Annotated in this window: 54 protein-coding genes and 1 riboswitch; of the genes, 24 read left to right on the top strand and 30 right to left on the bottom strand. The window is 32.5% G+C overall.

Annotation, left to right across the window (positions count from 1 at the left end):
• Positions 1–41 precede the first annotated feature (41 nt).
• The gene (gene paaZ / locus Q0935_RS07345; protein ID WP_299384648.1) at positions 42–2,543 is read left to right on the top strand and encodes a phenylacetic acid degradation bifunctional protein PaaZ; all 2,502 of its coding nucleotides are present in this window, start codon (positions 42–44) and stop codon (positions 2,541–2,543) included.
• Between the two features lie 93 nt (positions 2,544–2,636).
• Positions 2,637–3,389, top strand: a complete 753-nt coding sequence (locus Q0935_RS07340) for an enoyl-CoA hydratase/isomerase family protein (RefSeq protein WP_299383998.1) — start codon at positions 2,637–2,639, stop codon at positions 3,387–3,389.
• Between the two features lie 8 nt (positions 3,390–3,397).
• On the opposite strand, the gene Q0935_RS07335 is transcribed toward Q0935_RS07340, so the two are convergent.
• Positions 3,398–3,688, bottom strand: a complete 291-nt coding sequence (locus tag Q0935_RS07335) for a hypothetical protein (RefSeq protein ID WP_299251061.1) — start codon at positions 3,686–3,688, stop codon at positions 3,398–3,400.
• A gap of 105 nt (positions 3,689–3,793) precedes the next feature.
• On the opposite strand from Q0935_RS07335, the gene Q0935_RS07330 reads away from it, so the two are divergent.
• Positions 3,794–4,390, top strand: coding sequence for a transferase hexapeptide repeat family protein (locus Q0935_RS07330; RefSeq protein WP_299384645.1), 597 nt, complete (start codon positions 3,794–3,796; stop codon positions 4,388–4,390).
• Between the two features lie 86 nt (positions 4,391–4,476).
• Here Q0935_RS07330 and Q0935_RS07325 read toward each other — a convergent pair whose 3' ends face one another.
• Positions 4,477–4,953 (bottom strand): Lrp/AsnC family transcriptional regulator, encoded by a 477-nt coding sequence (locus tag Q0935_RS07325; RefSeq protein ID WP_100998274.1) that lies wholly within the window; start codon positions 4,951–4,953, stop codon positions 4,477–4,479.
• A gap of 191 nt (positions 4,954–5,144) precedes the next feature.
• Here Q0935_RS07325 and Q0935_RS07320 point away from each other — a divergent pair, with 191 nt between their 5' ends.
• The 11 genes from Q0935_RS07320 (at position 5,145) to rlmN (ending at position 18,172) form a co-directional block, all read left to right on the top strand.
• Complete coding sequence (locus Q0935_RS07320; protein ID WP_299384642.1) at positions 5,145–6,428, top strand: dihydrolipoamide acetyltransferase family protein; 1,284 nt, start codon at positions 5,145–5,147, stop codon at positions 6,426–6,428.
• Between the two features lie 87 nt (positions 6,429–6,515).
• Positions 6,516–7,568 carry a branched-chain amino acid aminotransferase gene (locus tag Q0935_RS07315; protein ID WP_299383995.1) on the top strand — a complete coding sequence of 351 codons (1,053 nt, stop codon included), beginning with the start codon at positions 6,516–6,518 and terminating at the stop codon, positions 7,566–7,568.
• A 312-nt stretch (positions 7,569–7,880) separates the two neighbouring features.
• Complete coding sequence (locus Q0935_RS07310; RefSeq protein WP_299383992.1) at positions 7,881–9,932, top strand: thiamine pyrophosphate-dependent enzyme; 2,052 nt, start codon at positions 7,881–7,883, stop codon at positions 9,930–9,932.
• 209 nt (positions 9,933–10,141) lie between these two features.
• Positions 10,142–10,236, top strand: a riboswitch (TPP riboswitch).
• A gap of 46 nt (positions 10,237–10,282) precedes the next feature.
• Complete coding sequence (gene thiS, locus Q0935_RS07305) at positions 10,283–10,486, top strand: sulfur carrier protein ThiS (protein ID WP_299383990.1); 204 nt, start codon at positions 10,283–10,285, stop codon at positions 10,484–10,486.
• A 30-nt stretch (positions 10,487–10,516) separates the two neighbouring features.
• A complete protein-coding gene (thiC, locus tag Q0935_RS07300) occupies positions 10,517–12,376 on the top strand; it encodes a phosphomethylpyrimidine synthase ThiC (protein WP_299383986.1) in 1,860 nt (619 codons plus the stop codon).
• Between the two features lie 243 nt (positions 12,377–12,619).
• Positions 12,620–13,387, top strand: a complete 768-nt coding sequence (locus Q0935_RS07295; RefSeq protein WP_299383983.1) for a hydroxymethylpyrimidine/phosphomethylpyrimidine kinase — start codon at positions 12,620–12,622, stop codon at positions 13,385–13,387.
• Positions 13,377–14,000 (top strand): thiamine phosphate synthase, encoded by a 624-nt coding sequence (gene thiE, locus Q0935_RS07290; protein WP_299383978.1) that lies wholly within the window; start codon positions 13,377–13,379, stop codon positions 13,998–14,000. The genes Q0935_RS07295 and thiE overlap by 11 nt, the downstream gene beginning before the upstream one ends.
• 36 nt (positions 14,001–14,036) lie before the next feature.
• The gene (locus Q0935_RS07285; RefSeq protein WP_299383974.1) at positions 14,037–14,807 is read left to right on the top strand and encodes a thiazole synthase; all 771 of its coding nucleotides are present in this window, start codon (positions 14,037–14,039) and stop codon (positions 14,805–14,807) included.
• Positions 14,808–14,810: 3 nt separating this feature from the next.
• Complete coding sequence (gene thiH, locus Q0935_RS07280; protein WP_299383970.1) at positions 14,811–15,932, top strand: 2-iminoacetate synthase ThiH; 1,122 nt, start codon at positions 14,811–14,813, stop codon at positions 15,930–15,932.
• A complete protein-coding gene (moeB, locus tag Q0935_RS07275; protein ID WP_299383967.1) occupies positions 15,932–16,981 on the top strand; it encodes a HesA/MoeB/ThiF family protein in 1,050 nt (349 codons plus the stop codon). The genes thiH and moeB overlap by 1 nt, the downstream gene beginning before the upstream one ends.
• A gap of 150 nt (positions 16,982–17,131) precedes the next feature.
• Positions 17,132–18,172, top strand: coding sequence for a 23S rRNA (adenine(2503)-C(2))-methyltransferase RlmN (rlmN, locus tag Q0935_RS07270; protein ID WP_299251084.1), 1,041 nt, complete (start codon positions 17,132–17,134; stop codon positions 18,170–18,172).
• Between the two features lie 55 nt (positions 18,173–18,227).
• Here rlmN and Q0935_RS07265 read toward each other — a convergent pair whose 3' ends face one another.
• The 3 genes from Q0935_RS07265 to gldB form a co-directional block, all read right to left on the bottom strand.
• Positions 18,228–19,238, bottom strand: coding sequence for a T9SS type A sorting domain-containing protein (locus Q0935_RS07265; protein ID WP_299383963.1), 1,011 nt, complete (start codon positions 19,236–19,238; stop codon positions 18,228–18,230).
• A 132-nt stretch (positions 19,239–19,370) separates the two neighbouring features.
• Positions 19,371–19,706, bottom strand: a complete 336-nt coding sequence (gldC, locus tag Q0935_RS07260) for a gliding motility protein GldC (protein ID WP_299251088.1) — start codon at positions 19,704–19,706, stop codon at positions 19,371–19,373.
• Entirely contained in the window at positions 19,706–20,680 is a 975-nt protein-coding gene (gene gldB, locus Q0935_RS07255; RefSeq protein ID WP_299383960.1) for a gliding motility lipoprotein GldB, read from the bottom strand. Before gldB ends, gldC begins: the two co-directional genes overlap by 1 nt.
• 72 nt (positions 20,681–20,752) lie before the next feature.
• Between gldB and nadE the strand changes: the two genes are divergently transcribed.
• Positions 20,753–21,541 carry an NAD(+) synthase gene (nadE, locus tag Q0935_RS07250; protein ID WP_299383957.1) on the top strand — a complete coding sequence of 263 codons (789 nt, stop codon included), beginning with the start codon at positions 20,753–20,755 and terminating at the stop codon, positions 21,539–21,541.
• A 109-nt stretch (positions 21,542–21,650) separates the two neighbouring features.
• The gene (locus Q0935_RS07245) at positions 21,651–22,277 is read left to right on the top strand and encodes a response regulator transcription factor (RefSeq protein ID WP_299251094.1); all 627 of its coding nucleotides are present in this window, start codon (positions 21,651–21,653) and stop codon (positions 22,275–22,277) included.
• Here the strand turns inward: Q0935_RS07245 and dnaG are convergent.
• The 13 genes from dnaG to Q0935_RS07180 form a co-directional block, all read right to left on the bottom strand.
• A complete protein-coding gene (dnaG, locus tag Q0935_RS07240; protein WP_299383955.1) occupies positions 22,272–24,233 on the bottom strand; it encodes a DNA primase in 1,962 nt (653 codons plus the stop codon). The two genes, Q0935_RS07245 and dnaG, sit on opposite strands and share 6 nt — an antisense overlap.
• Before the next feature lie 171 nt (positions 24,234–24,404).
• Positions 24,405–25,499, bottom strand: coding sequence for a hypothetical protein (locus tag Q0935_RS07235; protein ID WP_299383953.1), 1,095 nt, complete (start codon positions 25,497–25,499; stop codon positions 24,405–24,407).
• Between the two features lie 73 nt (positions 25,500–25,572).
• Entirely contained in the window at positions 25,573–26,337 is a 765-nt protein-coding gene (locus Q0935_RS07230) for a hypothetical protein (protein ID WP_299383951.1), read from the bottom strand.
• Positions 26,324–26,887 (bottom strand): RNA polymerase sigma factor, encoded by a 564-nt coding sequence (locus tag Q0935_RS07225; RefSeq protein ID WP_299251102.1) that lies wholly within the window; start codon positions 26,885–26,887, stop codon positions 26,324–26,326. The genes Q0935_RS07230 and Q0935_RS07225 overlap by 14 nt, the downstream gene beginning before the upstream one ends.
• 304 nt (positions 26,888–27,191) lie before the next feature.
• Positions 27,192–28,976, bottom strand: a complete 1,785-nt coding sequence (locus Q0935_RS07220; protein ID WP_299383949.1) for a WG repeat-containing protein — start codon at positions 28,974–28,976, stop codon at positions 27,192–27,194.
• Between the two features lie 135 nt (positions 28,977–29,111).
• Entirely contained in the window at positions 29,112–30,089 is a 978-nt protein-coding gene (locus tag Q0935_RS07215; RefSeq protein WP_299383947.1) for a polyprenyl synthetase family protein, read from the bottom strand.
• Positions 30,090–30,132: 43 nt separating this feature from the next.
• Positions 30,133–31,407 (bottom strand): rod shape-determining protein RodA, encoded by a 1,275-nt coding sequence (rodA, locus tag Q0935_RS07210; RefSeq protein WP_299383945.1) that lies wholly within the window; start codon positions 31,405–31,407, stop codon positions 30,133–30,135.
• Positions 31,407–33,335 carry a penicillin-binding protein 2 gene (mrdA, locus tag Q0935_RS07205; RefSeq protein WP_299251112.1) on the bottom strand — a complete coding sequence of 643 codons (1,929 nt, stop codon included), beginning with the start codon at positions 33,333–33,335 and terminating at the stop codon, positions 31,407–31,409. The genes rodA and mrdA overlap by 1 nt, the downstream gene beginning before the upstream one ends.
• Positions 33,332–33,841, bottom strand: coding sequence for a rod shape-determining protein MreD (locus tag Q0935_RS07200; protein ID WP_299383943.1), 510 nt, complete (start codon positions 33,839–33,841; stop codon positions 33,332–33,334). The genes mrdA and Q0935_RS07200 overlap by 4 nt, the downstream gene beginning before the upstream one ends.
• Complete coding sequence (gene mreC, locus Q0935_RS07195; RefSeq protein ID WP_299383941.1) at positions 33,834–34,652, bottom strand: rod shape-determining protein MreC; 819 nt, start codon at positions 34,650–34,652, stop codon at positions 33,834–33,836. Before mreC ends, Q0935_RS07200 begins: the two co-directional genes overlap by 8 nt.
• A gap of 15 nt (positions 34,653–34,667) precedes the next feature.
• A complete protein-coding gene (locus Q0935_RS07190; RefSeq protein ID WP_055435056.1) occupies positions 34,668–35,696 on the bottom strand; it encodes a rod shape-determining protein in 1,029 nt (342 codons plus the stop codon).
• 432 nt (positions 35,697–36,128) lie between these two features.
• Complete coding sequence (gene purH, locus Q0935_RS07185) at positions 36,129–37,661, bottom strand: bifunctional phosphoribosylaminoimidazolecarboxamide formyltransferase/IMP cyclohydrolase (protein ID WP_299383938.1); 1,533 nt, start codon at positions 37,659–37,661, stop codon at positions 36,129–36,131.
• A gap of 99 nt (positions 37,662–37,760) precedes the next feature.
• Complete coding sequence (locus tag Q0935_RS07180; RefSeq protein WP_299383936.1) at positions 37,761–38,216, bottom strand: GAF domain-containing protein; 456 nt, start codon at positions 38,214–38,216, stop codon at positions 37,761–37,763.
• A gap of 79 nt (positions 38,217–38,295) precedes the next feature.
• On the opposite strand from Q0935_RS07180, the gene xrtF reads away from it, so the two are divergent.
• Positions 38,296–38,847, top strand: a complete 552-nt coding sequence (gene xrtF, locus Q0935_RS07175; protein ID WP_299383934.1) for an exosortase family protein XrtF — start codon at positions 38,296–38,298, stop codon at positions 38,845–38,847.
• On the top strand, positions 38,840–39,268 hold the full coding sequence (locus Q0935_RS07170) for an exosortase F system-associated protein (protein WP_299251124.1): 429 nt from the start codon (positions 38,840–38,842) through the stop codon (positions 39,266–39,268). Before xrtF ends, Q0935_RS07170 begins: the two co-directional genes overlap by 8 nt.
• A gap of 259 nt (positions 39,269–39,527) precedes the next feature.
• On the opposite strand, the gene Q0935_RS07165 is transcribed toward Q0935_RS07170, so the two are convergent.
• Positions 39,528–41,891, bottom strand: a complete 2,364-nt coding sequence (locus tag Q0935_RS07165) for a hypothetical protein (RefSeq protein ID WP_299383932.1) — start codon at positions 41,889–41,891, stop codon at positions 39,528–39,530.
• Between the two features lie 110 nt (positions 41,892–42,001).
• Here Q0935_RS07165 and Q0935_RS07160 point away from each other — a divergent pair, with 110 nt between their 5' ends.
• The 4 genes from Q0935_RS07160 to Q0935_RS07145 all read left to right on the top strand — a co-directional run bounded on the left by Q0935_RS07160 (position 42,002) and on the right by Q0935_RS07145 (position 45,850).
• Entirely contained in the window at positions 42,002–42,406 is a 405-nt protein-coding gene (locus tag Q0935_RS07160; protein WP_299383930.1) for a hypothetical protein, read from the top strand.
• A gap of 69 nt (positions 42,407–42,475) precedes the next feature.
• On the top strand, positions 42,476–43,201 hold the full coding sequence (locus Q0935_RS07155; RefSeq protein WP_299383928.1) for a heavy-metal-associated domain-containing protein: 726 nt from the start codon (positions 42,476–42,478) through the stop codon (positions 43,199–43,201).
• Positions 43,201–45,435, top strand: coding sequence for a TonB-dependent receptor (locus Q0935_RS07150; RefSeq protein ID WP_299383926.1), 2,235 nt, complete (start codon positions 43,201–43,203; stop codon positions 45,433–45,435). The genes Q0935_RS07155 and Q0935_RS07150 overlap by 1 nt, the downstream gene beginning before the upstream one ends.
• Positions 45,436–45,487: 52 nt before the next feature.
• A complete protein-coding gene (locus Q0935_RS07145; RefSeq protein ID WP_299383924.1) occupies positions 45,488–45,850 on the top strand; it encodes a heavy-metal-associated domain-containing protein in 363 nt (120 codons plus the stop codon).
• A gap of 129 nt (positions 45,851–45,979) precedes the next feature.
• On the opposite strand, the gene Q0935_RS07140 is transcribed toward Q0935_RS07145, so the two are convergent.
• From Q0935_RS07140 to map, 4 genes are all read right to left on the bottom strand, one after another.
• The gene (locus tag Q0935_RS07140; protein ID WP_299383922.1) at positions 45,980–46,348 is read right to left on the bottom strand and encodes a DUF423 domain-containing protein; all 369 of its coding nucleotides are present in this window, start codon (positions 46,346–46,348) and stop codon (positions 45,980–45,982) included.
• Positions 46,349–46,361: 13 nt separating this feature from the next.
• Positions 46,362–47,126: a class I SAM-dependent methyltransferase gene (locus Q0935_RS07135; RefSeq protein ID WP_299383920.1), complete on the bottom strand. Its 765-nt coding sequence runs from the start codon at positions 47,124–47,126 to the stop codon at positions 46,362–46,364.
• 57 nt (positions 47,127–47,183) lie between these two features.
• Positions 47,184–47,558, bottom strand: a complete 375-nt coding sequence (locus Q0935_RS07130) for a GxxExxY protein (RefSeq protein ID WP_299383918.1) — start codon at positions 47,556–47,558, stop codon at positions 47,184–47,186.
• A 91-nt stretch (positions 47,559–47,649) separates the two neighbouring features.
• Complete coding sequence (map, locus tag Q0935_RS07125) at positions 47,650–48,468, bottom strand: type I methionyl aminopeptidase (RefSeq protein WP_299383915.1); 819 nt, start codon at positions 48,466–48,468, stop codon at positions 47,650–47,652.
• A gap of 121 nt (positions 48,469–48,589) precedes the next feature.
• Between map and Q0935_RS07120 the strand changes: the two genes are divergently transcribed.
• Positions 48,590–49,861 (top strand): acetyl-CoA hydrolase/transferase C-terminal domain-containing protein, encoded by a 1,272-nt coding sequence (locus Q0935_RS07120; protein ID WP_299383913.1) that lies wholly within the window; start codon positions 48,590–48,592, stop codon positions 49,859–49,861.
• Here the strand turns inward: Q0935_RS07120 and Q0935_RS07115 are convergent.
• From Q0935_RS07115 to Q0935_RS07095, 5 genes are all read right to left on the bottom strand, one after another.
• Positions 49,858–50,259 (bottom strand): BT0820 family HAD-type phosphatase, encoded by a 402-nt coding sequence (locus Q0935_RS07115; protein WP_299383911.1) that lies wholly within the window; start codon positions 50,257–50,259, stop codon positions 49,858–49,860. The two genes, Q0935_RS07120 and Q0935_RS07115, sit on opposite strands and share 4 nt — an antisense overlap.
• A gap of 78 nt (positions 50,260–50,337) precedes the next feature.
• Positions 50,338–50,658, bottom strand: coding sequence for a hypothetical protein (locus Q0935_RS07110; protein ID WP_299383909.1), 321 nt, complete (start codon positions 50,656–50,658; stop codon positions 50,338–50,340).
• A gap of 2 nt (positions 50,659–50,660) precedes the next feature.
• Positions 50,661–52,178 (bottom strand): 2,3-bisphosphoglycerate-independent phosphoglycerate mutase, encoded by a 1,518-nt coding sequence (gene gpmI, locus Q0935_RS07105; protein WP_299383907.1) that lies wholly within the window; start codon positions 52,176–52,178, stop codon positions 50,661–50,663.
• 81 nt (positions 52,179–52,259) lie between these two features.
• Positions 52,260–53,027, bottom strand: a complete 768-nt coding sequence (locus tag Q0935_RS07100) for a M48 family metalloprotease (protein WP_299251149.1) — start codon at positions 53,025–53,027, stop codon at positions 52,260–52,262.
• A 30-nt stretch (positions 53,028–53,057) separates the two neighbouring features.
• Complete coding sequence (locus tag Q0935_RS07095) at positions 53,058–53,786, bottom strand: M15 family metallopeptidase (RefSeq protein ID WP_299383905.1); 729 nt, start codon at positions 53,784–53,786, stop codon at positions 53,058–53,060.
• 100 nt (positions 53,787–53,886) lie between these two features.
• On the opposite strand from Q0935_RS07095, the gene Q0935_RS07090 reads away from it, so the two are divergent.
• Entirely contained in the window at positions 53,887–54,312 is a 426-nt protein-coding gene (locus tag Q0935_RS07090; RefSeq protein WP_299383903.1) for a GNAT family N-acetyltransferase, read from the top strand.
• Here the strand turns inward: Q0935_RS07090 and Q0935_RS07085 are convergent, their stop codons facing one another.
• Positions 54,313–55,449: a gliding motility-associated C-terminal domain-containing protein gene (locus Q0935_RS07085; RefSeq protein ID WP_299383901.1), complete on the bottom strand. Its 1,137-nt coding sequence runs from the start codon at positions 55,447–55,449 to the stop codon at positions 54,313–54,315.
• Positions 55,450–55,458: 9 nt separating this feature from the next.
• Positions 55,459–57,671 (bottom strand): beta strand repeat-containing protein (locus Q0935_RS07080; protein ID WP_367275015.1); only part of this gene is annotated, 2,213 nt, incomplete at its 5' end.

Genomic DNA, 57,671 nt, shown 5'->3' with positions numbered 1-57,671 from the left:
TCATTCCTGCGCAGGCAGGAATCCACTATAAAGTAAAAATGATGAATAAAATACAGCATTACGTTCAAGGACAATGGACAACAGGTAAAGAAGAAGGTACACCAATTCTAGATGCAGTTACTGGCGAAGCTTTTACTAGCATCGCTATTGAGGGTTTAGACGTACCAGAAATTCTAAACTACGGAAGAACAAAAGGAGGAGAAGTCCTTCGTAAAATGACTTTCCAAGAACGTGGTAACATGCTTAAAAGTTTAGCATTATATCTTACGAAAAGGAAAAATTCATTTTACGAATTAAGTTATAGAACTGGAGCAACCAAAGTAGATAGTTGGATAGACATCGAAGGTGGTTTTGGGAATTTATTCGCTAATGCTTCATTACGTAAACTATTCCCAAATCAACCATATCACGTAGAAGGTGATGCTATCGATTTATCTCGTGGCGGACGTTTTATGGCGCATCATATCATGGTGCCTAAAAAAGGAGTAGCAGTACATATTAATGCATTCAATTTCCCAGTTTGGGGAATGTTAGAAAAATGTGCAGTAAACTGGATGGCTGGAGTGCCTGCTGTAGTTTTACCAGCACCTTCCACTTCTTATTTAGCTGAAGCTGTAGCAAAAGAAATAATCGCTTCCGGTATTTTACCAGAAGGTGCACTACAAATTATAAACGGAACCGTAAAAACAATTCTTGACACTGTAGAGTCTCAAGATGTAGTAACATTTACCGGTTCAGCAAAAGTAGGACGCTTACTAAAAGCACATCCACAATTAATACAAGAATCTGTGCCATTTACAATGGAAGCCGATTCTTTAAACGCATCCATCTTAGGAGAAGATGCCGTTCCTGGAACACCAGAATTCGACTTGTTTATTAAAGAAGTAAGAAAAGAAATGACGGTTAAAGCTGGACAAAAATGTACTGCAATACGTAGAATTATTGTTCCGCAAAATTTAGTAGAAGATGTGCAAACGGCATTATCAAAAGCTTTAGACAAAGTAACTATTGGAGATCCAAGATTGAAAGAAGTTAGAATGGGATCTTTGGTAAGTCATCAACAAGTGCAAGCAGTTAGAGACTCAGTAAATGATTTATCTAAAGAAGCACAAATCGTTTATGGAAGTTTAGATGAAATAAACACCATTGGAGCAGATGCTAAAAAAGGCGCTTTTATTAGCCCGATTTTATTACGTTCTGATCATCCTTTTGAAAATACAATAATTCACGAACGTGAAGCCTTTGGTCCAGTAAGTACCATTATGCCTTATAAAAACTTAGATGAAGCTATTCTATTAGCTCAAATGGGTAAAGGGTCGTTAGTATCTTCAATTGCCACAAATGACGATAAAATTGCTAAAGAGTATGTAGTTAATGCAGCATCTCATCACGGTCGTATTATGGTGGTTAATCGCGATATGGCTAAAGAAAGTACAGGTCATGGTTCGCCATTACCATATTTAGTTCATGGAGGTCCTGGACGTGCTGGAGGAGGAGAAGAAATGGGAGGAATGCGTGGAATAAAACATTATTTACAACGTACAGCAATCCAAGGTTCGCCAACTACAATTACAGAAATTACTGGAATTTACCAGCAAAACGCAAAATATAAGGAAGCAGAAATGCATCCATTTAAATACCATTGGGAAGATATTCAACCAGGAATGTCTATGAAAACCCATAGACGTACATTTACAGATACAGATATTATCAATTTTGCAAATGTAACTTGGGATCATTTCTATGCGCATACAGATATTACATCTTTAGAAGGAAGTATTTTTGAACAAAGAACTGCACATGGTTATTTCATTATTTCAGCTGCAGCAGGATTATTTGTATACCCTAACAAGGGACCAGTTTCTGCGAATTACGGATTAGAAGAATGTAGATTTTTAAGACCATTATATCACAACGATACGATTTATGTAAGACTTACTTGTAAGCAAAAAGTAGATAGAGATGTCGCTTCAGCGGAACATCCAAGCGGAATTGTAAAATGGTATGCCGAAATTTTTGATGCTAATACCGATGAGAAAGTAGCATTCGCAACAGTCTTAACTATGGTTCAGAAAAAGCAAGAAGTTTTAACTGAAATGACTGAGGATAAAATAAGCGAATGTCTTTATGTATTAAAAGAAGATGCAAAACCTAAATGGGGAATTATGACACCTCAGCATATGATTGAGCATTTAGAATACACTTATAAAATTGCATCAGGAGAGATTCAAGATTTTGAAATAGCAACGCCAGAAAAGATTTTAGATAAAGTCCATAATAGTTTATGGAACTTTGATAAGTTTCCAAAAAACTCTCAATTTCCTCAATTAGAAAAAGATACTTTAGACGCATTAAAGCATCCTGATCTAGCTACAGCTATAGATAAGTTTAAAACACAACGCGAAAAGTATTTAGAATATTTTAAAGAAAATCCTGAGGCTAAATTAAAGAATTTAGTTTTCGGAGAATTGAATAAATACGAATCGTATTTGTTAGAACGAAAACATTTAAATCATCATTTCGAACAATTCGGATTAATATAGTTTGTCATTCCTGCGCAGGCAGGAATCCACAATAGAAAGTTATAATATAAAATAGATTCCTGTCTTCACAGGAATGACAAAAGAATAAATAACATGAACACACCATACGTAAAATTAGATATAGAAAACGAAGTAGGATATATAGAATTCTTTCATCCTGCACATAACTCGTTACCTGGAGATGTATTAGCAAAATTAGCGCAAAGCATTACAGATGCTGGAACAAACGACGCTATTAAAGTGGTTGTTTTAAAAAGTGGAGGAGATAGAACGTTTTGTGCTGGTGCAAGTTTCGAAGAGTTAATAAATATCAACGATGCAGCAACAGGAAAAGTATTCTTTTCTGGTTTTGCAAACGTGATTAATGCGATGCGTAAATGTCCGAAATTTATTATTGGACGCATTCAAGGAAAAACTGTTGGTGGTGGTGTTGGTTTAGCTGCATCAACAGATTATTGTATGGCTTCAAAATTCGCAGCTATTAAACTGAGTGAATTAAATATTGGTATTGGACCATTTGTAGTAGGACCAGCGATTGAGCGTAAAATGGGATTAAGCGCAATGTCGCAAATAGCAATAGATGCAAATACGTTTTATCCTGCAGAATGGGCAAAACAAAAAGGATTGTTTACCCAAGTTTATGAAAGCACAGAAATGTTAGATGAAGCTGTAAAAACAACAGCAGAACATTTATGTACTTACAATACTGAGGCTATGCTAGAAATGAAAAAGGTATTCTGGCAAGGCACAGACGATTGGGATTCACTTTTAGCAGAACGCGCTCAAACTAGTGGTAGATTGGTGCTTTCAGATTTTACAAAAGAAAAACTAAAAGGATTTAAATAAAATTGAATTTACTCTATGTAAATAATACTATGTTTTGGGATTGTAATTCCTTGTTTTAAAACAACAAAATTAGAAGTTACAGCCCAAATAGTTGTGTTTACACTTATCAATTTATTAGTGCTATCTATAAAATAAATTTTCACTTTAGTTTTTAATAAGTTGCCTAGTTGTGAGGCACGCTCTAAATAATGGGATCTTAATTTTCTTTTTTTAGCGGTATTTAAAATTTCAGTTTTAGAAAATTTTAATTGAGGGATGTCCTCTTTTTGTATAGTATAAGATGATGTTGTGTGATTCATAATTTGATATGTTTATTTGGGAGTAGTAGGTTTAAATATACAAAACCTTACGTTTATTTGTCATTTTTATGAGTATTTAACAGTTTAATGATTATTAATAAAATTATGATTTACAGTTTTAAAGGTTATACACCAGTTGTTCACGAATCTAGCTTCGTACATCCATTAGCAGCAGTAACAGGAAATGTTATTATTGGTAAAAACTGTTATATTGGTCCAGGAGCAGCCATTCGTGGAGATTGGGGACAAATTATTTTAGAAGACGGTGTAAACGTGCAAGAAAACTGTACTGTGCATATGTTTCCAGGTAAATCTATCACGCTTAAAGAAAGTGCACACGTTGGTCATGGTGCTATTATTCATGGTGCGAATTTGGGTAGAAATTGCTTAATTGGAATGAACACAGTAATTATGGACGATGCCGAGATTGGTGACGAATCCATAGTAGGAGCAATGGCATTTGTAAAAGCAGAAACCAAAATTCCTAAACGTAGTTTAGTCGTTGGTAATCCTGCAAAAGTTATTAAGCAGGTAAGTGACGAGATGATTGCTTGGAAAACAAAAGGAACACAATTATATCAGCAACTACCAACAGATTGCCACGAGAGCTTAAAAGCTGTAGAACCGTTAAGAGAAGTGCCTGAGGATATGAAAATGCAGGATGATGTTTATAAAACACTTCGCGATACATTTAAAAAATAAGGTGCTGTCACTTAGAGTGATTCCGATTTTTTTATCGGAATTGTATTGAGAAATTTTTTACTAGAATTTTAATTCAATGATTGTAGTTACAAAACACCACTCAAATCAATCACATTTGTCTCTTTTCCAGTAGAGAGCGTAATTAAACTCTGTACATTTCCAAGGTAAGGAAGTAGTGTAAGTTTAGTTATAATAAACGTTTCATAAGCCTCGATATCTTCAACTACTAGTTTTAATAAATAATCAAAATTCCCACTCACTCTGTGGCATTCTACAACTTCTGGAAAGTTGTTTATTTCTTTTACAAACTTTTCTAAATAGCTTCTAGTATGACCTTGCAAAGTGATACCTATAAATACGGTGAGTTTTAACCCTATTTTCTTATTGTCTAAAACGGCTACATATTTTTTTATATAACCTTCTTTTTCTAGTTTTTTAATACGCTCAAAAATAGGTGACGTTGTCATGCCTAGTTCTTTAGCAATACTTTTTGTCGTTCTATTACTATCTGTTTGGAGAATGTTTAAAATTTGCGTGTCAATTTTATCAAGAGCATGTGGCATAAAGCATATAATGTTTTAAATAGCTTCAAATGTAGTTATAAAAGAAAAATAATCTTTATTTATTTATAATAAAAGAATATAATTCTTATTAGATTTAATTTTTAAGTTTTTAACAATTGTAAATTCTATTATAACTTACCTTTATTTCTTGAAATAAAAACACATCTAGCTTGAAGAATTTTGAATTGAAAATGCCTAAAATGGGCGAAAGTATAACCGAAGGAACAATTATCAATTGGTTAATATCAGAAGGAGACTCTTTCGAAGAAGGAGATATTATACTAGAAGTAGCAACAGATAAGGTTGATAACGAAGTGCCAGCACCAGCAGCAGGAACTTTAGTAAAAACAATGTTTCAAGCAAAAGATGTTGTGCCTGTTGGTGAAGTTATGGCAATTCTTGAAGTTTCAGAAGAAGTAAAATCTTCAAACAAGAAGGATGTTGTTAAAAGCGATAACGAAGAACCTCAAAAAAATAAAAAAGAAGTAAAAAGACCAAAACCAGTTCAAGCAGTTTCGTCTTCAACTTCATTTTCAACATCAAACAGTAACACCTTCTTTTCGCCATTAATTATAAAAATAGCAAAAGAACACCACATTAGTTTTGAAGAGTTAGCACGTATTCCTGCAACAGGAAACGAAGGCAGACTTCGTAAAAGCGATGTGTTTCAATATATAGACGAAGGACGACCGTACAAATTCGCACAACCAGTAGCCGAAAAAGATCCAACAGCCTATAGAATTCCACAATTAAACTTCGATAAAGGCAAAGGGAAAGTAATCGAAATGGACAGAATGCGCCAAATGATTGCAGATCACATGGTGTACTCAAAACATACATCGCCTCACGTTACTGCTTATGTAGAAGCAGACATGACGAATATGGTAAATTGGAGAAACGCAAACAAAGTTGCCTTTCAAGAAAAGTATGGCGAACGTTTAACCTTCACACCATTATTTGTAGAAGCTGTAGCGAAAGCAGTAAAAGATTTTCCAAACATTAATGCTTCTGTAGATGGTAATAACATTATTGTAAAAGAAGATATTAATATTGGTATGGCAACAGCATTACCAAGTGGGAATTTAATAGTTCCAGTAGTAAAAAATGCAGATACTAAAAATTTAAAAGAGATTGCGAGTAACGTAAACGAACTAGCAGGAAAAGCTAGAGAAAACAAACTAGCAGGAGACGATATAAAAGGCAGCACCTTCACAATTTCTAACGTAGGAACTTTTGGTAGTGTCATGGGAACACCAATAATCAATCAACCAGAAGTTGCCATTTTAGCATTAGGAATAATCAAAAAACGACCAGAAGTTATCACTACTGAGAAAGGAGACGAAATAGCTATTCGTAGCATGATGTACTTATCGCTCTCTTTCGATCATCGCGTAGTAGACGGATTCTTAGGAGGAAGTTTTGTAAGAAGAGTAGCCGATTATTTCGAACAATTTGATACTAATAGAGAAATATAAATCATTTGTCATTCCTGCGAAGGCAGGAATCCACTATGAAATAATAAATTAAATAGATTCCTGCCTACGCAGGAATGACAGCAAAACATGAGCCACAACATATCAATACAAAAAGTAACCGAATCTAAAGTCGCAAACATAGACTTCAACAACATACCATTAGGCACAACATTCACAGATCACATGTTTATTTGTGATTACGATAATGGCACATGGGTAAACCCAAGAATAATCCCAATGGGAATGATTCCAACACATCCAGCAGCAATGGCTTTACATTACGGACAAGCTATTTTCGAAGGCATGAAAGCAACCGTAGATGCAGATGGAAACCCAATGTTATTTAGAGCAGATAAAAATGCAGCACGATTAAATACAAGTGCAGATAGAATGGGAATGCCTAATTTTCCAGAAGACTTATTCGTAGAAGGATTAAAACAATTAGTAGATATCGAGCGTAGTTGGATTCCACCAACAGACGGAAGCGCATTATACTTAAGACCATTCATGTATGCCGACGAGCCATTTATTGGTATGCGTGCAGCAAACCATTACAAGTTTATAATTATGGCATCTCCAGCAGGACCATTTTTTAGTAATCGTATTAAATTGTGGGCCGAAAAACAATACATACGTGCAGCAGCAGGAGGAACAGGAGAAGCAAAAGCAGCAGGTAATTACGCAGCAGCCATTCGTCCAACAGAATTAGCAAAAGCAAAAGGTTACGATCAAGTATTGTGGCTAGACGCAGTAGAACATAAATATATTCAGGAAGTAGGAACCATGAATATTTTCTTTAAAATAGATGGTAAATTCATCACACCAAAACGCGACGGTTCTATATTAGACGGCATCACGCGCATGAGTGTTATCGACGTTTTAAGAGATAAAGGTTACGAGGTTATAGAACGCGCCATCACAATCGATGAGGTTCAAGAAGCATCAAAAAATAAAACATTAGAAGAGGCCTTCGGTACAGGTACAGCCGTTGGTATCGCTTACATTCAAGAAATCGGATTAGAAGGCGAAACCATTCATGTCTCTAACGAAAGCCCAGTTGGTTTAGAAGTAAATAACACCTTAAATGATATAAAAACAGGAAAGGTTGAAGATAAATTTGGATGGATGATTAAAGCTTAGAGTCATTTGGGCGTTACCACAAGGGTCGCGCTTTCACTACTCGCTCTTTTTGAGAAAAACAAAAAGGAGCTCAAACAGACCGTTCAATCACTAACGCGGAAATTACCGTGCAATAAGCAATAGTGTCACTTCGAGTGATTTGTGAAGCATGAGCAAATTGTATCGAGAAGCAATAAAAGTTCTCGATACAAAATTGCAGAAAAAGCAATTTCACTCGAACTGACCTAACGTTTTGTCATTCCTGCGAAGGCAGGAATCCAAAATGTTAGAGAATTTAAAAAATAGATTCCTGCCTACGCAGGAATGACAATTATGAAAAAAGAAACACTAGAAAAAGGATTTTCAAAACTCTGCACAGCAAAAGCTATGGCAGAATTATACGAAGCTAATTTTAAACAAGTTTCAAAATACGTACATGCAACATCTCGTGGACACGAAGCCATTCAAATAGCTTTAGGTTTACAATTATTACCTCAAGATTATGCATTTCCATATTACAGAGACGATGCTATGTTATTATCTTTTGGTTTAGAGCCTTACGATTTAATGTTGCAATTGTTAGCTAAAAAAGACGATCCATTTTCTGGAGGAAGAACATACTATTCGCATCCAAGTTTAAAGGATGGCGATAAGCCAAAAATTCCACACCAATCCTCGGCAACAGGAATGCAAACCATTCCAGCAACAGGAGTTGCTATGGGAATGCAGTATAAAGAATTACAAGGTTTAGACGATAAAACACTTAAAGATTTGCCATTCGTGGTATGTTCTTTAGGAGACGCATCTGTAACCGAAGGAGAAATAGCAGAAGCGTTCCAAATGGCAGCATTAAAGCAAATGCCAATCTTATATTTAGTACAAGATAACGGTTGGGATATTAGTGCCAATGCAGCAGAAACGCGAGCGCAAAATGCTTTCGAATATGCAGCTGGATTTAAAGGTTTAGAGGCGATCTCAATAGATGGAGCAAACTTTACAGAAAGTTACGAAGCATTAGAGAAAGTAATAGAAACCATTCGTACAGAGCGTAGACCATTTTTAGTACACGCAAAAGTACCGTTGTTAAATCACCATACTTCTGGTGTAAGAATGGAATGGTATCGCGATGATTTAGAAGAGGCACGTTCTCGTGATCCTTATCCAGTTATTAAAAAACAATTACTAGATGCAGGATTTTCAGAACAAGACGTTTTAGACATTGAAAATTCCGCGAAAGCGAAAGTACAATCAGATTTTGAAAGAGCATTATTAGCCGAAGATCCAAAACCTGAAGATTTATTTACAAACGATTTTGTACCAACACCAATTACCGAGGAAAAAGGAACACGTTCACCAGAAGGTGCAGAGAAAGTAGTTATGGTAGATTGTGCTTTATTCGCAGTAGAAGAACTGATGAAAAAGCATAAAGAATGTTTACTTTATGGGCAAGATGTTGGTGGAAGACTTGGTGGTGTTTTTAGAGAAGCAGCAACGTTAGCACAAAAATTTGGAGACGATCGTGTGTTCAATACACCAATACAAGAAGCCTTTATTGTCGGTTCTACAGTTGGTATGTCTGCTGTTGGATTAAAACCAATTGTTGAGGTTCAATTTGCCGATTATATCTGGCCTGGCTTAAATCAGTTATTTACAGAAGTCAGTAGAAGTTGTTATTTATCTAATGGTAAATGGCCGGTTTCTATGATTCTTAGAGTGCCAATTGGTGCTTATGGAAGTGGAGGACCTTACCATTCATCTTCAGTGGAATCTGTAATTACAAATATTCGTGGTATTAAAATAGCGTATCCAAGTAATGGAGCAGATTTAAAAGGTTTAATGAAAGCAGCTTACTACGATCCTAATCCAGTTGTAATTTTAGAACACAAAGGTTTATATTGGTCTAAAGTACCAGGAACGCAAGGTGCAACATCTGTTGAGCCGAGCGAAGATTATGTATTGCCTTTTGGTAAAGCCTGGGTTTTACAAGAAATTTGGAAGCAAGAAAATGTAGAGACATTAACTATTGTTACTTACGGAATGGGAGTGCATTGGGCAATGAATGCATCAGAAGAATTAGGGATGCAAGACCAAATAGAAGTGATTGATTTACGTACTTTATATCCTTTAGATGAAGACACGATTATGAAATCGGTTAAGAAAACAGGAAAGTGTCTTGTTGTAACAGAGGAGCCTTCAAACAATAGTTTTGCAAGAGCATTATCTGGAAAAATTCAAGAAGAATGTTTTAAATATTTAGATGCGCCAGTAATGACTATTGGTAGTGAAAATATGCCTGCAATACCATTAAATTCTACTTTAGAGCAAACAATGATTCCTTCAATAGAAAAAGTAAAAACTAAGATAGAAGAGTTGCTAAACTATTAAGTTTATAATAGTCTTGCACACCTAGTTATGTGTGTAATAAAAGGGATTCGTAATTGGAAAACAATTATGAGTCCCTTTTTTTTATGACTTCAATTTGCTTCATTTTTATAGAAATAGATTTTAGTTAAAATATGTTTTTCCAAAAAAAGAGATTTCAAAAATAAATTCAAAAGCGTATGGAAGTCGTAAATAATCTTCTATATTTGAGGTGTAAACTTTAGGAGTAGCTATTAAATTAGTTTGAGAAACATCCTTAGAACCTGATTTGGTTAATACCAACGTAGGAAAAAGTTATGTTCGATAAGACATCGAAATACTACCATTTTGGTTTACAGTAATATTTTATAAATATGATTACTATAAAAGTAAACCAAGAAGACCACCACATTTTAGAACACGTAACATTACAAGAGTTTGTTGAAAATTTAAAAATTCAAACAAACGGAATTGCTATTGCTATAAATAATACTGTGGTAAAAAAAACAGATTGGTCTTCACGATTACTTCACAATAATGATGATATTTTAATTATAAAATCGACTCAAGGAGGATGATTTTTATTTTAAAAGGAAACCAATTATCAAATGAAGAACAAAGACACAGCTCCAAAGCAAAACGGTATTACAAGACATCCGTTTCCGAATTCTAAGAAAATCTATGTCAACGGAAAAATTCACCCGCAAATTAAAGTTGCTATGCGTGAAATTACACTGAGTGATACGGTAGACTCAATGACAAAAAAGAAAACACCTAACGAGCCCGTAACTATTTACGATACTTCTGGGCCTTACACAGATCCAGACAAAGCAATAGATGTACATAGTGGTATCGAAAGAATTCGAGAATCTTGGATTAAAGAACGTGGTGATGTAGAGGAATTAGCATCATTCTCTTCAGAATATTGTAACGAGCGTTTAAACGATGCTAGTTTAGATCACATGCGTTTTAAGTTATTAAAGAATCCGCTAAGAGCTAAAAAAGGTCAAAATGTAACCCAATTACATTACGCAAAAAAAGGACTAATTACACCAGAAATGGAGTATATCGCTATTCGAGAAAACCAACGAATAGATGAAATGACAGAGATTAGAAAGCAACACAAAGGCGAACACTTTGGTGCTTCTATTCCAGATAAAATTACACCAGAATTTGTAAGGTCGGAAGTTGCGAGAGGTCGTGCAATAATTCCTTCAAATATTAACCACCCAGAAGCCGAACCTATGATTTTAGGTAGAAACTTCTTAGTTAAAATAAATGCGAATATTGGAAACTCTGCCGTTACCTCTTCAATAGAAGAAGAAGTAGAAAAAGCAGTGTGGGCTTGCCGTTGGGGAGCAGATAATATTATGGATTTATCTACTGGAGAAAATATTCACGAAACTCGCGAGTGGATTATCCGTAACTCTCCAGTGCCAGTGGGTACCGTACCAATTTACCAAGCATTAGAAAAAGTAAATGGTGTTGCCGAAGACTTAACATGGGAGATTTTCCGTGATACATTAATAGAGCAAGCCGAACAAGGTGTCGATTATTTTACCATTCACGCAGGTGTGTTATTGCGTTATGTGCCAATGACGGCAAAACGTGTTACTGGTATTGTTTCTCGTGGCGGATCTATTATGGCAAAATGGTGTTTAGCACACCATAAAGAAAGTTTTTTATACACACATTTTGAGGACATTTGCGAAATTTTAAAACAGTACGATGTTGCCTTTTCTTTAGGAGACGGCCTACGTCCAGGTTCTGTTGCAGATGCCAATGACGAAGCACAATTTGCAGAGTTAGAAACCTTAGGAGAACTTACGCAAATTGCACGCAAGCACGAAGTACAGTGTTTTATAGAAGGACCAGGACATGTGCCAATGCACATGATTAAAGAAAATATGGAGAAGCAAATAGAACTTTGCGACGAAGCTCCTTTTTACACTTTAGGCCCATTAACTACAGATATTGCTCCGGGTTATGACCATATTACTTCTGGTATTGGAGCCGCAATGATAGGTTGGTACGGTTGCGCCATGTTGTGCTACGTAACACCAAAAGAGCATTTAGGTTTACCAAATAAAGAAGATGTACGCGTTGGTGTGGTGACGTATAAATTGGCTGCGCATGCTGCCGATTTAGCAAAAGGCCATCCAGGTTCGCAACACAGAGATAATGCATTAAGTATGGCGCGGTTTGAGTTCCGTTGGGAAGATCAGTTTAATTTAGGCTTAGATCCAGAACGTGCTCTCGAATATCATGATGAAACTTTGCCTGCCGCTGGTGCTAAAATCGCTCATTTTTGCTCTATGTGCGGACCAAAATTCTGCTCAATGAAAATTTCTCAAGAAGTTCGTGATTTTGCTGCACTTAACGATATCGTAGATAACGAGGTTATTGCAAAAGGAATGGAAGAGAAATCTAAAGAGTTTAAAGAAAAAGGATCTGAAGTCTATTTGTAAAATTATTAGGAAGTTCCCACGCTTTGAAAAAAAAGCGTGGTCGAGCTTTCCATTATATCTTTTGCTTGTTCTGGATACAAATTTATTACGTTACACTACATGAATTCACTCGAACTGACAGCAAAAAGATGCTACTGCAATTGTGTAGCACTCACGAATTTCTATTTAATAAAATAGAATAAATGAGTAATCTTTAACACAAGAAAAAGAGACCGGAAAGTATAATAAACTGTACCAATTAAAATGAATAATAAAAACTACATCTTAACAATAGCAGGTTTAGATCCATCGAGTGGCGCCGGAATTACTTCAGATATTAAAACATTTGAAGCTCATGGTTTGTACGGTTTGTCTGTGTGTACAGCGGTTACTGTTCAAAACGATATAGATTTTAAAGATTGTATTTGGATTGGAAAAGAAATCATTTTAAATCAGATAGAACTATTGTTTCAACGGTTTTCAATTGCTGTAGTGAAAATAGGAATCATCCAATCTTGGGACGTTTTATTGGACGTTATTCAAACATTAAAAAAGCTGAATCCAATTATAAAAATAGTACTAGATCCTGTTTTAAAAGCAAGTGCAGGTTTTAGTTTTCATAATAAACAAGATTTAAAAGTTTTAGAAGAAGTCTTAAAAAGTTGTGATTTTATCACACCAAATTACGTAGAGATTGAAACCTTGTTTCCAGAGAAATCTATAGAAGACACTATCGGTTTTATTTCAGAAAGAACAAATATCTACTTAAAAGGAGGTCATAGAACAGATAAAAAAGGATGGGACGAAGTCTATTATAGTAAAATAGTAAAACTAAATATTCCGCCAATTACAGAAACCGTTTTTCAAAAGCATGGAAGTGGTTGTGTTTTATCGTCAGCATTGGCTTCTAATTTAGAAAAAGGAATGAACATAGAAGATGCTTGTAAAAATGTGAAATGGTATACAGAACAGTTTTTAAATTCAAATAAAACTTTGCTAGGAACACATAAATATATAGAAAATGCTGAGTAAGTTACATTATATCTCTCAAGGTAAAACATCGCAAGACCATTTAGGAAACATACAAAAAGCATGTGCAAACGGAGCCGAATTAGTACAGCTTCGCTTAAAAGATATGGCAATAGAAACTATTTTAGAAACTGCAGAAAAAGCTAGAGAAATTACCAGTCAATTTAATGTAAAACTAATAATAAACGATCATTATAAAATTGCTAAAGCCGTAAATGCAGATGGTGTTCATTTAGGAAAAACAGATGCATGTCCGTTAATTGTTAGAGCCTATTTGGGTGAGCAGTTTATAATTGGTGGTACTTCAAATACTTTAGAAGATTGTAAAGTTTTAATAGAAAAAGGAGTGGATTATATTGGTTTAGGGCCTTTTCAATTTACAGAAACTAAAAAGAATTTAAGTCCAGTTTTGGGTATCGAAGGTTACAAGCAGTTAATAGATAAGCTAGAAAAAGACACACCTATAATCGCTATTGGTGGTATTTGTATGGAAGATGTTTCGGCAATTATAAAAACAGGTGTATACGGAATAGCAGTTTCGGGAACAATAACTAAAGATTTTGTAAGTATTTCTCAGTTTCATGAAATCTTAAGTTCATCAGAAGTAAAAGCATAAGTATTCTTAATCTAACATAGATTCAAAAAAGTAAAAATGAATAAAATATTAAAAATAGCAGATAAAGAATTTACCTCTAGACTATTCACTGGAACAGGAAAGTTTAGCGCTTCAGAAGTAATGAAAGAAGCTTTGTTGGCTTCCGAAAGTGAGCTTATAACTGTGGCTTTAAAAAGAGTAGATGTTCAAAATAATGAAGATGATATTTTAAGGCATTTAAAACATGCACATATTAATTTATTGCCAAACACATCTGGTGTTAGAACCGCAAAAGAAGCCATTTTTGCAGCAGAATTATCAAGAGAAGCTTTAGGAACTAATTGGGTTAAATTAGAAATTCATCCAGATCCTAGATATTTATTACCAGATCCTATAGAGACTTTAAAAGCAGCAGAAGCATTAGTAAAATTGGGATTTGTAGTGATGCCTTACATTCATGCGGATCCTGTATTGTGTAAGCGATTAGAAGATGTGGGAGTGCAATGTGTTATGCCATTGGGAGCTCCAATAGGAAGTAACAAAGGATTAAAAACACAAGATTTTTTAGAGATTATTATCGAGCAATCCAATGTGCCTGTTATTGTAGATGCGGGTATTGGTGCACCATCGCATGCGGCTTATGCCATGGAATTAGGTGCAGATGCTGTGCTAGTAAATACTGCAATTGCAGTGTCTAAAAATCCGGTAGCTATGGCAAAAGCCTTTAAAATGGCAGTGGAAGCTGGTAGAATGGCTTTTGAAGCCAAACTAGCACCTATTAAAAATAAAGCGGAAGCGAGTAGTCCGTTAACGAGTTTCTTAAACTAAAATATGGCAAATTTTATAGCACTTTTCGATACTTATAATTGGGACAATACATTAGAAAGTATTTTTAGTAAAACTACAGTTGAGGTAGAAAATGCTTTGGCAAAAGAAAAGCTTGATTTAGAAGATTTTAAAGCATTAATCTCTCCTGCTGCAAAACCATTTTTAGAACGAATGGCGCAGAAAAGTAGTATGCTTACTAAAAAACGCTTTGGTAATACCATACAAATGTATGCACCAATGTACTTAAGTAATGAGTGCCAGAATATTTGTACGTATTGCGGATTTAGTATGACTAATAAAATACCAAGACGCACATTAACAGATCCTGAGATTTTAAAAGAAGTAGCATTTTTAAAAGATAAAGGTTATGACCATATCTTGTTAGTGACAGGTGAAGCCAACAGGGCGGTAGGCGTCAATTATATTAAAAACGCTATTAAAATAATACGTTCTCAATTCTCGAATATTACTATAGAAGTACAGCCTTTAGATCAAGATGAATATGAGTTGTTAATTGAAAACGGATTGTACGCCGTATTGGTATATCAAGAAACATATCACAGAGAAGAGTATAAGAAACACCATCCAAAAGGAAAAAAATCTAATTTTAATTACCGTTTAGATACGCCAGATAGGTTAGGGAAAGCAGGTGTTCATAAAATTGGATTAGGTGCTTTGTTTGGTTTAGAAGATTGGCGTGCAGATAGTTTTTTTACAGCCTTGCATTTAAAATATTTGCAGAAAACGTATTGGAAGACTAAGTACTCTATTTCATTTCCAAGATTAAGGCCGCATTCTGGAGGTTTAGAGCCAAAAGTAGAGATGACCGATAGTGATTTGGTGCAGTTAATTTGTGCTTTTCGTTTGTTAGATGAAGATATAGAATTGTCTATGTCTACAAGAGAAAACGAAATATTTAGAAATAATATTGTTAATTTAGGCGCAACCTCAATTAGTGCAGAATCAAAAACAAATCCAGGAGGTTATACTGTAGAACCACAATCTTTAGAGCAGTTTGAAATTTCCGATGAAAGAAGTACAGAAGACATAGTAAAGATGTTAAAAGGTCAAGGCTTAGATGTGGTTTGGAAAGATTGGGAACATTTTGAAGAAATACAAAAATAATGAGCCTTACCATAGAAGAAAGAAAGCAATACAGTCGTCATCTTATTTTAAATGAAATAGGAGAAGTGGGACAATTAAAATTGAAGCAAGCAAAGGTTTTAGTCATTGGAGCAGGTGGTTTAGGTTGTCCTGTTTTGCAATATTTAACAGCGGCAGGTGTTGGGACTATTGGTATAATAGATCATGATGTAGTCGACCAAAGTAACTTGCAGCGCCAAATTTTATATACTATTGATGATATTGGTTTTTCTAAAGCCGAAACTGCTGTTAAGCGATTATCTCAATTAAATCCGTTTGTGCTTTTTAATACTTATAACGAAGCACTAACACGTAAAAATGCGATTGCATTATTTACTAATTATGATATTATAATTGATGGAAGTGATAATTTTTCAACGCGATATTTAACAAATGATGCCGCAGTAATTACCAACAAGCCTTTAGTTTATGGCGCTATTTTTAAATTTGAAGGACAAGTTAGTGTCTTTAATTATTTGGGAAGCGCAACTTATAGATGTCTGTATCCAACACCTCCAAAACATGAAACCTCTCCTAATTGTTCAGAAATAGGAGTATTAGGTGTTTTGCCAGGTATTATAGGAAGTCTACAGGCCAATGAAGCCATTAAAATTATTTGTGGTATTGGAGAAGTGTTAACCAATAAGCTGTTATTATTTGATGCTTTAAGTTTGAATCAGCAAATATTGGGTTTTGAAAAAGATAAAGCTTCAGAAATTATAGCTTTAGAAAAAGATTACGATTTTTTCTGCGGAATGACTTCAACTAAAGAAATCACGTTAGATGAATTAAATAAAAACAAAACAAATTATAATTTGTTAGATGTTAGGGAGGTTTCTGAAAGAGAAGAATATCATATTGGAGGACAGCATATTCCTTTAGGGCAGTTATCAAAACGATTTCAAGAAATTGATATTTCTTTACCTATTGTAGTTTATTGCAAATCAGGAAAAAGAAGTAATAACGCTATTTCTTATTTAAAAGAACAATTAGATAAAGCTATTTTTTACAATTTAAAAGAAGGATTGTAGTTGTTAATTTAAATTATGGTTTTTATGAAGGAACAAATCATTATTACTTCAAAAGAGCAGGTAAAAGTTAAAATAGAATATTTACTCATTTATTAGTTTTGCTTCACTCATTAAGTTAAGAACTTAAATTATTCTATTTTTGCAAATGAAATGGCAGATAAGAAAAAAGACATACGAGCATTAACAAAAGAGCAACTTAGAGACTTTTTTGAAAAAGAAGGAGACAAAGCTTTTCGTGGCAATCAAGTTTACGAATGGTTATGGAGTAAGAGTGCGTATTCCTTTGAGGATATGACAAATCTCTCTAAGGAGACACGTCAAATGCTAGAAGATAACTTTGTAATTAATCATATCGAAGTCGATACTATGCAACGTAGTAGCGATGGTACAGTAAAAAATGCTGTAAAATTACACGATGGATTAATTGTAGAATCTGTACTTATTCCAACCGAAACACGAACAACAGCTTGTGTTTCTAGCCAAGTTGGTTGTAGTTTGGATTGTAAATTCTGTGCTACATCGCGTTTAAAGCGTATGCGTAATTTAAATCCTGATGAAATTTACGATCAGGTAGTTGCTATAGACAGAGAAAGTAAGTTATATTTTAATAGACCATTAAGTAATATTGTGTTTATGGGAATGGGAGAGCCACTCATGAATTATAATAACGTTATTAAGTCTATAGATAAAATTACATCTCCAGAAGGTTTAGGGATGTCGCCAAAACGAATAGTCGTGTCTACTTCTGGTGTGCCTAAGATTATTAAGAAAATGGCAGACGATGAAGTTAAATTTAATTTAGCTGTGTCTCTACATTCTGCAATAGATGAGGTGAGAACCAAGATTATGCCTTTTAATGAAACCTTTCCGCTTAAAGATTTAAAAGAAGCTTTAGAGTACTGGTATGAGAAAACAGAACGTAAAATCACATACGAGTATATTGTTTGGGATGGTATTAACGATAGAATGGAAGATGTAGATGCTTTAGTTAAGTTTTGTAAGCATGTGCCTTGTAAGGTTAATTTAATAGAATACAATCCTATAGATGATGGGGAGTTTCAACAAGCTTCAAGTGCTGCAATCAATAATTATATTCAAGAATTAGAACGTAATCGTATTGTGGTTAATGTGCGTAGAAGTAGAGGTAAAGATATCGATGCTGCTTGTGGGCAGTTAGCGAATAAATCATAATAAAAAAAGCCTTACTTTTCAGTAAGGCTTTTTTTATTTTTTGTTTTAAAAAATATTATTTCTTAACAAATTTAATTGTTTCAGTTTTACCATCAATACTAACTTTAGCTATATAAATTCCATCTGTTAAATTAGATAGGTTTATAGTCTCTGTGGTTTGAGATAATTTTCTGTTTAATACTTGTTGTCCTAAAATACTATATATTTCTAGATTAGTAAATGCTAAGTTTGATGATTTGAAAGTTAAATCATTTGAGTTTGTATTATAGAAATGTGATATAGTATCATTTCTAACAAAATCTTCTATAGATAATGAAGGGTCTTCTTCTGTAGTAAATGAATAAATTGCGCTAGTAGTTGTTCCAATACAATTTGTAGAGGTAACAGACCAGCTATAAGTTGTATTATATTCCCAGGTGTAATTGATCGTTACAGGATTACTAACGCCTGTAGCGGTGCCAACACCAACAATATTAAAATCGTAAACTGTAGCTTCTCCATTATCTGTCCAAGAAAATGGGCCAACAGAAATAACAGGGGCTGATGGATCTGTATCATCAATAGTAATAGGTACATCTACAGCTGTATCGACAGGACTAGGAGTTGCAGCTGCAGTAGGTGCAGATGTTGCTGTACAACTACAAGTAGCACTAGTACATTGAATTGTTGTTAATGTGTTTTCAGTTCCAGATATGCCACATGCTGCATCTAAATGCCAGTGAATTATGATATCTGTTGTTGTTGCAGTAAAAGTTACAGAATTAGCTCCGTTGCCCAACACGGTGCCTCCAATAGCTGGAGCATTCCAGTCTATTTCAGCAATAGTAATGTATATACCATTAGTGTTCGTTCCGTTTACGGTATAAGTATTTCCGATAATTAAAGATGATATAGCAGAATATTCTCCTGCTGCATAGTTATCAGTAGCTATCGTCTGTATAGAACCATCATTTACCATGTTAATTAGTCCTGCTGGATAGTTTCCTCCTTCAATACTACTGCATTGAGCATAAGATGTAAAAGTCATTGCTAGTAAGAAGGCAAATAATAAAGTAATTTTTTTCATAAATTTAGTTTTAGGTTTAAAAACTAAATTTATGAAATCTAAATGTTAAAAAGATCCTCAAATAGATAAAAGACGTATTTAATAGCTGAAACGCATTAATTGCAAATCATTCAATACGGGATTAGAATAAATCTACTTCTTATTTATTTCCAGTTTTTCAGCAAAATAGTCGCAAAAATCCTTCATTGTGGCAGTCATTTTTTCGTCTTGAGTTGCACGATTAAAAGTACTACTCATGGCAACTAGTGTTTGGTGAAAGAAAACTTTCATTTCGTCTACAGGCATGTCTTTTGTCCATAAATCTATACGTAAAGATTCCTGCGCTTCGCTATCCCAAACCGATAACATCATCGCTTTAGCTTCAGCATTTGTAATGCCACCATCTTGTGCTGTCCAGTTAATTTTTTCTGGTACTCTATTCTCGTCTAATTCTACGTTTAAAGTGATTTTAGATTTTAAATTTGCCATTATTTTTTTGGTTTGTATTTTGCGTTATCAAATATTTCTTCGGTGCTTTTATTAAGCATTTGTTTAAATGGTATTGTGTTATTATTCATATAAGAACGGACTATTTGCCAACCAATATATTTGCCAATTTCTCCGGGAGATTCGCTATCGATTTGTTCGAGATAGAATTTAGAAAAAGGAGCAGGATTAATAAAACGACCAGGTATTTTTGAATCTGTACTATATAATAATTCTTTGTCTACAAAGTAACGCCAAATGTACTCTTCGTTAGCTTGTGTCCATTTATATTCATCTTCAGAGTAGTTTAATTTCTCTGCATCTGTTTTAAAAGGAATAACTTTGTCTTTAAAATACAATAGTTTTCCTTCGTAAATTAAATCGTCTAAAAAGGTTTTTCTTCTTTGCTGAAAAGTATAATGTTTAGCATAGTTATTTGCTAAATCTACTGCCATAAACTCAGGCTCTAAATCTTCTATAATATATTCTTGAATCCCTTGGTAAAAGTAATGCTCGTTGCCTAAATAGTTAGCTAAAGGTAAAATTACAATGGTATCTGTAACAATAACTTTGTTTCTATAATCTACATCTGAGGCTACAGAAATTAATCTAGGTGTTTTAAACTGTGGAAAATAATATTTTAAATGTTGAAATAAAGATTTTATTTCTGATGTTTCCGTTTTTAAGTCTTTAAATTTTTTAAGAACTTCACTTTGTATTTCAAGTTGTAATGTGTCTACCATTTGGTTAACCCAAAAAGAATCATCATATTTTTTAGGAAACATAAAAGGAAACGTTTCTTTCAGTTTAGGTAAGTTTTCAGGCTTAGCTTCAGCGAAAGCTTTATCAAAACGTTCGATAGTAAAATCGATGTTTATTTTGGCAATTTCGGTTTCAGTTTTGTCTTCTTTTCCGCAAGAAAGAATGCTTAAAAAGGTGAGTAGAAGAAAATAAATAGGTTTCAAAAGGCTTTTCATTTTTATTCCTAAAGTGTTTGCTTTATTTTTGTTAGGCAAAGGTACTATTCTTTGTTTAAAATACTTAAGAAAATGCAAACAGAAAAAGTAGTAAATCATATTGTTAATTGGTTAAAAGACTATGCTCTTAACGCAAGAGTTAATGGTTTTGTTGTGGGAATTTCAGGAGGAATAGATTCTGCAGTAACTTCTATGTTATGTGCAAAAACAGGTTTAGATGTTTTATGTATAGAAATGCCTATTCATCAAGCAGCTAGCCATGTATCTAGAGCACAAGAACATATTAAGTTGTTAAAAGCACAATTTCCTAATGTTAGCGAAACAAGAACAGATTTAACGCCTGTTTTCGAAGAGTTTAAAACAGAAGTATCTCTTGACGGTAAACAAGAAATTGTAGACATGGCCTTGGCAAATACACGTGCACGTTTAAGGATGACAACCTTGTATTATCACGCAGGACTGCTAGGTTTACTTGTTGCAGGAACAGGTAATAAAGTAGAGGATTTTGGTGTTGGTTTTTATACTAAATATGGAGATGGAGGAGTGGATTTGAGTCCTATTGCCGATTTACTAAAAAGTGAAGTTTATGCTATTGGAGAGTATTTAGGAGTTTCAAGCTCAATTATGAAAGCAGCTCCAAGTGATGGTCTTTTTGGAGATACCAGAAGTGATGAAGATCAAATAGGTGCTTCGTATCCAGAACTAGAATGGGCAATGCGAAAAAGTGAGAATGGTATGACAGAAAATGATTTTGAAGGAAGAGAAAAGGAAGTGTTTAGAATCTTTAAAAATTACAATAACTCTAACAAACACAAGATGATACCTATTCCAATTTGCGAAATTCCTAATGAATTTAAGTAAAAGTTATAAATATTATAATATTCCTTATCTTTACGCTGCTATTTATTTATCTATTATCAATTTTTTTTGAGTCTAACCACTTAAAATAAAATAAAAACTTAAAAATACTATGGTCAAGCTACTTGTGGTTGATCAGCATCCTATTGTAAGCAAAGGTCTAGAACTTGTATTTAACGCCACGCGCGATATAAAGTTTATGGGCAGTGTAGATAATGGAGAGGCTATCTTCGAATTCCTTAAAAGTACTCCTGTTGATGTTGTGTTAACAGAAATCGATTTGCCTAAACTTAACGGTCTTACCGCACTAAGGAGAATTAAAAGTGAATTTCCAGAAACAAAAGTGATTATGTTTAGTGGCCAGTCTGAAGAGGTTTATGCCGTTAGTTCTATAAAAGCTGGAGCAGATGGTTTTATTCCTAAAACAGCAGGAATAATTACACTAAGAGAGGCTATTTTAAAAGTTTATAAAGACGGTATGTATTTAAGCGATACGTTAATGCAGCGTTTAAATAAAAACTCTAAAGGCTTAAAAGGGAGTGCCTATTACAAGAAACTATCTACAAGAGAAGTAGAGGTTTTAAAGTTATTAGCTTCAGGTAAACGTAATAAAGATATTGCTAAAGAACTTGAAATTAACGAGAAAACGGTAAGTACTTATCGCGCGCGATTAATGAAAAAACTAAATGTAGATAATTTAGTTGATCTTGTTAATCAATCTAATACAATGCAATTATAAAACGCGATTTAATTTTCTAGACAGTAACATTTTTAATCCAGAATAGTCTTTAACTTCTTCTAAAACACTTCTATTAACCTCGTTTCTGTTTTCTAGAGTTTGTTGTTGGAAGCCAATAACTTTTCTATCAATTAAATGGCAACGCAAGCATAGAATCGTTTCGCTTACAAATTGTGCAACTGAATCTTTTTTAAGTTTCGGAAAAATATCTTTTCGTTCCCAGTCGGATAGAAAATGACGTTCGTCTTCCATTAAAATGTTTGTAATTTCATGTCCAATTTTAGCGTCTACAGTATTTATTAAACGCTCTGAAGAGAAATCTGGATTTTGATTAAGTGTTTCTATAATTTTATAGTAAATATCTTTAAACTGCGGATTCGAGAATTCCATTTCATCGTCTTGCAAGTCTAAAAATACTTTCTCAAACACTTTAGCTTCATGTGTTACAGGTTCTAAAACAAGAGCTCCGCTTTCGTTTTCTTTTAAAACCAAATCTTCAAAATCTTCAGTTTTATTACCGTAAAGTAAAAGAATCTCTATAATTTTTCGTTCTAAAATATACTGTACGTCTACCTTTTCTGGTGGTTGTTCATGCCTAATAACCTCAAAAGCTTCTGGTGGTCTTTCTTGGCTAGATTTATTGCTTTTGTTTGCTTCTTTTTGAGTAAGCTGGTCTAATGTGCTAAAAAGAACACCTTCACTAATATCCATAATTCTTGAACATTCTTGAATGTAAACTTCACGCTTAATACGGTCTGGAATTTTAGCAATACTATTAATAATATCTCTAATAGTATCTGCCTTTTTTATAGGATCGTTTTTAGAATCTTCAAATAGAATATTAGCTTTAAACTGTATAAAGTCTTTTGAATTTTCATCTAGATAATGCTTTAGCTCTTCTAATGTATTCGTTTTTGCAAAACTATCCGGATCTTCTCCTTCAGGGAATGAGCAAACTCTAACATTCATGCCTTGTTCTAGAATAAGATCGATACCTTTTAAAGAGGCACGCAGTCCTGCAGCATCACCATCAAAAAGAACAGTTATGTTTTTGGTAAGCCTGTTTATTAACCTTATTTGGTCACTTGTTAATGCTGTTCCAGAAGAAGATACCACGTTAGTAACTCCTGTTTGATGAAACTGAATAACATCTGTATAACCTTCAACTAAATAACAATTGTCTTCTTTAGCAATGGCTTGTTTTGCATGATAAATACCATATAATACTTTACTTTTATGGTAAATATCACTCTCTGGAGAGTTTAAGTATTTAGCCGCTTTTTTATCGTTGGTTAAAATACGTCCTCCATAGCCTAAAACACGACCACTCATACTTTGTATTGGGAACATTACACGCCCTTTAAACCTATCAAACTGCTTATCGCCTTTATCTATGGTTAGTCCGGTTCCTGCAAGAAATTCCATCTTGTAACCTTTCCTTAAAGCTTCATCTGTAAAAGCGCTCCATGCATCTGTACAATAGCCTAATTCAAACTTTTTTATGGTTTCATCTGTAAAGCCACGCTCCTTAAAATAGCTTAAACCAATGGCTTTACCTTTATCGGTGTTATGTAAAATATGTTTAAAATAAGTGTTAGCATATTCACTAACTAAGTAGAGACTTTCGCGTTTGTCTTGCGCTTCTTTTTGCTCGTTAGATTGCTCGGTTTCTTCTATTTCAATATTGTACTTTTTAGCTAAATATTTTATAGCCTCAGGATAAGTAAAGTGTTCGTGTTCCATTAAAAATGCAACTACATTTCCTCCTTTTCCTGTAGAGAAATCTTTCCATATTTGCTTAACAGGCGATACCATAAAACTTGGTGAGCGCTCCTCACTAAACGGACTTAAACCTTTAAAGTTACTTCCCGCTTTTTTTAAATTAACAAAATCGCCAATAACCTCCTCTAATCTAGCAGTTTCGTATACTTGGTCTATGGATGATTTTGATATCAATTTTTTAAGGGTTTTCGCTTCCGCGGAATTACGCTGTAAATGTAATATATTTCGAGAGGTTTTTGAAAATATCTATGCTTTATAAACTTATTTTATGAAATAAGTTTATAAACAAAAGCCGCTTCAAAGTTATATGAAGCGGCTTTTTAAATTAACTAATTCAGTTAAAAATTAATCGAAATCCATTCTCACACCAAGTGAGATGTTGTTTTGTTTTAGAGCATCATTTTTAAATGTTTCAGATAAATCATATTTCATATACAAACTGTAATCACCAACGCCAACATAAGCACCAACACCATAAATAAAAGGATTAGTATTGTAGTTGCGTTTTATTTTTTCTTTTACATTATCACCTTCTTGTTTGTATTTTAGTTTTAACATAGTGCCAGTTCTTAAACCGGCATAACCACCAAGACCAAATTTAAATTTCCCATCATTAATGTAACGTACACGATCTGGTTTTTCAATTTTACGCATTTTTCCAAATTCGAAGTATACAGGTACAACTAAATTTGTAATTCTTAGTTCAGACAGTTTTAAGTCTTCGCTAAAGGTTTCTAGTGTTGTTGTATTTCCGTTTTGAACAAAAATTTTGTTATCCTCAAGTTGATATCGGTTTACTTGAAATGCAAGACCATATTTAATTCTTGGTGCGTTTCCAGACAATCCTAATCTTGTTTTCCAGTTCCAACCTATTTCCATAAAACCAGATTTATTGATGTCGTAAGGAGAGCTTTTTAAGCTACCGCCATCTACAATAGCATTGTTGTAACCACCAGCAAACAGGAGTTCGTTGGTAGTACGAGTGTCGTATTTTACGTGTGTTTTTACACTATCGATAACTGTAATACCTGTAAAGTTGCTTATGTCGTTTAAGTCTTTAAAACCGAGATCTATTTCTTTTCTTTTTAAATTTCCATCTAAATCGAAAGGAGTGGAAAGGTTGTTTCTTTCGTAGAACGCTAATTTGTTTTCAAAAAGAGCTATTCTGTTTTCAATATTTAAAGCACGTTTTTTAGCAGCTTCTTGTTTTAAATCTTCACCTTGTTCGTATGTTATTTCTTTTTTAATAACACGGTCATTAATTTTTTCGACTTCAATTTTTAAAGCGTCTTTTTCGTGCGCTCTTATTTTGTCTTTTAAAAGGATTATTTGCTCCTCTTTTTTAGAGTTAGCTAATGCTTCATTAGTTTCTTGTGCTGCAACGTTTGAAACATAAAGACCTAATAATGCAATGACGAAGTACTTGGTAATTTTTTTCATAATTGTTCGTTTTTTGACGCCGATAGTACTATCAGCAGTTGTTGATATTGATTTTAAATTGATGATTTTTTTGTTAATCGTTACGTTCGGCAACAGATTCCTTAACTGTTTTGTAACCTTTTTTTACTGCTTTTAGAATTTTATCCCTAAAGCTTTCGTCTATATTGTCTTCTACTGCTATAAGTAAACCGTTATAGTCTATTGGTATTTTAACGGTTTTAGATCTTTCTCTAGCAATGTTTTCTGTTGCTTGCGCTAGTAAGTTATCTATTTCGTTATCTACAATGGTGTGTTTCTTATTTTTTATTTCTTTTGTAGCATTTTCAATAGAAACTAAAGGTTGGTTGGTTGTAATAGTGCTTTCTTTTAAAACTAAAGACTTTACAATTTGAATATTAGAAGCTTCTTTTTTGTTGGTAATTACTTTTTTAGAGCTTGTGTTTTCAGCTAAATAATTGTTAGTTTTAATATTTTTTGTAGCTTGTTTTGTTATATTTTTTGCTTTTAAACTTTCTTCTGTTTCAACAATAACTTCTTCAGCTTTATAATTGCTTTTTTTGTTTTCAATTTCAGTTTTTAACGTGTCGATTGTAGTATTCTCTTCAACTACAGTAGTGTTTATATTGTTTGTTGTTTCAATATTTAAAAAGAAATTAGAGACCAATAACACACCAATTACACTAGCAGCAATACCAAGCCACCAAAAGCCTTTTTTATTATTCTTTTTTTCTTCGTTATCTAAACGTTGAGATAAAGTATCCCAAGATTTAACAGAAGGCTTAATAGTTCTTTTATCGAGCCTGCTTTTTATGTCTTCTTCATATTTAATTGGTGCCATAACTCGATGTGTTTAATTTATTAATCTCTTGCTGGAGCATTTTTCGTGCTTTAAATAATTGTGATTTTGAGGTCCCTTCATTTATATTTAATAAGGTTGCAATCTCACTGTGTTTATAGCCTTCTATGGCATACATAACAAAAACCACTTTATAACCTTCTGGTAGTTTATCTATTAATTTCTGGATATGCTCTACCTCAATTTCACTATTAATGTTGTTAGTATGGTCGTGTTTAATGTCTACATCTTCAACAGCAAATTCTATATTTTTTTTCTGTCTTAAAAAAGAAATAGATTCTCTTACCATAATACGTCTTATCCAACCTTCAAAACTACCTTCGTTTTTAAAACTTTTAATGTTTGTAAATACTTTAAAGAACCCATTTAACATTGCTTCTTCTGCATGTTGTAGATCTTTAATATAATATCTGCAAACGCTTAACATTTTTGGCGCATGCAACTCATACAATACGTGTTGTGCTTCACGATTGTTTTTTTGAGCTCTCTTTATGAGCTTTGGTTCATTTTTATAGAGCTGTATAACTTTCAAAAAACAGTTAGTTTAGTGGTTCTATTTATAAAGACGCAAACTTTACAGAAAAGGTTGCCTGAGGATTTAAAAAAAATATATTTTTTCAATAATGCAATTTACAATTAATTTAAAAAGAAGAGTTGGAGCTTAGATATTACCATGTTTCTATAATTTTAGATTAAAAGGTTTTCTATTGATAATGAATAAAAAAAAGTCAGTAACTAATTTTAGTTGCTGACTTTTTTTGTGAATATAAATTAAATCTAATGTTTATTAATAGTTGTGTTTTGTAGATTTTTATTTCGATGTTAGCAACTGGGCTTTATCGGTGATTTAATATATAACTAAATTTTTCATCAATCAATTTCGTGCCAACCTTTTGCTCTAAAACTTTTCCTTTAGTGTCAGTTGAAAAATATTTACCATTCTTTTTTAAATAAATAGTATCCAATTCTTTATTTGTAAGATAATGCCATTCCCATAAAATTTGTTCGTATTCAATTGGATTAACTATTTCGTTTTTCCAATTGATTGTTCCAAATAAATTGTTTTTTTTAACTTTGATTAGTTTAGAATTATCTACTAAAATCTTATCATAAATAGGTGGAATTACTATTTCTCCCTCTCTGCTAATTAATCCTTTCTTTTTGTTCTTTGTTACAAAATGTTCATCTGGACCATATTCCACCCAATTAGATATTTCATCATATTCTATTGGAATAATTATATTTTCATGAATATCTATTATCCCAAAAAGGTTGCTTTTTTTTACAATAAACCTATTGGTTTCATCGTAAAAGCAAGGTGATATTTCTTGGTAAATAGCAGGGATTTTTAATTTTCCTTTTAAGTCTGATAAACCTACATTACCATCTTTTTCAAGTATTAAAAGGTTGCACCATTGTTTTCTTTCATTACAAGTTATTGAGTTATATTCGAAAGGAATAATAGTTTCGGCAAATGAGTTAATAACGCCAAATTTGCCATTCTTTTTTGCTATCGTAAAATCTTGATATCTAAAATTTGATAATTGCTCATATTCAAAAGGTATAATTATTTCTCCTTTTGTGTTTATAGCTCCAAATCTACCATTCTCTTTATAGATGTAATATTTTTGTTGATTTTCTCCTCGTTTAAGTCTATCCCAAATAATTTCTTCGTATTTGTTTTCGAGAAGAGTATCTCCATTGGAATCAAGTAATCCATACTTTCCTGAATCATTGGTTAAAAATTCTGCAAATTTATTTGAGTATATCGCTGGATGTTCGATTAGGTCATATTTTAAAGGAATTATTAAAGTGCCTAAACTATCAATAATTCCATATTTTTTATTCGCTTGTACAATTGCTAAATGGTTTACATTGAAAGGGAATGCAATATCGTACTTACCATAAGGAACAATAATATTAAAGTTAGAGTCTAGATAAGCAAATTGTCCAGACTTTTCAACTAAAATTAAACCGTTTGCACCAACAACATACCCTTTGTTCTCGGAATGTTTAAACACTTTATCAAATTCGAATTTAGTTTTTTGTTCTCCTTTATTAGAAAAAAAAGCCAGTTTTTTATTTTTACTTACAGCTACAAAATCATCAATTTTTGTATGTATACCGTAATCGTAAATTGCAGGTATTATTCTGTCTCCTTTTTTGTTTATGTATCCAATCTTATTATCGACTTTAATTTCAGCAATTCCATTTTTATAAAAATATGAGGCATTATCAAATTGGTACTCAATAACTATTTCACCTTTTCTATTAATATATCCTTCTTTACCGTTTTTAGTTTTACGAACGGGTGCAAGACCTTCACCGAAAACTCCAATATCGTCAAATGCAAAAGGAATTAAGATGTTCTCATTTATATCAATATAGCCATCTTTTCCATTTTTATGCGCTAGAATCATTCCTTCGTCGTCAATTGGATTTAGAAATTTATATCTGTTAAGAGGTATGATTGTGTCACCATTTTGGTTTAGAAATCCCCAAGTTTTATTGCTATTAATTCGTTTATAGGTTTGAGATTCAGATGAATTCAATTCCGTGTTTTTAGGTTTGCAAGAAATCACAAACAAAAGGATAAGTAGTAAATTTAATAATATTCTCAATGTTTGTCTTGCTTTGTTGCTAACTCTCTATATAGGTGTTTTTATTGTCGATATTCCGTAAATAAAACAGGATAAGTAAACGTTCTAGTTGTCGTTATCCTATAAAGATAGTTTATTACAGTGTAAAAAGACCTTTTACTTCTTTCTCTCAATCACGTAATTCACCATCAATTCTAAAGACGATCTATAGTCAGACTCTGGGAACTGTTGTAGTATTTGTAGAGCTTCAGCTTGAAAGGTTTTCATTTTTGTAACAGCGTATTCTAAGCCTCCATTATTTTTAACAAAAGCAATCACTTCGTTTACACGTTTCTTGTCTTTGTTATGGTTTTTAATAGAATTGATAACCCATTTTTTTTCCTTTTTACTCACGGTATTAAGAACGTGAATAAGTGGTAAAGTCATTTTTTGTTCTTTAATATCTATACCAACAGGTTTGCCAATGCTTGTAGAGCCATAATCGAACAAATCGTCTTTAATCTGAAAAGCCATACCTATAAGTTCTCCAAACTTGCGCATAGTTTCTACTTCGGGCGATCCTGGTTTTACAGATGCAGCACCAAGACTACAACAAGCGGCTATTAGTGTTGCTGTTTTTTGTCTTATTATTTCGTAATAAATGTCTTCGGTAATATCAAGACGTCTTGCTTTTTCAATTTGCAGTAATTCGCCTTCGCTCATTTCTCTTACGGCAACAGAAATAATTTTAAGTAAATCGAAATCCTCATTGTCTATAGAAAGGAGTAAGCCTTTAGATAATAAGAAATCGCCAATAAGTACTGCTATTTTGTTTTTCCAAAGTGCATTAATACTAAAGAAACCACGACGTTTATTACTATCGTCTACAACGTCGTCATGTAATAAAGTAGCTGTGTGAATTAATTCTATAACTGAAGCACCACGATAAGTACGGTCTTTAACATCGCCATTAGAGACCATTTTGGCAACTAAAAACACGAACATTGGTCGCATTTGCTTGCCTTTACGGTTTACTATGTAGTGTGTAATTCGGTTTAATAAAGCAACTTTAGATGCCATGGCTAAACGGAACTTTTTTTCAAAAAGGTCCATTTCGTAGGCAATAGGTTGTTTTATTTGTTCAGTTATTTTCAATTTTAAAAAATAGGTTATTTAAAGCTGCTAATATACTTATAATCTACCACTCATTAATTCGATTAGAATCTAGTTTTACAAAAATGAATACTAGAATAGTGAATCCCCAAAGACCAGAGCCACCATAACTAAATAACGGTAACGGAATACCAATAGTTGGTATTAAGCCCATAACCATGCCTATATTAATTAAAAAGTGAATAAATAGTATTGCTCCAACCGAGTAACCGTACACACGACTAAATTGCGATTTCTGGAGTTCGGCTAAATGTAGTATTCGTAAAATAAGGAGTACAAAAACGAGTACTACGGCAAAGCTGCCTATAAATCCCCATTCTTCGCCTACGGTAGTAAAAATATAATCTGTATGTTGTTCTGGTACAAATTTACCTGTAGTTCGTGTGCCTTCCATAAATCCTTTTCCTTTCCAGCCTCCAGCACTAATAGCTTTTTCACTCTCTAAGAGATTATATGCCGCTTTCTTTTTCATCTGTTCTAATTTTGCAGCATCTTTTTCAAGGCTTAACCAAATAGTGATCCTATCTTTTTGATGGAATGGCAATAGAGTATCGTAAGTAAAACGTACTAGAAAGGAAATTAGTAGTGCAATAGTTAATGTTATAATTGGTTGTATAAAGGAAGGTTTTTTCTTTTTAGAAAAATAGTAACCAAATACAATAATGGCACTAATAAACATAGTGATTACCACTCCAAATTTTAGTGCACAAATGGCTAGACCGATTAATAGTGATCCTATAATTAAGTATATTTTAGGAAGGCCTTCGCGATATAATACAAAGAAAAAGGCACCATATACTAGAGTACTACCAGCATCTTTTTGAAGTAAAATAAGAAATGCAGGTATTACAATAATAATAAAAATGCGAATTTGATGCTTAAATTGCCTTATGTCTGTTTGTAAATCACTTACATATTTTGCGACAGCTAAAGCTGTTGCGGCTTTTGCAAATTCACTTGGTTGCAAGGTCATACCTCCTAAATCGTACCAAGATGTTGCTCCATTTATACTCTTTCCAAAGATAAATAAGCCAACCAAGGAGAGTAGTGAAGCAAAATAGATAACACTAGAAAAACGTTCGTAGAACTTAGCGTCTATAGATAGCATAAGAATAATTAATACAACCGAAAGGATTATAAAAATAAGCTGTTTACCATAAAACTCTGTAAAACTTAGGTAGTCAATAATTTCACCTGTATGCGAAGCAGATAAGATGTTTAACCACCCAAAACCTGCCAACATAAAGAAAAGCACAATGGTAATCCAATCGAATTTAAAATGTCTGTCGGTTTGTCTCATTACCTTTGTAACTTAGTTTTAGCTTCTTCAGGTAAATCTATAACGTCTTCCATTGGAATAACTTGATATTGCGATCCGCGATTAATTTGAAAAGGTTCTCCAGAATATGGCTTTGCATATTCATTTTCTAAACTATGGGTTAATAGCCATTTTTCTAAGTCTTTTCTAGTAATGGTTTTATTAACATATTTTTCTATCATTAAACTAGCGATTTTACCAGCAAAACGACTTCCAAAATAACCGTTTTCTACAAAGACTGCTAAAGCTATTTTAGGATTATCTTTTGGTGCGAATGCAACAAAAATAGAGTGATCTGTTAATTGTGTTTTTACACTATCAATTTTCATAAAATTTTCGACAGTACCAGTTTTTCCGCAAATATCAATGCCTTCTACTTGGAGGCTACTTGCAGTTCCTTTTTTGTAAACTTCTAACATTCCTTCAATAACAGGTTCAAAATGTTCTTTGTCTATTGTAGTGTATTTTGGCTTGGTGAAATTTTCAGGAAGTGTTTCTCCTTCAATAGCTTTTACAATATGTGGTGTGTAATAGAAGCCTCTATTAGCTATAGCTGCAATCATGTTTGCTAATTGTATTGGAGTAGTTAATACTTCTCCTTGACCAATAGCATTAGAAATAGTGTAAGTAGAGTAAAAACGTTCTGGATAGGCTCTTTGATAATAAGCTTTGTCTGGAATTCTTCCTTTTTGTCCAACAGCTAAATCATTATTTAAAAAGTTTCCTAAGCCAAAACTTTTAGCATGGTTACTCCATACTTCAATACCTTCTCTTGAGTTGTCAGCTTTTTCTAAAATCCTTCTATAAACAGTAGCGAAATATGCATTACATGATTTTTGAATACCTAAAGACATATCTCTTAATCCACTTCCGCAATGGCAACCCATATGGCGATTACCATAATTATAGCCGTTTTTACAAGCTATTTTTTCGTTGGTAGTTACTACACCTTCTTGTAAGGCTATTAATGCATTCATTAATTTAAATGGAGATCCAGGACTATATACACCTTGTAAACTTCTATTAAAAAGCGGTTTTGCAATAGAGTCGTTATATAGTTTTGTGTAGTTTTTAGAGCGCTTTCTTCCAACCAAATCATTAGGGTTATAAGTAGGTGCTGCAATCATGGCTAAAATTTCTCCAGTACCTGGTTCTATAGCAATTATACCACCACGTTTGTTTTGCATTAACCATTCGCCATAGGCTTGTAGTTCAGAATCTATTGTAATTTTTATATCCTTACCTTGTTCAGGTACGGTATCAAGTGTGCCTTCTTTGTAAGGACCAATATTTCTATTAAATCTATCTTTTTGAATAAATTTTATACCTTTTCTACCACGAAGAATGGTGTCGTAAGATTTCTCAACACCTTGTTTGCCCATTAAATCACCCATTTTATAATAAGGGTCATTTGCTATATCTCTATTATTAACTTCTCCAATGTCTCCTAATACATTGGCTCCAATGGTAGTTTCGTATTGACGTAAAGAACGTTTTTGAATGTGAAAACCAGTAAATTTTCTCATTTTTTCTTGAAGTACCGCATAATCTTCTTTAGATAAATGCGAAACAAAAGGCGAAGGTAATCGCCAAGAATAATGTTTGGCTTTTTTTAACTGCTTATCAAAACGTTCTTTATCGATCTTTAATAATCGGCAAAACTCTAAAGTATCTAATGGTTCTACTTCTCGAGGTATAACCATAACATCGTAAGATGGCTGGTTGGCTACTAAAAGCTTTCCATTTCTGTCGTAAACAAAGCCTCTTTTTGGGTAGTCGTAAACCTTTCTAATAGCATTGTCATTTAGAATACTATCAGCATCAGAATTATAAACTTGTAAATAGAATAGTCTTACAGTAAATATTATACCAACAAGAATAACAGAAATAAAGAGTAGAAATTGTCTCATTTTTTATTTGAACCACTAAAGATTATTGAAATTAACAAGCACAATAAAATAGTGAATATACTAGAGAATAACGTGTTTTTTAAGACTAAAAGTATTTTTGAAAAGTTAAATATTTCTAACGAAAACAAAATAAAATGATGAACAATTGTTAATATTGATATGTAGGTAATACGTTGTCCAAAATCGACATTATTAAATTTAACAGATTGATGGTCGTAAACCGCTCCAAAACTAAACTTTAAAGCTACAGGACGAATAAAAGCTATTGTTACTGCTGCTGCTGCATGAATACCTCCCGAATCTAAAAACATATCTATGCATAAGCCTAAAAGAAAGCTTAGTAGAATAAATAACATTCTATTATTTTTTATAGGAAACAATAGAATGAATAAAATATAGGGATACGGATTTATGTAACCCATAAAATTTACATGACTTAATAATAGTACTTGTAATAAAAGCAATACTATAAAACGGACGGTATGTATAGATAATAAATTAGTCATTAGTGTCTAATAAGTTTTCTATATGTTTCGCATCGGTATTTTCAATAATGTAAACGTGCTCAATATTTGTCATGTCATTAAAAAGAGCAACTTCAATTTCATAATAATTTTCAGCCGTATCTAATTTAAAATTAGAGATTGTACCAATAGGAATTCCTTTAGGGAAAATTGTAGAACGTCCAGAAGTAGTAATGGTATCTCCAGTAGCTACAGGTGCAATTTTTGGTATTTCGCTAAGTTGTATTTGGTTTGGTGATTTTCCATTCCATTTTATAGATCCAAAATGATTGGTCTTTTTAAGTTTAGCACTAATGCTACTTGTAGTATTTAAGATAGAAAGTACCGTTGCATATTTAGAATTCGTTTTTTCAATAATTCCAATAATACCTTTACTTGAAATTACTCCAAAATCTTGCTTAATACTGTCGTTGTTTCCTTTGTTTAAAAGTAGAATGTTATTGGTTGCAGCATAGCTGTTTCTTATTACTTGTGCTGCTGTAAATTTATAATGATTGGCAAAGCTTAAACTATCTATAAAAGTAGAATCTGTAATGTTTTCGGTATTAAAAAGAATAGATTTTAGTTTATTATTTTCTTCTTGAAGTAATTTATTTTGTTCTCTTAAACCAAAATAGTCACTTATATTATTAGAAGTGTTAAAAATACCACCGCTTAAAAAATTAGCCGAATTTATAAACCTACTTCTATGATAACTATGAGATTGTATGGTTAACATCACCGAAATAAATAGCAATAGCGCAAACAGAAGAAACGATTTGTTTCTAAGTATAAAATTTACTATTTGTTGCATGTATTAAACCAGATTTTATTTTATCAATACACTTTTGTATTTCGGAAGGTTTTTTAACGTAATTCCAGTTCCACGCACAACAGCACGTAAAGGATCTTCAGCGATATAAACTGGTAAATCTGTTTTTTGAGATAAACGTTTGTCTAAACCACGAAGCATAGAACCACCACCGGCTAAATAAATACCAGTATTATAAATATCTGCAGCCAATTCTGGAGGTGTTTGCGATAATGTTTCCATTACGGCATCCTCAATTCTAAGAATAGATTTATCTAAAGCTTTAGCAATTTCTCTATAAGAAATTTGTACTTGCTTAGGTTTTCCAGTTAATAAATCACGTCCTTGAACGCTCATATCTTCTGGTGGTAAATCTAAATCTTCGGTAGCAGCACCAATTTGAATTTTAATTTTTTCAGCAGTACGCTCACCAACATAAAGGTTATGTTGTGTGCGCATGTAATAAATAATATCGTTTGTAAAAACATCACCTGCAATTTTAACAGACTTGTCGCAAACAATACCACCTAGTGCAATAACAGCAATTTCGGTTGTACCACCTCCAATATCAACAATCATGTTACCTTTAGGTTGCATAATATCAACTCCAATACCAATAGCAGCAGCCATTGGCTCGTGTATTAAGTAAACTTCTTTACCATTTACACGCTCACAAGATTCTTTTACGGCACGCATTTCTACTTCTGTAATTCCAGAAGGAATACAAACTACCATACGTAAAGACGGTGTAAATAATTTCTTTTTAAGCGCTGGAATGTTTTTAATAAACATGCTTATCATTTGCTCCGAAGCATCAAAATCTGCAATTACACCATCTTTTAATGGCCTAATGGTTTTAATATTTTCGTGCGTTTTTCCTTGCATTAAATTGGCTTCTTGACCAACTGCTATTATTTTTCCAGAAATGCGATCTCTCGCCACAATGGAAGGTGCATCTACAACAACCTTATCGTTGTGTATAATTAGTGTATTTGCAGTTCCTAAATCTATTGCGATTTCTTCTGTTAGGAAGTCAAAAAATCCCATGCGTTAAGTAGTAATTTATGAAGTTATTATTGAATTGCTGTAAAAGTAATAAAACTAACCAAAAAAACAGCGTTAATTGTTGATAGTTGTAATATAAATTTTTATAACTGAACGATTTATAATACAATCGAAAATAGATATACGCAGGAACAATAATTTTAGACGTTCTTTTTTTTGTTTTTCGCTTTTGCGGAATTACTAAATGCTGCGATTAGAAAGAGGAAGTTAATTTATTTAATCTTTGTTTTTTGATGTATTTTCTAGAGTTTTCGTAAAAGAAAAAGCTTCAGTTTAAACTGAAGCTTTTAATTGTTTTAGATTCTTTAGTAAAGCTTCTTTTAGAAAGATAAACCTATTTGTTTTGTCATTCAGAGCGAAGCGAAAAATCTTTATGTATTCTCTAATTCAAGAGGTCTCTTTTTTTAAGAGATTTTAGTGCTTAAAATGACGTGTACCAGTAAATACCATTGCAACTTCATTAGCATTACAATAATCTATACTTAATTGGTCTTTTATAGAGCCACCTGGTTGAATTACAGCAGTAATACCTGCGTTTTTTGCAATCTCTACACAGTCTGGGAAAGGAAAAAAGGCATCACTAGCCATTGCGCTTCCTTTTAAATCAAATTTAAAAGATTGTGCTTTATGTATTGCTTGGTTTAAAGCATCTACACGACTTGTTTGTCCTGTTCCACTAGCACATAATTGTCTGTTTTTTACTAATACAATAGTATTAGATTTTGTGTGCTTACAAATTTTAGAAGCGAAAATTAAATCGTCTAACTCAGCAGTTGTAGGTGCTTTTGTTGTTGCGTTTTTAAAGTCTTCTAATTTGTCTGTTATATTGTTTCTGTCTTGAACTAAAACACCATTCAAGCATGTTCTTACTGTTGTTTGAGCAAAAGCAGCATCTTTTAATACTAAAAGGACTCTGTTTTTCTTTCCTTTTAAAATAGTTTCAGCTTCAGTAGAATAACTTGGAGCAATTACAACCTCACAAAATAATTTATGAACTTCTTCGGCAGTTGCTGCATCAATTTCAGTATTAGAAATTAATACACCACCAAAAGCAGAAACTGGATCTCCAGCTAAAGCATCTGTATAGGCTTGGTGTAATGTATCGCGTTGTGCTAAACCACAAGCATTATTGTGTTTTAAAATAGCAAAAGTTGGCGCATCGTTTTTAAACTCGTCCATTAAATTTACAGCGGCATCAACATCTAAAAGGTTGTTGTAACTTAATTCTTTACCATGAAGTTTTGTGAACATTTCATCAAAATCTCCAAAGAAAAAACCACGTTGGTGTGGGTTTTCTCCATAACGTAAAACTTTTCCGTTTGTTTCAGAAACTTTAAGAGCAGCTATTTTATGGTCTGTATTAAAGTAATTAAAGATAGCAGAATCGTAGTGAGAAGAAACGTTAAATGCTTTTGCAGCAAATGCTCTTCTGTCTTCTTCAGTTAAATCTCCTTTTTTGTCTGTAATTAATTCTAAAAACTCAGCATAATCATCTACAGATGATACACAAATAACATCAGCATAATTTTTTGCTGCTGCACGAATTAAAGAAATACCTCCAATATCAATTTTCTCAATAATGTCTTGGTTTGGAGCTCCAGAAGCTACCGTTTTTTCGAAAGGATATAAATCGACGATTACTACGTCTATTTGTGGAATATCAAATTCTTTCATTTCGGCAACATCACCTTCATGATTTTGGCGGTTTAAAATACCACCAAATACTTTTGGGTGTAATGTTTTTACACGACCTCCAAGAATTGAAGGATATGAAGTCACGTCCTCTACAGGAACGACTTTTATACCTAAATCGTTAATAAATTTTTCTGTGCCACCAGTAGAATATATGGTAACGCCTTGTTTATCTAGTTCTCTAACAATTGGCTCTAAGCCGTCTTTGCTAAATACAGAAATTAATGCAGATTTAATTGTTTTGTTATTGCTCATTAGTAGTTGTGTTAATAAGCGTGCAAATTTACGTAAAAACGAAATGAGTTTTAGCTAAAAAGACAAAGCTTTTTAACTAAAACGACTAGTTATTAACAACTATAGTATTTCTGCGACTTTAGCGCAAACAAATTCTAAAAATCTTTCGTCTTTTTCTGTAAAAGGATCTGGTGTACCAGAATCGATATCTATTTGCCCAATATTCTCTCCGTTTACAAAAATAGGAACTACTATTTCTGCTTTTACAGATATGCTACAAGCGATGTAATTATCTTGAGCAGCAACGTCTGGTACTACAAAATTTTCATTACTAACTGCAACTTGCCCACAAATACCTTTTCCAAAAGGAATAATAGTGTGGTCTGTAGGTTCTCCAACGTAAGGCCCAATTTTCAACTCGTTTTTATCTCCATTTTTAAAATAAAAACCTACCCAATTGTAGTAACTTATGTTAGCATCTAATAATTCGCAAACTTTCATTAAACGCTCATCTGTAGTGTTTTTGTTATTAGAAAGTATTGCTTCAACTTGTGGTTTTAATGTCTCGAAAATCATAAAAATAAAAATTTTGGTAAAAGTATTTAAAAAGACGTAATTTCAACCTTTCAAAATCTAAATCTTTTCATAAATAAATTTGAAATCACTCTTTATAAAATATAAGTCTGTAATAAAATTTATCCTTACATTTTTGGCAGTGTATATAGGCTTATCTATAGTTTATAAACTCTATTTAAATACTTCGGTTGGTTCTCAATATTATCCAGATTATGTAACAAATTTGGTCACTTACCAAAGTGAAGCGTTATTAAACACAGTAGGTTATAATACGGAAGTTACAAGACATCCAGACGAACCTTCTATGAAACTATTAGTAAACGGTAAGTATATTGCTAAAATAATAGAAGGCTGTAACGCTATTAGCGTAATTATATTATTTATATCTTTTATAATTGCTTTCTCAGGTAAAATAAAAACAACTGTTGTGTTTTTATTAACTGGAAGTGTACTTATTTATGCTGTGAATCTTGTTAGAATTGTAATTCTATCTATCGGTTTATATCATTATCCATGGCGCAGTGAAATTTTACATACGGTTATTTTTCCGGCGATTATTTACGGAATGGTATTTCTACTTTGGATGCTTTGGGTGAATAGATTTTCTAATATTGGTAAAAATAATGGGTAAGTATAAAAAATATATCTGGTTATTTTTCCTTTTCGGGTTGTTGGTTTTAGTGCGCGCTTTCGAGAGTAAATTGTTCTACGATCCTTACTTGCAGTTTTTTGAAAACGACTATTTGTATTTAGATTCTCCAAGAAGAGAGGTCTTTAAATTGACGTTGTTTACTACATTACGATATCTAATTAATACATTAATTTCATTAACAATTTTATATGTCTTTTTTAGAGATAAGAGTATTGTTAAGTTTTCTCTAATTGTTTATGCACTCTCTTATATTATACTTTTGGTTTTGTTTCTATACTTTGTTTTAAATCCTAAACAAGAAAATTATTACATGTTTTTTAATATTAGAAGATTTTTGATACAGCCATTATTGCTCATTCTTTTATTACCGGCCTTTTATTATAATCGTTTAAAAAACTAATTTTAAGATAATATTTTTACAAGTTATAGATTATTCTATTTGTATGTTTTTACTAATATAGAGTTGTACTTTATCTGTAATAATATCGAAATTGTAATTTTTTTTGGAAGGTTTGATTTTTTATATGCGTTTTAATCAATTATTACGTCTAAACCATAGTAAGGTTAATATAAGCATTCGTTGTGTTTGTGTGTTTTAGAAGCACTATTGTGGTGTACTAATTAGTATACCACAATGCTCCATTGGTTTTCTCTAATATTTATTTTGTTGCTGAGTCTAAATTTATCGTTTTTTCTAAACTGTATAACACTCCATTTTCATCCATTCCGTTCATTATAAGTTGGGCCTTGTCTTTATAGTAATTTGGAACTTTGATGGTTATTATTCCGTTTTGGTTAGCTTGTACAGAAGGAATCCAATTTAGTACGCCATATATAGAAAAGAAATCTGACGAAGTCGAAGTGTAAAATGGACTTTCATAGTCCAGGCTGTCTTCAAAACCAAAAGCAATATTAAAAGCGCGATGTTGATCTTTTACTTTACTAGTTATGGCTTTTTTAGAAAAAATATTAATTACACCTCCTGCTCCTGCAGCACCATATATTGATCCAAGATGAGAAATAAAAAGTTCATCAACTTCGTTTACCACTAGATTAATTAAGATAGAAAGATCATCTACAGGGATATTGTTAATTAATACAAGTGGTGCAATTCCATTTGGAGTACTCATAGTTATTGCGCGTCTTGAGGTTATTGTAAGGCGGAATCTTGTGTAATCAATAACGACTTCAAATCCGTTTTGTTTAATTATATCAGTAATTAACTGAAATTGGTCAGAGTTATAATCAAAAACAATATGTCTAGCAAACATAGCGCCTAAAGGTGTGTTTTTTGTTTCTTTAGGTTTATTATTTATTGTTTCTAATTCTACACCATCTAATTTAACTACATCTTCTGTATTAATAAAATCTCCTTTTGTTTTTAATGGTAAAACTTCTTTTGGTTGAGTTTTAATTTTGTTAAATGTTATAGTTTCGGAAAAAGGTTTTGGATATAAATTATAATAAGGTTTTATTTTTTGAGTTTTTCCGTTCTTGTTCTTTAAAAGAAAATTTATTTCGGTATCGTTTCCTAAATATAAGTTATCAAAAGTGAATTCGTTTTCAGTTGTTAAAATGCTTTCGGCTTTTATTCCATTGTTTGAAGAAACTAACTCGATATAATTCCCTTCTTTATATTTTGTGTTGTTTAATTTTCCTTTAATTTTAAATCCGGTATCAAAATCATGTCTAACAACAATTTCGCTATTAATAATTTTTAATAATGATTGCTTACTCTCTCCCTGGGTAAGTAATAGTAAATCTAAATCGTAAAGCGATTTTCGAGATGTATCTTTTAGATATTCTTTTTCGTTAATAATAGATTGGTTTAAATATGGAAACAGAATTAGTTTTGTTTTAATGTTTTCTTTTAAACCATATAGATTAGAGCTTTCTGGTAAAACAGAAACACTAAAATTATTTTTTAGAGAACCTTTAATAGACGTTTTAAAACTAATCGTAGTAGAATCTTTGTCTTTATTAATGTTTTGCACTTCTAATTCTCCAATACTATGGTTTAAATCATTAAAGAACATACGTTCTAGTATTGGCTCATTTTGTTCATTTAAAAGAGATAAAATTGTAATTCCTTTAGGTAAATCTGTTTTATTTATTTGTAGAGCGTAACTTGTTTTGTTGTTCTCAAAGGCAACAGGAATACTATTAATAGTACCGTCTCTATGTAAATACAAGTAGTATTCTTTACCTACTAAACTATTAATAGTTTTTGGGTTTGTTGTAAGAGTTAAAACTACAGATTCAGTTTTATTTATTAAATTTAAATGTAGTCCTGTGTCTTTAATATTATTAATAGGTTTTGTAGTTTTTTCTATCTCATTATCATAAATAGTAACTTTATATTTATTACTGCTAGAAAGCTTTGCGCTAAATTTACCTATACCAAAGGCGTTAAATTTAAAAATGGTAATTATGCTATTATTACCATCTGTAAGAACACCTTTTAAATTAGCAGTGTCTAATGCAGTGTTTATCTTTACACCAACAGTATTAATAATATTATTTACTAATGCACCACTTTCTGGAATAATATCGAAGTCGTATTTTGTTTTAGGCGATTTAGTTTTAATTTCACTATTTACAACAAACTGTTTTAAATCTGATAAGTCTGTATCAAAGTTTCTCATCCAATTTGTTGTGGTTTTTATGTAGTATACTCCTGGTGTGTATTTTTCATCAATAGTTAATTGACCTTGCATATAGCCATCTCTACATTTAAAAATTTTTTGGTCAATCATTTCTCCTGAACTATTATATACATTAGTGTAGATATTAGTTGTGCTTAAGTAAGGATTTAAGGTAAAGTTATAATACACGTAAGAGGTGAACCATATTGATTCGTTTGCTGTGTAATTTGTTTTGTTCAGTTGGGTGAATATGTTTTCAGATTCCTGTTTAAAGTAATCATTATAGCGTTTAGAAACCTCAATTTGATTGGGTTGTTGAGCAAAACATATAGAGTAAATTAAAAGTGATAAAGCGAATAGTAGATTAGTTTTTTTCATAATGGTTGGTTTAAGTAATTTGGTGCAACAATTATTGTACCAGTATTTTTTGGTTTTTGTAATATAACTTTTTAATGTTTTTTAAGTCTAAAAATACGTAACTTTGTATTGTGAAAAATAGTTTATTAAATAAAGGATTGTCTTTTTTAATGGCATTTGTGGTGTTGTTTTCAACACTATCATTTACTATTGAGTCTCATTATTGTGGCGATCATTTAATAGATACCGCTGTTTTTACAAAAGCTAAAGTTTGTGGAGGTAATACTGCAGACAAAGATTTTGCAATGAAAAGTTGTTGCAAACATGAAGTAGATGTTATTAAAGGTCAAGATAAATTAAAGCTAAATACTTTTGATGATCTCGATATACAACACCAACTATTTCTTGCATCCTTCACTTATAGTTATGTTTCTTTATTTGTAACCTTGCCAAAGCAAGTTGTTTTACATAAAGAATATGCACCACCAAATCTCATTTTTGACATACAAGTGTTAGATGAGACTTTTCTAATTTGATATTTTATTTCTTTTGTTTTCGCTTTCGCGGAAATACTAAATCATGAAATAATTTATTAAAATCACACAATGATACATACATATACAGTTACAGGTATGACCTGTAATGGCTGTAAAGCTTCAGTTGAAAAACACTTGAATGCTTTGCCAAACGTAATAAACGCTTCAGTAAATCTTGAAAAGAGTGAAGCTACGGTTGAGATGTCTCACCACATTTCAATAGAAACGTTAAAGGAGACTTTACCAGGAAAATTTTCAATTTCAGAAAAACCAATAGAAAACGTTTTTTCAACGTCACAAGTTGAAGAAACAAAAAGTGACCTTCAGCAATTAAAACCATTATTTATAATCTTTGGTTATATAACGGTAGCATCGGTACTATTGCATTATAAACAATGGGACTGGAATAGTTTTATGCTCGACTTTATGGGTTTATTCTATGTTGTTTTTAGCTTCTTTAAAATACTAGATTTAAAAGGCTTTCCAGAATCTTTTAAAATGTACGATCCTTTAGCGAAGGCAATTCCGACCTACGGTAAAATTTATCCATTTTTAGAATTAGCACTAGGAATCATGTTTTTAATGCGAATACAAATTCCTGTCGCTTTAATTGTAACCATTATTATTTTAGGGATTACAACTGTTGGAGTAACAAAAACACTCTTAGATAAAAAAGCAATACAATGTGCTTGTTTGGGGACTGCTTTAAAATTACCTATGACAAAAGCAACATTTATAGAAAACACAATCATGATTGTTATGGCCGTAATTATGCTATTAAAAACATATATATAATGAGGAAGATACTTTATATACTATTTTTGCTGCCATTACTTGCATTGTCTCAAGAGCAATTGTCTGGCGTTATTTTAGAAGAGAGTAGTAGTCAATCTCCATTACCAGGAGCCAATGTATTTTGGTTGGGTACAAAGGTTGGGAATGTTACTAATTTTAACGGTGAATTCTCTTTACCATATAAGGTAGAGTATACTAAGTTAGTAGTAAGCTTTGTTGGTTATAAAACCGATACGCTTACTATTAATAATGCAAAACCAATAAAGCATAGCTTGAAACCTACGAGTGAGCTTGAAGAAATTAATATTACTTCTAGAAATAAAGCAACATCAAATTCTTATTTATCGGCTCAAAATATTATTACTGTAAGTAGTGATGAGTTGTTAAAAGCAGCTTGTTGTAATTTGGCTGAGAGCTTTGAAACCAATCCGTCTATAGACGTAAACTTTGCAGATGCGGTAACAGGAACTAAGCAAATTAAGATGCTGGGTTTAACGAGTCCGTATATTTTAATAGCAACAGAAAACATACCATCTATTCGTGGTGCATCTCAAGCTTTTGGGCTTAGTTTTATCCCTGGTACTTGGGTGGAAAGTATACAGATAACTAAAGGTGCAGGAAGTGTTGTAAATGGCTACGAGAGTATTGCTGGGCAAATAAATGCAGAGTTAGTAAAACCATCTACAGACGATAAATTGTTTGTAAACCTTTATGGAGGAAGCAATACGCGTTTAGAATTAAATACACATTTTAATACTAAAGTTAGCGATAAATGGGATACAGGAATATATCTTCATGGCAATTCACATAATAAAAAACACGATGTTAATGACGACGGCTTTTTAGATATGCCAACTTATAACCAAGTAAACATCATGAACCGTTGGCAATATACTAATCCGGAAAAAGGGATTGTTAGTTTTATTAATTTGAAGTATTTAAATGATGAAAAACAATCTGGAGAAATAGATTTTAATCCTCAAACAGATAAGTTGACCACTAATAAATGGGGAAGTGAAATTGATACAGAGCGTTACGAAGTAAGCGCGAAATTAGGTTATGTAAACCCAGTATTACCTTGGCAAAGTGTTGGTGTGCAAGCTGCTTATAGTGGACACCAACAAGATTCTTATTTTGGTTTAAATGTTTACGATATAGAGCATAACAGTTTGTATGCAAACGTAATTTATAATACTATAATTAGCGATTCTAGACACAAAATTAAAACAGGAGTAAGTTATACTTACGATCATTATAACGAGCTTGTAAATACAGCAGACTTTAAAAGAACTGAGAATTCTGTAGGAGCTTTTGTAGAGTATAATTATTTTAATCTAGATAAACTTAATGTTACTGCAGGATTAAGAGTGGATAATCATAATTTATTAGGTACGTTTATTACACCTCGTTTGCATATGCGTTACACCACATGGGAAAAAGGTGTGTTTAGAGCTTCTGTAGGAAGAGGAAAGCGTAGTGCTAATATTTTTGCAGAAAATCAAAAGATTTTTTCAACTTCCCGTGCTATTAATATTATAGATACTACAGGAAAAATTTATGGATTAGATCCAGAAATTGCTTGGAATTATGGTGTGTCGTTTCTACAAGGCTTTAGATTATTTGGAAGAAAGGCTGAGGTAACTGCAGATTTTTATAGAACAGATTTTAAAAACCAAGTAGTTGTAGATTATGAAAATGCACAAGAAGTAAATTTCTATAATTTGAAAGGAGATAGCTATGCTAATAGTCTTCAAGTCGAGTTGCATTACGAACCGTTTAGTCATTTTAACACGCGTTTAGCATATAAAAACTACGATGTTAAAACACAATACAATACGGGCGAGTTAGAAAAGGCATTAACTCCAAAGCATCGTTTTTTTGCTAACGCATCTTACGAGACAGAAATTAAAGAAGGTAGAACAGGATATTGGAAATTTGATGCGACTTATAATTGGTTAGGATCACAGCGTTTTTCTTCAACAGAAAATAATCCATCAGAATATCAGTTACCAGAACGTTCACCAACAGTTTCAACTGTTAATGCACAAGTTACAAAAGTATTTTCTCCAAAATTTGAAGTATATTTAGGAGGCGAAAATATACTAAATACTAGGCAAAATAACCCAATAGTATCTGCCGATAATCCTTTTGGTTCAAGTTTTGATACTACGTTTGTATATGGCCCAATATTTGGAGCAAATTACTTTGCAGGATTAAGATTAAAAATAAAATAAGACGTCTTGTTTAGGCAGGATTTTAATAAAAACAACAATAAAACAAAACAATATGAAACTATTTAAAACCACAGTAATAACTTTAGCATTACTATTTGCATCTATTTCATTCGCTCAAAACAAAAATGCTAGAGCATCAATAGAAGTAGATGGTGTTTGTATGATGTGTAAAAAACGCATTGAAAAAGCGAGTTTAAATACCAAAGGTGTTAAGTCTGCTATTTGGAATGTAGAAACACATGAGCTAAAATTAATTTTCGATGAACGTAAAACAGATATCGAAACTATTTCTAATAGTGTATTGGCAGTTGGTCACGATACTAAAACAGTTAAAGCTACAGACGAAGCATATAGTAAAGTACATCCTTGTTGTAAATATAGAGATGAGGAAGTTCTTGACGATCACAAGGACTAATTGTAAAATAAATAAAACATCTTTTAAGAAAGCTCGAACTTTAGTTCGGGCTTTTTTTGTTTTATAGGTTTTATTTTAGAGAAATAAGTGTGAAATTATAGCTCTAGCTATAAACAGAATAAGTTTTTGTTAAAGCACGTTAATTAATAATAGTAACCAGCCAATGACTAAAAGTAATCCTCCAAGTGGTGTAATAGGACCTAGAAAACGAAGTTTTTTTCCTTTTACATCAGATAAAATTAGGCCATAAATACTAAAAGAGAATAGTATAATACCTATTGTGAAGCAATAGTATATTGCAGAGGTTACGTTTTCAGAATTAAAACCTAAAACTAATAAAACAATAGCATGATACATTTGGTATTTTACGCCAACTTCAAAACTATGTAATTGCTCGTTAGATAAAATCTTTTTTAGTGCATGAGCACCAAAGGCTCCAAATATTACAGATAACATTCCAAAAAGGGCACCTGTAGCAATTATAATTTCTTGTGTCATTACTATTATAATTTTATTTGTAAACAATAGGAATAATTTCTCCTTTTGCTAAACAGTATTTGTTTGTTTCTTCTTCAGAAAGTCTTGCGGTATAATCTTCTTCATTTACCATAAAACCAATATCTCTAAGCTTACTAAAGTAATCGTAACCATAAACACGTACATGGTCGTATTGCCCAAATATTTCAGCGCGTTCTTTTTTGTCTGTTATAGTATTATCTTCAAACGTTGTGGTTCTAGATAGATCTTGTGGAATTTGAAAAATGCCATAACCACCAGGTTTCATTACCCGAAACAACTCTTGCATAGCCTTAGTGTCGTCTGGAATATGTTCTAAAACATGATTGCATAAAATAATGTCGTAGCTATTATCTTTAAAAGGAAGATTACAAATATCTGCTTTTACATCTGCAATTGGAGATAGTAAATCGGTTGTAGTATAATCAAGATTCTCTAACGCCTTAAAACGTTTTAAGAAACACTGCTCTGGAGCAAAATGAAGTACGCTTTTTTTAGCAGAAAAGAAATCGGTTTCATTTTGTAGATACAACCATAATAATCGGTGTCTTTCTAAAGATAAAGTAGAAGGAGATAATACGTTATTACGTTGTTCGCCATAACCATAAGGTAGAAAAGATTTGAAGCTTTTACCGTCTATTGGATCTGTAAATGTATTGCCTTTTAAAAAGAAAGCTAAAATTGGTCGTGCAACATAGCTTAACCTAATTAGTAGCGGTCTTGGTATGGTGTTGAGTATTAATTTGAAGAGTTTTTTCATTTGTGGTTACACAGATAACTATTTTTTTTGGACACGAATTTCGCAGATTTTCACGGATTATAAAATAACTCTTCTATACTTAAGGCTATCTTCTCCAAAATTAATAAGTAATCCAAGTTTTAACTTCGAAGCAGCTAAATAGTTTAGCGTTTGTTTAATGTGAGAATCTGTAAGTGTACTTATAGCTTTGATTTCTAAAACAATTTTATGGTCAATAATAAAATCTGCTTTGTATTTGTGAGGAAGTATGTTTCCTTTGTAACTAATATTAAAAGTGGTTTCTCTTGAGAAGTTTACGTTATTATCTGTTAATTCTATTTCTAAGGCATCACCATAAACGACTTCGCTAAAACCTTTACCTAATTCTTTGTGTACTTGCATACACAAGCCAATTATTTTGTAGGTGTCTTCATTATAAAGTAATTCGCTCATAGTTTAGTATTCGAGTAAGTAATCCGTGAAAATCTGCGAAATCCGTGTCTAAAGCACATAAGAGTAATCAAAACAATTTTAGATCAACAAATTAAAGCACTAAAGCTTTCTGTCTAAATTCATCTTCTTCTGTAGATGTAATACCTAAAGCATCATAGATGTAAGCAAAAGTTGAAAGAATCTCAGGTTTACCATCTATAATCGCTACATCATGTTCAAAATGAGCACTAGGTTTATTATCTTGAGTAGTAATAGTCCAGCCATCTCTATGTTGTTTAATGCGTTGTGTTCCAAGATTAATCATAGGTTCTATGGCAACAACCATACCTTCAATAAATTTTTTACCGCGACCACGTTTTCCGTAGTTTGGCATCTCTGGATCTTCGTGCATTACACGTCCTAATCCGTGTCCAACTAATTCCCTTACTACACCGTAGCCATGGTCTTCGCAATATTTTTGTATGGCATAACCAACATCTCCAACACGATTACCGACTTTTAATTCTTTTATACCAAGGTATAAAGACTCTTTGGTAACTTGTAATAATTTTTCGGTTTCTGGATCTATTTCTCCAACAGCAAAAGTATAAGCATGATCACCATAAAAACCATTTTTTATAGAACCACAATCTATAGAAATAATATCACCTTCTACTAAAGGTGTATTGTTAGGGATACCATGTACTACTTGAGAATTAGGACTCATGCAAAGTGTGTTTGGAAAGTCGTACAATCCTAAAAAACCTGGCACAGCACCTTGGTCTCTAATACATTCTTCTGCAATTTTATCTAATTCTAATGTTGTTACACCTGGTTTAACAGCTTTAGCAACCTCTCCTAATGTTTTAGAAACTACAAGTGCAGCTTCACGCATTAATTCTATTTCTTCTCTTGTTTTTACTACAATCATAATTCAAAATTATTGGCGCAAAGATACTTAAAATAAAATGCTTTTTTTGTTTTCAAAACATGACTTTTGACAGTTTTTAAGAGTTGTACGGGTAGTATTTTTGTACTCTAAAATTAATAATATGTTTTCTCCAGTTACTGCAGCAGAAGCTGTAAAAGTTATAAAGTCTAATAATCGAGTATACATTCAAGCGGCCGCTGCAGCTCCTCAATCTTTAATACAAGCATTGTCTGCTAGACATGAGGAATTAAAGAAAGTAGAGATTTGTCACTTACATACAGAAGGTGCTGCACCTTATGCAAATCCCGAATTTCGAGATAGTTTTCATGTCAATTCTTTTTTCATTGGAAAAAATGTAAGACATACTTTAAAAGCAGGAAATGGATCTTATACACCTGTTTTTTTAAGTGAATTGCCCTCGTTGTTTAAACGAAATATAGTTGATTTAGATGTGGCTTTTATTCATGTTTCTGTACCAGATCGCCATGGGTATTGTTCTTTAGGAGTATCTGTTGAAGCTACTTTAGCTGCTATTGATAATGCAACTACTGTTATAGCTCAGGTTAATAAATTTATGCCGAGAACTCATGGAGCTGGTATTATTCATGTTTCTGAAATCGACATTTTTGTTGAAGATCATCAACCACTTCCTAGTCATGCTGTTGTTGCACCAAATGATATTGAAGAGAAAATAGGTGAATATGTTGCTAATTTAATTGAAGATAGAAGTACACTTCAAATGGGAATAGGAAGTATTCCAAATGCAGTATTAACAAGATTAACTAATCATAAAGATTTAGGATTGCATACCGAAATGTTTTCGGATGGTGTAATAGATTTAATTCTTAATAATGTTATAACAGGAAATTATAAAGCTATAAATCGTGGTCGTGCATTGTCTACTTTTTTAATAGGTTCTCAACGTTTGTATGATTATGTAGATGATAATCCTTTTGTGGAGATGCGTGCTTCAAATTACACAAATGATGTTTCAATAATTAAACAAAATCCAAAAATGGTAGCAATAAATTCTGCAATAGAAGTAGACGTAACAGGACAGGTTTGTGCCGATTCTATTGGTGCAAATATGTATTCTGGAGTAGGAGGGCAGATGGATTTTATAAGAGGTGCTTCTTTAAGTGAAGGCGGTAAAGCTATTATTGCATTACCATCTATTACAAGTAAAGGTATTAGTCGAATTGTTCCTGCTTTAAAAAGAGGAGCAGGAGTTGTTACCACGCGTTCTCACGTGCAATATGTAGTAACCGAATATGGTGTTGCAAACTTATATGGCAAAACAATAAAGCAGCGCGTAAAAGAATTGGTAAATATTGCGCATCCAGATCATAGAGAGGCAATAGATAAATCTTATTTTGAAATGATAGGAGGTTAGAATTTAAACCATCCTTTTTTCTTTTTTTGGCTGGGTTTAGGTGTTTCGTTTGTAAGCATTTGATATATTTCTCCCCAACCAAGGATACCTCCAATATTTCTATCGTCTATAAATAAATCCGCATGAATTTTTCTGCTTGCATTTTCTAAAGTTTCTTCTTCAGGAAAACTTTTGTTTACGGCATAAAACTCAATGCCATTGGTTTTACAATATTCAACAGCCTCCTCAAGTTTTTTTCCATGACGGTAGGTCCATAAAATTAAACGGTGTCCATCTGCTTGTAAACGTTTTAAAGTATCGAACGCAAATAAACGTTCTTCTCCAATTCCAGGATAACCATCTTCTACAATAGTACCATCGAAATCTACAGCAATAATAAGTCCTTTAGAAATATTCATTCAAGTTTTAATTGATTACAAAAATACGATTTAATAATAAATTGACATTCTTAGTCTTGCTCGAAGTGTATTTTAAAATTAATCAATAAGCGTTACATCAATTACTTTGTTTTCGTTTTTATTAAAATTAACATCCAAATGAAACGGAGCCATATAGCCAAATTCAATAAGATAATGAAAGTTAATAGCGCTACTATCTTTGGGTGTGCCGATAAGTTCTAATACTTCAGATTTACTTTTGCCAATTAATATATTGCTCTCAACTAAATCTGAAGCCATAAGACCTTGCTCTCTTGGGCTAGCATTTTTCCATTTTGTAGTTTCAAACTTTTTAGTGTTGTTGTCTGTACAATTTGAAAAGCTAATTAATAAGAGAATAACTATTATTATCTTTTTCATTATTAGACTAACGATTCCTGAGTCATAACTTTAGGTTTTTCAACACCTATAAGTTTTAAGATAGTAGGAGCTAAGTCGCCTAAAACACCATTTTTAATTTCCTTTAATTCGTTATCTATTAAAATTACAGGAACAGGATTAGTAGTATGTGCTGTATTTGGTGATCCATCTGGATTAATCATAGTTTCGCAATTACCATGATCTGCAATAAGTAAAGTTGTGTAACCATTTTCTAATGCTGTTGTTACTACTTTTTCTACACAAGTATCTACAGCTTCACAGGCTTTAATAGCAGCTGGCATTGAGCCTGTATGACCAACCATATCACCATTCGCAAAGTTTAAACATACAAAATCGACTTCGCCTTTTTGTAATTCTGGTACTAAAGCATCAGTTAATTCAAAAGCACTCATTTCTGGTTTTAAGTCGTAAGTAGCTACTTTTGGTGAGTTTTTTAATATGCGAGATTCACCTTTAAAAGGCGCTTCTCTTCCTCCTGAAAAGAAAAAAGTAACGTGAGGATATTTTTCAGTTTCAGCAATTCTAATTTGTGTTTTGTTGTTTTTTTCTAAGACTTCACCTAAAGTTTCTGTGATGTTGTCTTTATCGAAAATAATATGAATGCCTTCGAAGGCATCACCATAATTCGTCATTGTAACATAGTACAAATTCAATTTATGCATGTTTTGTTCGTGGTGATCGTTTTGATATAACGCATCTGTTAACTCACGACCTCTATCTGTTCTAAAATTGAAGAAAAGAACAACATCGTCTTCTTTTATTGTTGCTAACGGAAGTCCTTCGGTATTCGATTTTATAATTGGTTTTATAAATTCGTCTGTAATATCTGCATCGTAATGTTTTTGAATGCTTTCGGTTAAATTATTAGATAATTCACCAGTACCATTAACTAAAGCATCGTAAGCAAGTTTTACGCGTTCCCAACGGTTATCGCGATCCATTGCGTAATAACGACCTGTTATAGATGCAATTTCTGTATTTTTATTTTGAGTATAATTTTCTAGGTCTTCAATAAAACCTTTTCCAGATTTTGGATCTACATCGCGCCCATCTGTAAAGGCATGAATGTAAGTGTTTTTTACACCCGCATCCTCGGTAGCATCTACTAATGATTTGATGTGGTTAATATGAGAGTGCACACCGCCATTACTAACCAAACCTAATAAATGAATGTTTTTACCTTCCGCTTTAGCGTAATTAATAGCATCTACTAATACTTTTTCTTGTGCTAAAGTATTGTTTTCTATTGCTAAATTAATTTTCGCTAAGTCTTGATAAACAATACGTCCAGCTCCTAAATTCATGTGTCCAACTTCACTGTTTCCCATTTGTCCTTCTGGTAAACCAACATGTAAACCGTCTGTTCGTAATTGGGCATTTGGGTATTTTGAATACAGGCTATCTATAAAAGGAGTATTGGCATTATCTATAGCAGAAACTTTTGGGTCTGGGCTTTTTCCCCAACCATCAAGTATCATTAGGATGACTTTTTTGTTCATTTTCTTAGAATTTGAATAACAAATATAAAAAGAAAAGTCCCGCAAATGCAGGACTTTATATTATAATTAAGCGAAAACGATTTAGTTACGTCTGTATCTTTCTATCGCTTCTCTAATGTGTTCTATTCTATTGTCTGGATCTGGGTGAGAGCTAGAAAATTCTGGCTGACGGTTAGGTCCTGCTGCATCTTTTAGAATTTGCATAACACCAATCATTTCTTCTGGATCGTAGCCAGAGCGCATCATGAAACGTACACCAAGTTCATCACTTTCTAGTTCGTCTCCACGTCCATTTTTAAGTAATGTTCCGTTTCCTATTTGGCTAACAATTCCTCCCATATCTGCACCAACAGAACCAGCTGTGCTTAGTCCTTGCCACATTTTGCTGCTTGCAATTCTTTCTGCAGAATGCTTTCCTAATACATGGCCAATTTCATGACCTAAAACACCAGCGAGCTGATCTTCATTTTTTAATTTAGAAAATAGAGCATAGGTTATACAAATTTGTCCACCAGGTAAGGCGAAAGCATTAATAGTGTTTTGGTCTGCTAAAAGATGAAATTCGTATTTATACGGCGTATCTTTTGCAATACTGTTTTGTACTAACTTGTTGCCTACATTGTCAACTAAAGCTTGATATTGCTCGTTAGGGTAAAGTCCGCCATGTTGTTGTGCCATTTGGTTTATACTCGCTAATCCCATTTGTATTTCCTCAGCTGGAGACATTGAAATAGCTTGTACCTTTCCTGTATAAGGATTGGTTTCTCTGCTCATAAAATGCTTAATTACAAAAAAGGCAGCAATGGCTACACCAATTAATAATCGTCCTTTAAGTCCTCCTTTTTTCATGTGTTGTAGTGTGTTAGTTATTTTATAAAGTTACAAAAGTTCAGGATTAATATCTAAAATATTTTCTTCTGTATAGTTGGTAATAAAGTTGTTAGAGAATTCTTCGCTACCTAAAAGTTTATCGTTTTTAAGAATATTAGCGATGTCTAATTTTTTGTAATCTTTTAAGTATTGAGATGAAAGCGGCTTGTAGCTGTAATGCCAAGGCTCGTATTTAAAACCTTTTCTGTTGGGTAAATCGGTATAAGCTAAATGGAAACCAAAGTCTTCTGCATGTACATCCATCCATTCTTTTAATTTGCAAAAAGCACCATTATTATGAAAGTTACTTTCTAGTAATAAGCCTCTAGGTTGTTTTACATTGGTTTGGTAAATATCGATATCTGTTCCCCAATGGTGACGAGACGTTCCGGGAATGGTTGAGTATTCTATTATTTTTTTTATGTTCTCTGTAGTGGAAAGACCGTTAGATTTATTGCTGTTAAATTTACGTTCCCAAATACGTTTTTGATGTGAGAAACTTCTGTAACTAGAAACGGCTCCTATTTTTATATTGCTTTTTAGAGCTTCGGCTTGCATTTTTTTAAATGCTAAATAGGCTTCTTTTCTTAGTTTATAACCTTCCCCAAATAATGCAGGTTTACCTTTTCCTATTAGTTCTTCAGAAGAAATTATAGTTTGTGCAATGGTAAATTGCGGTAGTATGGTAATTGCTAAAATTATTAGTGCTCTATATATAATAACTGCTTGTCTATTCATTAATCTTATGTTTTTTAAAAGTCGCTTTTATAGAAAGAATTTCTTTTCTATATTTATTTTAAGTCTTTCAAATTTAATTAATTTTGTTAAAAAAAACACGATGCCTTTCTGCTTTAAAATTATTGATAAAAAAGATATAAATACTATTATTCCGTTAATACAAAAATTAACAAATAATAAAAATTCGGATGCAATTTTAAAAGAGCGATTTGCAGAAATGGTTGAGCAAAATTACGAATGTGCAGGAGTTTACGATAATGAAAAACTAATTGGTGTTTGTGGTATGTGGTTTCAAACTAGACATTATTCTGGTAAATCTATGGAAGTAGATCATGTTTATATTGAAGCTAATTATCAAGGTAAAGGTTTAGGTAAAAGCTTCTTTAAATGGTTGTATGATTATGCTAGATCTAAAGGCTGTAATACATCTGAATTAAACACTTACGTTCAAAATTATCCTTCTCATAAGTTTTATTATAATGAAGGATATGAGATTTTTGGATACCACTTTTATAAAACTTTATAATTAGTAATTAATATATATCCAGCCAGAATAACTTTTGTTTTCTTCGGCTAATTCTAAGACATAAAAATAAGTGCCTACAGGTAGTTTGTTGCCTTTTGTTCCAACTACTTTTTTGTTAGCAACACCATTGAAAGTGTTTTTGTAATTTTCGACATCGTAAACTACTCTTCCCCAACGGTTGAATATTTTTAGGTTGTTATTAAAAAGTTCAACACCTTCTATTATAAAAACGTCGTTTAAACCATCATTATTAGGACTTATTCCGTTGTAAACTGTTAAACCATCGCTGCCTATTAGAGCTCCAAAAGTTATAATTTCAAAATCATTTGGAATAAATTCAAACGAGCTAATTGTTCCGTTATTTAAATCGCCAGAAACATCTGTATTTCCTAAGTCTAGCCATCTTTGTTCAGTTTTACTCCAACCAACAACCCTTAGATTTAAAAGGTTTTCTACTAAGTTAATTATTTGACTTTCCTGGTCCCAAGTAAGTGTAACTAATGTTTTATTCTCTCCATTAAAATCCCAAAATTCCTGCGTACTAATTATATTTATTATGCCTTCAGAATTATTTGTATTGAAGCTTTCAGCAAAAGTAGAAGGGAAGTTTGGGTCTTCGTTAAAATATGCGGCTTTAAATTTTGAAATTTCTGGTTGAAATGGAATTAGTAAAGGTCTTAATTTATTGTCTTGACCAATAGGGAAAGTAAAAGATTGATCGCTAGTTATTGAAGCATATCCATCAACATTTCTTAAATCGTCTTCTAAGGTAAATATGGCATCATTGAAATAGTCTAAAGAAATATCAGGATTAGCTCTAGGTGTTATAATATCTCCTTCTAAATAATCTAATGCATTTATAACCTCTGTGTTTACTTCTAAAAATAAATGATTACCAACTAAAACTTCAATATCATTAAACCTTGGAGTTTCTGTTCCAGAAATTGTTAAGGAGTTATCCATGTTATAGAATCCTGCTAAACCCAAATTTTCATTAAAAGTACCATCGTTTTCTAGGTTTATGTGAAATCCTATTTTACCTTGATCGTGTATTTGTACATTACCAAAGTTGTGAAAAGATTGTTGAGCTATGCCTATTTGAATAATAAATAGAGCTATGTATTTTAGTGTTTTCATATTTCTATATTATTTGTAAGCTGTAAATATTACTAATAAAGCTTCATTATTAATATCTGTTGGTTGTACGTCTGCTAATGGATTTGTGCTATTACTTGTAATTGTTCCATTGGTGTAATTAACAGAAATAGTGAAGCCGTCTGTTGTAAACGTAACAAAAGCGCCTTCAATTTTACCTAAGCTACTACCGTTTTGATCGCCATATCTTACTCCAATACAGTTAGAACTGCTTGCGTATCTAGATATATCGTTAATTGAGTTTCCGTGACCACCTGTATACATTACTTGTTGTGCTAAGGTTCCTCCAATGTTTCTTGCAAAACCATTCATTGTACCGTGTGAATTGTCAATGCCTCTATCGTTATTTCCTGTTCCATTGTCGCTATCAATATTTAAACTCTCTACATTTGCATTGGCAACAAAGGTAACTTGTGAGGGTTGAAAAGGTATTCCTGATATCGTTGTTGTTCCTTCTGCTGAAATAATAAAAGTTCCGGTGTATACTGTTGGTCCTAAATAAGCACCTCCATTTGTACCAACTTCTAATTGATTATCTGTTTCTGAAGCAACAACTTGTGCTTTAAATTCTACGCCTTTTTCATCTTTATAAGTTATTTCTCCTGTCGCAGCAGAATTTGAAGCAGTAGTAGTGTCGTCCTGTTGGAAAGTGGTTACCGTTTCTGTAATATTTGTAGACGTTCCACTTGCACTAATATGAGTTGCGATTGTATTTCCTGTAGTTACAACTGGAGTTACTTCAGAATCTAAGTCAGTTAAGGGAATATTTAAAGTTCCACTAGAATCTGTTATAGAAAGATTTGTACCATCTGTAGAGAATGCTGTATTTACTTCGTTAGACGCATCAGTATCTTCATCAGCAGTAATGTGATCTGCAATATCATTAGCATTCTCAGTAATTTGAGTTTGAATAGCAGTATCATCAAAAGGTGTTACGCTTAAATCGATATTGTTATCAGCATCGGTAGTTACAGTTACAGAGCTGTCTGAAGAAGCTACGGTTTGAATTTCGTTAGTTGCATCGGTGTCTTCATCTGCAGTAATGTGATTTGCAATATTAGAAGCGTTTGTTGCAATATTTGTTGTATTACCAGTAATTGCAGTATTTTGAGTTATTTGCTCTGTTTCTAAATCGTCGATATCATTAGCGTTCTCAGTAATTTGAGTTTGAATAGCAGTATCATCAAAAGACGTTACGCTTAAATCGATGTTATTATCAGCATCTGTAGTTACAGTTACAGAACTATCTGAAGAAGTTACAGTTTGAATTTCGTTAGTTGCATCGGTGTCTTCATCAGCTGTAATGTGATTTGTTATTGCAGCTTCATTGTTTGTGATAGCTGTGTTTTGAGTTTCTTGTTCTGTTTCTAAATCGTCGATATCATTAGTGTTCTCAGTAATTTGAGTTTGAATAGCAGTATCATCAAAAGGCGTTACGCTTAAATCGATGTTATTATCAGCATCTGTAGTTACAGTTACAGAACTATTTGAAGAAGCTACAGTTTGAATTTCGTTAGTTGCATCGGTGTCTTCATCTGCAGTAATGTGATTTGCAATATTAGAAGCGTTTGTTGCAATATTTGTTGTGTTACCAGTAATTGCAGTATTTTGAGTTATTTGCTCTGTTTCTAAATCGTCGATATCATTAGCGTTCTCAGTAATTTGAGTTTGAATAGCAGTATCATCAAAAGGTGTTACGCTTAAATCGATGTTATTATCAGCATCTGTAGTTACAGTTACAGAGCTGTCTGAAGAAGCTACGGTTTGAATTTCGTTAGTTGCATCGGTGTCTTCATCAGCTGCAATGTGATTAGCTATAGCCGTTTCGTTGTTTGTGATAGCTGTGTTTTGAGTTGCTTGTTCAGTTTCTAAGGTTGTAATATCTGTTTCGTTTGTGGTAATATTGTTTGTATTATCAGCAATTGCGGTATTCTGAGTTATTTGCTCTGCTTCTAAATCGTCGATATCATTAGCGTTCTCAGTAATTTGAGATTGAATAGCAGTGTCATCGAAAGGTGTTACACTTAAATCGATATTGTTATCAGCATCTGTAGTTACAGTTACAGAACTATCTGAAGAAACTACAGTTTGAATTTCGTTAGTTGCATCGGTGTCTTCATCAGCTGTAATGTGATTTGTTATTGCAGCTTCATTGTTTGTGATAGCTGTGTTTTGAGTTTCTTGTTCTGTTTCTAAATCGTCAA

The sequence above is a fragment of the uncultured Lacinutrix sp. genome, assembly GCF_947500605.1.
GTDB lineage: Bacteria > Bacteroidota > Bacteroidia > Flavobacteriales > Flavobacteriaceae > Lacinutrix.
This window is presented reverse-complemented; position numbering and strand designations above follow the sequence as displayed.

What these genes read in the sequence shown, in the direction of transcription:
- paaZ (WP_299384648.1), top strand. Translation starts at nt 42, where the DNA reads ATGAATAAAATACAGCATTACGTTCAAGGACAATGGACAACAGGTAAA.
- Q0935_RS07340 (WP_299383998.1), top strand. Translation starts at nt 2,637, where the DNA reads ATGAACACACCATACGTAAAATTAGATATAGAAAACGAAGTAGGATAT.
- Q0935_RS07335 (WP_299251061.1), bottom strand. Translation starts at nt 3,688, where the DNA reads ATGAATCACACAACATCATCTTATACTATACAAAAAGAGGACATCCCT.
- Q0935_RS07330 (WP_299384645.1), top strand. Translation starts at nt 3,794, where the DNA reads ATGATTTACAGTTTTAAAGGTTATACACCAGTTGTTCACGAATCTAGC.
- Q0935_RS07325 (WP_100998274.1), bottom strand. Translation starts at nt 4,953, where the DNA reads ATGCCACATGCTCTTGATAAAATTGACACGCAAATTTTAAACATTCTC.
- Q0935_RS07320 (WP_299384642.1), top strand. Translation starts at nt 5,145, where the DNA reads ATGCCTAAAATGGGCGAAAGTATAACCGAAGGAACAATTATCAATTGG.
- Q0935_RS07315 (WP_299383995.1), top strand. Translation starts at nt 6,516, where the DNA reads ATGAGCCACAACATATCAATACAAAAAGTAACCGAATCTAAAGTCGCA.
- Q0935_RS07310 (WP_299383992.1), top strand. Translation starts at nt 7,881, where the DNA reads ATGAAAAAAGAAACACTAGAAAAAGGATTTTCAAAACTCTGCACAGCA.
- thiS (WP_299383990.1), top strand. Translation starts at nt 10,283, where the DNA reads ATGATTACTATAAAAGTAAACCAAGAAGACCACCACATTTTAGAACAC.
- thiC (WP_299383986.1), top strand. Translation starts at nt 10,517, where the DNA reads ATGAAGAACAAAGACACAGCTCCAAAGCAAAACGGTATTACAAGACAT.
- Q0935_RS07295 (WP_299383983.1), top strand. Translation starts at nt 12,620, where the DNA reads ATGAATAATAAAAACTACATCTTAACAATAGCAGGTTTAGATCCATCG.
- thiE (WP_299383978.1), top strand. Translation starts at nt 13,377, where the DNA reads ATGCTGAGTAAGTTACATTATATCTCTCAAGGTAAAACATCGCAAGAC.
- Q0935_RS07285 (WP_299383974.1), top strand. Translation starts at nt 14,037, where the DNA reads ATGAATAAAATATTAAAAATAGCAGATAAAGAATTTACCTCTAGACTA.
- thiH (WP_299383970.1), top strand. Translation starts at nt 14,811, where the DNA reads ATGGCAAATTTTATAGCACTTTTCGATACTTATAATTGGGACAATACA.
- moeB (WP_299383967.1), top strand. Translation starts at nt 15,932, where the DNA reads ATGAGCCTTACCATAGAAGAAAGAAAGCAATACAGTCGTCATCTTATT.
- rlmN (WP_299251084.1), top strand. Translation starts at nt 17,132, where the DNA reads ATGGCAGATAAGAAAAAAGACATACGAGCATTAACAAAAGAGCAACTT.
- Q0935_RS07265 (WP_299383963.1), bottom strand. Translation starts at nt 19,238, where the DNA reads ATGAAAAAAATTACTTTATTATTTGCCTTCTTACTAGCAATGACTTTT.
- gldC (WP_299251088.1), bottom strand. Translation starts at nt 19,706, where the DNA reads ATGGCAAATTTAAAATCTAAAATCACTTTAAACGTAGAATTAGACGAG.
- gldB (WP_299383960.1), bottom strand. Translation starts at nt 20,680, where the DNA reads ATGAAAAGCCTTTTGAAACCTATTTATTTTCTTCTACTCACCTTTTTA.
- nadE (WP_299383957.1), top strand. Translation starts at nt 20,753, where the DNA reads ATGCAAACAGAAAAAGTAGTAAATCATATTGTTAATTGGTTAAAAGAC.
- Q0935_RS07245 (WP_299251094.1), top strand. Translation starts at nt 21,651, where the DNA reads ATGGTCAAGCTACTTGTGGTTGATCAGCATCCTATTGTAAGCAAAGGT.
- Q0935_RS07235 (WP_299383953.1), bottom strand. Translation starts at nt 25,499, where the DNA reads ATGAAAAAAATTACCAAGTACTTCGTCATTGCATTATTAGGTCTTTAT.
- Q0935_RS07230 (WP_299383951.1), bottom strand. Translation starts at nt 26,337, where the DNA reads ATGGCACCAATTAAATATGAAGAAGACATAAAAAGCAGGCTCGATAAA.
- rodA (WP_299383945.1), bottom strand. Translation starts at nt 31,407, where the DNA reads ATGAGACAAACCGACAGACATTTTAAATTCGATTGGATTACCATTGTG.
- mrdA (WP_299251112.1), bottom strand. Translation starts at nt 33,335, where the DNA reads ATGAGACAATTTCTACTCTTTATTTCTGTTATTCTTGTTGGTATAATA.
- Q0935_RS07200 (WP_299383943.1), bottom strand. Translation starts at nt 33,841, where the DNA reads ATGACTAATTTATTATCTATACATACCGTCCGTTTTATAGTATTGCTT.
- mreC (WP_299383941.1), bottom strand. Translation starts at nt 34,652, where the DNA reads ATGCAACAAATAGTAAATTTTATACTTAGAAACAAATCGTTTCTTCTG.
- Q0935_RS07190 (WP_055435056.1), bottom strand. Translation starts at nt 35,696, where the DNA reads ATGGGATTTTTTGACTTCCTAACAGAAGAAATCGCAATAGATTTAGGA.
- purH (WP_299383938.1), bottom strand. Translation starts at nt 37,661, where the DNA reads ATGAGCAATAACAAAACAATTAAATCTGCATTAATTTCTGTATTTAGC.
- Q0935_RS07180 (WP_299383936.1), bottom strand. Translation starts at nt 38,216, where the DNA reads ATGATTTTCGAGACATTAAAACCACAAGTTGAAGCAATACTTTCTAAT.
- Q0935_RS07170 (WP_299251124.1), top strand. Translation starts at nt 38,840, where the DNA reads ATGGGTAAGTATAAAAAATATATCTGGTTATTTTTCCTTTTCGGGTTG.
- Q0935_RS07165 (WP_299383932.1), bottom strand. Translation starts at nt 41,891, where the DNA reads ATGAAAAAAACTAATCTACTATTCGCTTTATCACTTTTAATTTACTCT.
- Q0935_RS07155 (WP_299383928.1), top strand. Translation starts at nt 42,476, where the DNA reads ATGATACATACATATACAGTTACAGGTATGACCTGTAATGGCTGTAAA.
- Q0935_RS07150 (WP_299383926.1), top strand. Translation starts at nt 43,201, where the DNA reads ATGAGGAAGATACTTTATATACTATTTTTGCTGCCATTACTTGCATTG.
- Q0935_RS07145 (WP_299383924.1), top strand. Translation starts at nt 45,488, where the DNA reads ATGAAACTATTTAAAACCACAGTAATAACTTTAGCATTACTATTTGCA.
- Q0935_RS07140 (WP_299383922.1), bottom strand. Translation starts at nt 46,348, where the DNA reads ATGACACAAGAAATTATAATTGCTACAGGTGCCCTTTTTGGAATGTTA.
- Q0935_RS07135 (WP_299383920.1), bottom strand. Translation starts at nt 47,126, where the DNA reads ATGAAAAAACTCTTCAAATTAATACTCAACACCATACCAAGACCGCTA.
- Q0935_RS07130 (WP_299383918.1), bottom strand. Translation starts at nt 47,558, where the DNA reads ATGAGCGAATTACTTTATAATGAAGACACCTACAAAATAATTGGCTTG.
- map (WP_299383915.1), bottom strand. Translation starts at nt 48,468, where the DNA reads ATGATTGTAGTAAAAACAAGAGAAGAAATAGAATTAATGCGTGAAGCT.
- Q0935_RS07120 (WP_299383913.1), top strand. Translation starts at nt 48,590, where the DNA reads ATGTTTTCTCCAGTTACTGCAGCAGAAGCTGTAAAAGTTATAAAGTCT.
- Q0935_RS07115 (WP_299383911.1), bottom strand. Translation starts at nt 50,259, where the DNA reads ATGAATATTTCTAAAGGACTTATTATTGCTGTAGATTTCGATGGTACT.
- Q0935_RS07110 (WP_299383909.1), bottom strand. Translation starts at nt 50,658, where the DNA reads ATGAAAAAGATAATAATAGTTATTCTCTTATTAATTAGCTTTTCAAAT.
- gpmI (WP_299383907.1), bottom strand. Translation starts at nt 52,178, where the DNA reads ATGAACAAAAAAGTCATCCTAATGATACTTGATGGTTGGGGAAAAAGC.
- Q0935_RS07100 (WP_299251149.1), bottom strand. Translation starts at nt 53,027, where the DNA reads ATGAAAAAAGGAGGACTTAAAGGACGATTATTAATTGGTGTAGCCATT.
- Q0935_RS07095 (WP_299383905.1), bottom strand. Translation starts at nt 53,786, where the DNA reads ATGAATAGACAAGCAGTTATTATATATAGAGCACTAATAATTTTAGCA.
- Q0935_RS07090 (WP_299383903.1), top strand. Translation starts at nt 53,887, where the DNA reads ATGCCTTTCTGCTTTAAAATTATTGATAAAAAAGATATAAATACTATT.
- Q0935_RS07085 (WP_299383901.1), bottom strand. Translation starts at nt 55,449, where the DNA reads ATGAAAACACTAAAATACATAGCTCTATTTATTATTCAAATAGGCATA.